The 54,837-nt window shown below is 72.2% G+C and carries 58 protein-coding genes (1 of these 58 only partly in view); 26 read left to right on the forward strand and 32 right to left on the reverse strand.

Annotated features, from left to right (window positions below; all coding sequences use genetic code 11):
• Positions 1-361: 361 nt before the first annotated feature.
• Positions 362-1,012: a DNA-3-methyladenine glycosylase gene (locus tag ACFY30_RS20065; protein ID WP_390846518.1), complete on the reverse strand. Its 651-nt coding sequence runs from the start codon at positions 1,010-1,012 to the stop codon at positions 362-364.
• A gap of 149 nt (positions 1,013-1,161) precedes the next feature.
• Between ACFY30_RS20065 and ACFY30_RS20070 the strand changes: the two genes are divergently transcribed.
• The 3 genes from ACFY30_RS20070 to ACFY30_RS20080 all read left to right on the forward strand — a co-directional run bounded on the left by ACFY30_RS20070 (position 1,162) and on the right by ACFY30_RS20080 (position 3,248).
• Positions 1,162-1,944, forward strand: a complete 783-nt coding sequence (locus tag ACFY30_RS20070) for a sporulation protein (protein ID WP_390846519.1) — start codon at positions 1,162-1,164, stop codon at positions 1,942-1,944.
• Positions 1,945-2,047: 103 nt separating this feature from the next.
• Positions 2,048-2,587: a YbhB/YbcL family Raf kinase inhibitor-like protein gene (locus ACFY30_RS20075; protein WP_390846520.1), complete on the forward strand. Its 540-nt coding sequence runs from the start codon at positions 2,048-2,050 to the stop codon at positions 2,585-2,587.
• Positions 2,588-2,741: 154 nt separating this feature from the next.
• Positions 2,742-3,248 carry an HNH endonuclease gene (locus tag ACFY30_RS20080; RefSeq protein ID WP_390656164.1) on the forward strand — a complete coding sequence of 169 codons (507 nt, stop codon included), beginning with the start codon at positions 2,742-2,744 and terminating at the stop codon, positions 3,246-3,248.
• Positions 3,249-3,312: 64 nt separating this feature from the next.
• On the opposite strand, the gene ACFY30_RS20085 is transcribed toward ACFY30_RS20080, so the two are convergent.
• From ACFY30_RS20085 to ACFY30_RS20095, 3 genes are all read right to left on the reverse strand, one after another.
• Complete coding sequence (locus ACFY30_RS20085) at positions 3,313-4,266, reverse strand: SPFH domain-containing protein (RefSeq protein WP_390656163.1); 954 nt, start codon at positions 4,264-4,266, stop codon at positions 3,313-3,315.
• 150 nt (positions 4,267-4,416) lie between these two features.
• Positions 4,417-4,851, reverse strand: coding sequence for an NfeD family protein (locus ACFY30_RS20090; protein WP_390656162.1), 435 nt, complete (start codon positions 4,849-4,851; stop codon positions 4,417-4,419).
• A 60-nt stretch (positions 4,852-4,911) separates the two neighbouring features.
• A complete protein-coding gene (locus ACFY30_RS20095) occupies positions 4,912-5,709 on the reverse strand; it encodes an ABC transporter ATP-binding protein (RefSeq protein WP_390656161.1) in 798 nt (265 codons plus the stop codon).
• Positions 5,710-5,863: 154 nt separating this feature from the next.
• On the opposite strand from ACFY30_RS20095, the gene ACFY30_RS20100 reads away from it, so the two are divergent.
• Complete coding sequence (locus ACFY30_RS20100) at positions 5,864-6,652, forward strand: hypothetical protein (protein ID WP_390846521.1); 789 nt, start codon at positions 5,864-5,866, stop codon at positions 6,650-6,652.
• A gap of 145 nt (positions 6,653-6,797) precedes the next feature.
• Here the strand turns inward: ACFY30_RS20100 and ACFY30_RS20105 are convergent, their stop codons facing one another.
• The 4 genes from ACFY30_RS20105 to ACFY30_RS20120 form a co-directional block, all read right to left on the reverse strand.
• Entirely contained in the window at positions 6,798-7,037 is a 240-nt protein-coding gene (locus ACFY30_RS20105) for a chaplin (RefSeq protein ID WP_390846522.1), read from the reverse strand.
• Between the two features lie 208 nt (positions 7,038-7,245).
• Positions 7,246-7,491, reverse strand: coding sequence for a chaplin (locus tag ACFY30_RS20110; protein WP_390656158.1), 246 nt, complete (start codon positions 7,489-7,491; stop codon positions 7,246-7,248).
• A 145-nt stretch (positions 7,492-7,636) separates the two neighbouring features.
• On the reverse strand, positions 7,637-8,278 hold the full coding sequence (locus tag ACFY30_RS20115) for a response regulator (RefSeq protein ID WP_390656157.1): 642 nt from the start codon (positions 8,276-8,278) through the stop codon (positions 7,637-7,639).
• The gene (locus tag ACFY30_RS20120) at positions 8,271-9,416 is read right to left on the reverse strand and encodes a GAF domain-containing sensor histidine kinase (protein ID WP_390846523.1); all 1,146 of its coding nucleotides are present in this window, start codon (positions 9,414-9,416) and stop codon (positions 8,271-8,273) included. Before ACFY30_RS20120 ends, ACFY30_RS20115 begins: the two co-directional genes overlap by 8 nt.
• Before the next feature lie 241 nt (positions 9,417-9,657).
• Between ACFY30_RS20120 and ACFY30_RS20125 the strand changes: the two genes are divergently transcribed.
• The 3 genes from ACFY30_RS20125 to ACFY30_RS20135 all read left to right on the forward strand — a co-directional run bounded on the left by ACFY30_RS20125 (position 9,658) and on the right by ACFY30_RS20135 (position 12,507).
• Positions 9,658-10,356, forward strand: a complete 699-nt coding sequence (locus ACFY30_RS20125; RefSeq protein ID WP_390846524.1) for an SDR family NAD(P)-dependent oxidoreductase — start codon at positions 9,658-9,660, stop codon at positions 10,354-10,356.
• Positions 10,353-11,471: an S-adenosylmethionine:tRNA ribosyltransferase-isomerase gene (locus tag ACFY30_RS20130; protein WP_390846525.1), complete on the forward strand. Its 1,119-nt coding sequence runs from the start codon at positions 10,353-10,355 to the stop codon at positions 11,469-11,471. The genes ACFY30_RS20125 and ACFY30_RS20130 overlap by 4 nt, the downstream gene beginning before the upstream one ends.
• A gap of 298 nt (positions 11,472-11,769) precedes the next feature.
• Positions 11,770-12,507 (forward strand): transglycosylase SLT domain-containing protein, encoded by a 738-nt coding sequence (locus ACFY30_RS20135; RefSeq protein ID WP_390846526.1) that lies wholly within the window; start codon positions 11,770-11,772, stop codon positions 12,505-12,507.
• Between the two features lie 88 nt (positions 12,508-12,595).
• Here ACFY30_RS20135 and ACFY30_RS20140 read toward each other — a convergent pair whose 3' ends face one another.
• Positions 12,596-15,115, reverse strand: a complete 2,520-nt coding sequence (locus tag ACFY30_RS20140; RefSeq protein ID WP_390846527.1) for an FHA domain-containing protein — start codon at positions 15,113-15,115, stop codon at positions 12,596-12,598.
• Between the two features lie 246 nt (positions 15,116-15,361).
• Between ACFY30_RS20140 and ACFY30_RS20145 the strand changes: the two genes are divergently transcribed.
• Together ACFY30_RS20145 and serB are read left to right on the forward strand one after the other, a co-directional pair.
• A complete protein-coding gene (locus tag ACFY30_RS20145) occupies positions 15,362-17,410 on the forward strand; it encodes a streptophobe family protein (protein WP_390846528.1) in 2,049 nt (682 codons plus the stop codon).
• A gap of 128 nt (positions 17,411-17,538) precedes the next feature.
• Positions 17,539-18,759: a phosphoserine phosphatase SerB gene (gene serB, locus ACFY30_RS20150; protein WP_390846529.1), complete on the forward strand. Its 1,221-nt coding sequence runs from the start codon at positions 17,539-17,541 to the stop codon at positions 18,757-18,759.
• Between the two features lie 82 nt (positions 18,760-18,841).
• Here serB and ACFY30_RS20155 read toward each other — a convergent pair whose 3' ends face one another.
• From ACFY30_RS20155 to ACFY30_RS20170, 4 genes are all read right to left on the reverse strand, one after another.
• Positions 18,842-19,360 (reverse strand): SixA phosphatase family protein, encoded by a 519-nt coding sequence (locus tag ACFY30_RS20155; protein WP_390846530.1) that lies wholly within the window; start codon positions 19,358-19,360, stop codon positions 18,842-18,844.
• A gap of 100 nt (positions 19,361-19,460) precedes the next feature.
• The gene (locus ACFY30_RS20160) at positions 19,461-19,679 is read right to left on the reverse strand and encodes a hypothetical protein (protein ID WP_390846531.1); all 219 of its coding nucleotides are present in this window, start codon (positions 19,677-19,679) and stop codon (positions 19,461-19,463) included.
• A gap of 191 nt (positions 19,680-19,870) precedes the next feature.
• The gene (locus ACFY30_RS20165; protein ID WP_107055787.1) at positions 19,871-19,987 is read right to left on the reverse strand and encodes an SGM_5486 family transporter-associated protein; all 117 of its coding nucleotides are present in this window, start codon (positions 19,985-19,987) and stop codon (positions 19,871-19,873) included.
• Between the two features lie 120 nt (positions 19,988-20,107).
• Positions 20,108-21,427: a CynX/NimT family MFS transporter gene (locus tag ACFY30_RS20170; protein ID WP_390846532.1), complete on the reverse strand. Its 1,320-nt coding sequence runs from the start codon at positions 21,425-21,427 to the stop codon at positions 20,108-20,110.
• 82 nt (positions 21,428-21,509) lie between these two features.
• Here ACFY30_RS20170 and ACFY30_RS20175 point away from each other — a divergent pair, with 82 nt between their 5' ends.
• Positions 21,510-22,202: a FadR/GntR family transcriptional regulator gene (locus ACFY30_RS20175; protein ID WP_390846533.1), complete on the forward strand. Its 693-nt coding sequence runs from the start codon at positions 21,510-21,512 to the stop codon at positions 22,200-22,202.
• Between the two features lie 54 nt (positions 22,203-22,256).
• Here ACFY30_RS20175 and ACFY30_RS20180 read toward each other — a convergent pair whose 3' ends face one another.
• The 3 genes from ACFY30_RS20180 to fabG all read right to left on the reverse strand — a co-directional run bounded on the left by ACFY30_RS20180 (position 22,257) and on the right by fabG (position 24,233).
• Positions 22,257-22,592 carry a hypothetical protein gene (locus ACFY30_RS20180; RefSeq protein ID WP_390846534.1) on the reverse strand — a complete coding sequence of 112 codons (336 nt, stop codon included), beginning with the start codon at positions 22,590-22,592 and terminating at the stop codon, positions 22,257-22,259.
• Positions 22,593-22,755: 163 nt separating this feature from the next.
• Complete coding sequence (gene fabI, locus ACFY30_RS20185; protein ID WP_390656144.1) at positions 22,756-23,523, reverse strand: enoyl-ACP reductase FabI; 768 nt, start codon at positions 23,521-23,523, stop codon at positions 22,756-22,758.
• A gap of 5 nt (positions 23,524-23,528) precedes the next feature.
• Positions 23,529-24,233 carry a 3-oxoacyl-[acyl-carrier-protein] reductase gene (gene fabG / locus ACFY30_RS20190; RefSeq protein ID WP_390846535.1) on the reverse strand — a complete coding sequence of 235 codons (705 nt, stop codon included), beginning with the start codon at positions 24,231-24,233 and terminating at the stop codon, positions 23,529-23,531.
• A 244-nt stretch (positions 24,234-24,477) separates the two neighbouring features.
• On the opposite strand from fabG, the gene ACFY30_RS20195 reads away from it, so the two are divergent.
• The 3 genes from ACFY30_RS20195 (at position 24,478) to tyrS (ending at position 28,726) form a co-directional block, all read left to right on the forward strand.
• The gene (locus tag ACFY30_RS20195) at positions 24,478-26,001 is read left to right on the forward strand and encodes a TldD/PmbA family protein (RefSeq protein ID WP_390846536.1); all 1,524 of its coding nucleotides are present in this window, start codon (positions 24,478-24,480) and stop codon (positions 25,999-26,001) included.
• Entirely contained in the window at positions 25,998-27,392 is a 1,395-nt protein-coding gene (locus tag ACFY30_RS20200; protein ID WP_390846537.1) for a metallopeptidase TldD-related protein, read from the forward strand. Before ACFY30_RS20195 ends, ACFY30_RS20200 begins: the two co-directional genes overlap by 4 nt.
• Positions 27,393-27,460: 68 nt before the next feature.
• The gene (gene tyrS, locus ACFY30_RS20205; RefSeq protein WP_390656140.1) at positions 27,461-28,726 is read left to right on the forward strand and encodes a tyrosine--tRNA ligase; all 1,266 of its coding nucleotides are present in this window, start codon (positions 27,461-27,463) and stop codon (positions 28,724-28,726) included.
• Positions 28,727-28,993: 267 nt separating this feature from the next.
• On the opposite strand, the gene ACFY30_RS20210 is transcribed toward tyrS, so the two are convergent.
• On the reverse strand, positions 28,994-29,275 hold the full coding sequence (locus ACFY30_RS20210; protein ID WP_390656139.1) for a GlsB/YeaQ/YmgE family stress response membrane protein: 282 nt from the start codon (positions 29,273-29,275) through the stop codon (positions 28,994-28,996).
• A 202-nt stretch (positions 29,276-29,477) separates the two neighbouring features.
• On the opposite strand from ACFY30_RS20210, the gene ACFY30_RS20215 reads away from it, so the two are divergent.
• Positions 29,478-29,879, forward strand: a complete 402-nt coding sequence (locus ACFY30_RS20215) for a DUF3099 domain-containing protein (protein ID WP_390846538.1) — start codon at positions 29,478-29,480, stop codon at positions 29,877-29,879.
• A 186-nt stretch (positions 29,880-30,065) separates the two neighbouring features.
• The gene (locus ACFY30_RS20220) at positions 30,066-30,278 is read left to right on the forward strand and encodes a hypothetical protein (RefSeq protein ID WP_390846539.1); all 213 of its coding nucleotides are present in this window, start codon (positions 30,066-30,068) and stop codon (positions 30,276-30,278) included.
• Positions 30,279-30,321: 43 nt separating this feature from the next.
• Here ACFY30_RS20220 and moaA read toward each other — a convergent pair whose 3' ends face one another.
• The 3 genes from moaA to ACFY30_RS20235 form a co-directional block, all read right to left on the reverse strand.
• Complete coding sequence (gene moaA, locus ACFY30_RS20225; protein ID WP_390846541.1) at positions 30,322-31,311, reverse strand: GTP 3',8-cyclase MoaA; 990 nt, start codon at positions 31,309-31,311, stop codon at positions 30,322-30,324.
• 156 nt (positions 31,312-31,467) lie between these two features.
• Positions 31,468-33,093: a cation acetate symporter gene (locus ACFY30_RS20230; protein ID WP_390846542.1), complete on the reverse strand. Its 1,626-nt coding sequence runs from the start codon at positions 33,091-33,093 to the stop codon at positions 31,468-31,470.
• Complete coding sequence (locus tag ACFY30_RS20235; RefSeq protein WP_390846543.1) at positions 33,090-33,446, reverse strand: DUF485 domain-containing protein; 357 nt, start codon at positions 33,444-33,446, stop codon at positions 33,090-33,092. The genes ACFY30_RS20230 and ACFY30_RS20235 overlap by 4 nt, the downstream gene beginning before the upstream one ends.
• Before the next feature lie 247 nt (positions 33,447-33,693).
• Between ACFY30_RS20235 and ACFY30_RS20240 the strand changes: the two genes are divergently transcribed.
• Both ACFY30_RS20240 and ACFY30_RS20245 read left to right on the forward strand, forming a co-directional pair.
• Positions 33,694-35,223 (forward strand): S8 family serine peptidase, encoded by a 1,530-nt coding sequence (locus ACFY30_RS20240; RefSeq protein WP_390846544.1) that lies wholly within the window; start codon positions 33,694-33,696, stop codon positions 35,221-35,223.
• A 171-nt stretch (positions 35,224-35,394) separates the two neighbouring features.
• Positions 35,395-36,780 carry a CoA transferase gene (locus tag ACFY30_RS20245; RefSeq protein WP_390846545.1) on the forward strand — a complete coding sequence of 462 codons (1,386 nt, stop codon included), beginning with the start codon at positions 35,395-35,397 and terminating at the stop codon, positions 36,778-36,780.
• Between the two features lie 190 nt (positions 36,781-36,970).
• Here the strand turns inward: ACFY30_RS20245 and ACFY30_RS20250 are convergent, their stop codons facing one another.
• The 3 genes from ACFY30_RS20250 to ACFY30_RS20260 form a co-directional block, all read right to left on the reverse strand.
• Complete coding sequence (locus ACFY30_RS20250; protein WP_390846546.1) at positions 36,971-37,666, reverse strand: lysoplasmalogenase; 696 nt, start codon at positions 37,664-37,666, stop codon at positions 36,971-36,973.
• A complete protein-coding gene (locus ACFY30_RS20255; protein ID WP_390846547.1) occupies positions 37,663-38,577 on the reverse strand; it encodes a sterol desaturase family protein in 915 nt (304 codons plus the stop codon). Before ACFY30_RS20255 ends, ACFY30_RS20250 begins: the two co-directional genes overlap by 4 nt.
• A 152-nt stretch (positions 38,578-38,729) precedes the next feature.
• On the reverse strand, positions 38,730-39,473 hold the full coding sequence (locus ACFY30_RS20260; protein WP_390846548.1) for a VIT family protein: 744 nt from the start codon (positions 39,471-39,473) through the stop codon (positions 38,730-38,732).
• Positions 39,474-39,690: 217 nt separating this feature from the next.
• Between ACFY30_RS20260 and ACFY30_RS20265 the strand changes: the two genes are divergently transcribed.
• The 3 genes from ACFY30_RS20265 (at position 39,691) to ACFY30_RS20275 (ending at position 41,870) form a co-directional block, all read left to right on the forward strand.
• Entirely contained in the window at positions 39,691-40,683 is a 993-nt protein-coding gene (locus ACFY30_RS20265; RefSeq protein ID WP_390846549.1) for a DEDDh family exonuclease, read from the forward strand.
• A gap of 97 nt (positions 40,684-40,780) precedes the next feature.
• Positions 40,781-41,014, forward strand: coding sequence for a hypothetical protein (locus tag ACFY30_RS20270; RefSeq protein ID WP_078947469.1), 234 nt, complete (start codon positions 40,781-40,783; stop codon positions 41,012-41,014).
• A 58-nt stretch (positions 41,015-41,072) separates the two neighbouring features.
• Entirely contained in the window at positions 41,073-41,870 is a 798-nt protein-coding gene (locus tag ACFY30_RS20275) for an SURF1 family protein (protein ID WP_390846550.1), read from the forward strand.
• Between the two features lie 118 nt (positions 41,871-41,988).
• Here ACFY30_RS20275 and ACFY30_RS20280 read toward each other — a convergent pair whose 3' ends face one another.
• From ACFY30_RS20280 to ACFY30_RS20290, 3 genes are all read right to left on the reverse strand, one after another.
• Positions 41,989-42,942, reverse strand: a complete 954-nt coding sequence (locus ACFY30_RS20280) for a hypothetical protein (protein WP_390846551.1) — start codon at positions 42,940-42,942, stop codon at positions 41,989-41,991.
• 159 nt (positions 42,943-43,101) lie between these two features.
• The gene (locus tag ACFY30_RS20285) at positions 43,102-43,293 is read right to left on the reverse strand and encodes a YbdD/YjiX family protein (protein WP_390846552.1); all 192 of its coding nucleotides are present in this window, start codon (positions 43,291-43,293) and stop codon (positions 43,102-43,104) included.
• The gene (locus tag ACFY30_RS20290) at positions 43,290-45,443 is read right to left on the reverse strand and encodes a carbon starvation CstA family protein (RefSeq protein ID WP_390846553.1); all 2,154 of its coding nucleotides are present in this window, start codon (positions 45,441-45,443) and stop codon (positions 43,290-43,292) included. Before ACFY30_RS20290 ends, ACFY30_RS20285 begins: the two co-directional genes overlap by 4 nt.
• A 246-nt stretch (positions 45,444-45,689) precedes the next feature.
• On the opposite strand from ACFY30_RS20290, the gene ACFY30_RS20295 reads away from it, so the two are divergent.
• From ACFY30_RS20295 to ACFY30_RS20315, 5 genes are read left to right on the forward strand one after another with little or no spacing between them, the layout of a single operon-like run.
• Positions 45,690-47,246: a sodium:solute symporter gene (locus ACFY30_RS20295; RefSeq protein ID WP_390846554.1), complete on the forward strand. Its 1,557-nt coding sequence runs from the start codon at positions 45,690-45,692 to the stop codon at positions 47,244-47,246.
• A 14-nt stretch (positions 47,247-47,260) separates the two neighbouring features.
• A complete protein-coding gene (locus ACFY30_RS20300; protein WP_390846840.1) occupies positions 47,261-47,818 on the forward strand; it encodes an RNA polymerase sigma factor in 558 nt (185 codons plus the stop codon).
• A 35-nt stretch (positions 47,819-47,853) separates the two neighbouring features.
• Positions 47,854-48,192 (forward strand): hypothetical protein, encoded by a 339-nt coding sequence (locus ACFY30_RS20305; RefSeq protein ID WP_390846841.1) that lies wholly within the window; start codon positions 47,854-47,856, stop codon positions 48,190-48,192.
• A gap of 34 nt (positions 48,193-48,226) precedes the next feature.
• Complete coding sequence (locus ACFY30_RS20310) at positions 48,227-50,014, forward strand: glycoside hydrolase family 15 protein (protein ID WP_390846555.1); 1,788 nt, start codon at positions 48,227-48,229, stop codon at positions 50,012-50,014.
• 5 nt (positions 50,015-50,019) lie between these two features.
• Positions 50,020-50,775 carry an SDR family oxidoreductase gene (locus ACFY30_RS20315; RefSeq protein ID WP_390846556.1) on the forward strand — a complete coding sequence of 252 codons (756 nt, stop codon included), beginning with the start codon at positions 50,020-50,022 and terminating at the stop codon, positions 50,773-50,775.
• Between the two features lie 132 nt (positions 50,776-50,907).
• Here ACFY30_RS20315 and amaP read toward each other — a convergent pair whose 3' ends face one another.
• From amaP to ACFY30_RS20340, 5 genes are read right to left on the reverse strand one after another with little or no spacing between them, the layout of a single operon-like run.
• Entirely contained in the window at positions 50,908-51,495 is a 588-nt protein-coding gene (amaP, locus tag ACFY30_RS20320; RefSeq protein ID WP_390846557.1) for an alkaline shock response membrane anchor protein AmaP, read from the reverse strand.
• Entirely contained in the window at positions 51,492-52,127 is a 636-nt protein-coding gene (locus tag ACFY30_RS20325) for a DUF6286 domain-containing protein (protein WP_390846558.1), read from the reverse strand. Before ACFY30_RS20325 ends, amaP begins: the two co-directional genes overlap by 4 nt.
• On the reverse strand, positions 52,124-52,540 hold the full coding sequence (locus tag ACFY30_RS20330) for an Asp23/Gls24 family envelope stress response protein (protein ID WP_390846559.1): 417 nt from the start codon (positions 52,538-52,540) through the stop codon (positions 52,124-52,126). Before ACFY30_RS20330 ends, ACFY30_RS20325 begins: the two co-directional genes overlap by 4 nt.
• Positions 52,537-52,722 carry a hypothetical protein gene (locus ACFY30_RS20335; protein WP_390846560.1) on the reverse strand — a complete coding sequence of 62 codons (186 nt, stop codon included), beginning with the start codon at positions 52,720-52,722 and terminating at the stop codon, positions 52,537-52,539. Before ACFY30_RS20335 ends, ACFY30_RS20330 begins: the two co-directional genes overlap by 4 nt.
• Before the next feature lie 30 nt (positions 52,723-52,752).
• Positions 52,753-53,235, reverse strand: a complete 483-nt coding sequence (locus tag ACFY30_RS20340; protein WP_390846561.1) for an Asp23/Gls24 family envelope stress response protein — start codon at positions 53,233-53,235, stop codon at positions 52,753-52,755.
• Between the two features lie 88 nt (positions 53,236-53,323).
• Between ACFY30_RS20340 and ACFY30_RS20345 the strand changes: the two genes are divergently transcribed.
• A complete protein-coding gene (locus tag ACFY30_RS20345) occupies positions 53,324-54,034 on the forward strand; it encodes a nucleopolyhedrovirus P10 family protein (RefSeq protein ID WP_390846562.1) in 711 nt (236 codons plus the stop codon).
• A gap of 303 nt (positions 54,035-54,337) precedes the next feature.
• On the opposite strand, the gene ACFY30_RS20350 is transcribed toward ACFY30_RS20345, so the two are convergent.
• Positions 54,338-54,837: the 3' portion of an enoyl-CoA hydratase/isomerase family protein gene (locus ACFY30_RS20350; RefSeq protein WP_390846563.1), read on the reverse strand. It continues 304 nt past the right edge of the window; 500 of the gene's 804 nt are visible here — the last part of the coding sequence; its start codon lies off the right edge, out of view; the stop codon is at positions 54,338-54,340.

A 54,837-nucleotide genomic window follows, 5' to 3' on the forward strand; every position in this document is an offset into this window, starting at 1 on the left:
AGTTCTCAAGGAACGGACGCTTCCTTTGTACTCACCCTCTCGGGCTTTCCTCCGGGCGCTTCCCTTCGGTCTTGCGTTTCCGACTCTATCAGATCCTTTCGGCGTCCGATTCCCGGTCGGCGGGATTTGTCTGCGGGCTTTGGGCTTTCGCCTGTCGGCCTTTCGACATTCACTACGTTAGCCGATTCCCGTGGCAACTCATAATCGAGTTCCCGCGCGTTCGAATTCGGGCATGGGGGCACGCCGAAATCGATCCCGCTGAGGGATGTCGTAGGTAGTGGGTTGGCCGCTTCCGGCTGCTGGCGAATGCCGTACCCGGTTCAAGCGGCTCGGGCCACGTTACGCCCCCGTCAAGGGCGAGTCAACTTCGGCGGCGCCTTGGGACATGGGCCCGGTACGGGCTCACCGTCGGGTCGTCGGCCACCCAGAAACGCCAGGGGTGGGCGTCCCCGTTCCCGCCCTCACCCGCGACGCCGGTGCGCGGACCGTTGCGTACCTGGTCAAAGGGCACGGGCGTGCCGGTCAGCATCCTCAGTGGTGTCTTCTCCGGGGCGCACGCGTCCGTGCCGTCGAGGGCCCGGTCCACGTCCAGGGCCGTGGCCAGGCGGGCAGGGCCTTTGGCCAGTTCCTTGTCGTCGCGGGCCGAGAGTCGGCGTGTGCGGGCCAGCTCGGCGCCCTCGATCACCTCGCCGGCGCGGAGCAGCACCGCGCTCGCCCGTCCCTCGGGGCCGCAGACGAGGTTCATGCAGTGCCACATGCCGTAGGTGAAGTAGACGTACACATGGCCGGGGGGACCGAACATCACGTCGTTGCGGGCGGTGCGGCCCCGGTAGGCGTGGGAGCCGGGGTCGTTCGGGCCGTCGTAGGCCTCGACCTCCGTGAGGCGGAGGGTGATCGGACCGTCGGGGGTCGTACGGACGAGGAGGCGGCCGAGGAGGTCGGGGGCCACGTCCAGGACAGGGCGGTCGAAGAAGGCCCTGGGCAGGGGCGTACGGTCGGGGGTCGCGATCATGCCCTCCGAGCGTAGTGGAGAACGGCCGGTGCGTCGGGGTGGTCAGCGGGCACTCGGCTTGCCAGGGTGTGGACGCGGAACCGGTCACGGCCGGATCGCGTTTCTAGGGATCAAGGGATCCCGTCAGTAGAAGTCGTAGAGGGAGAGACATGGCGTTCAAGAAGCTGCTCGCGAGTCTGGGGGCCGGCGGGGCTTCGGTCGAGACGGTGCTGACGGAGGTCAACGTCGTTCCGGGCGGTGTCGTCCAGGGCGAGGTGCGGATCCAGGGCGGGTCCGTGAACCAGAACATCGAGGGCCTGTCCGTCGGACTGCAGGCCAAGGTCGAGGTCGAGAGCGGCGACGAGGAGTACAAGCAGAACATCGAGTTCACGAAGCTGCAGCTCGGCGGTGCCTTCGAGCTCCAGGCGAACGCCGTGCACGCGGTGCCGTTCGGGCTGGAGATCCCCTGGGAGACCCCGATCACGACGATCGACGGGCAGGCGCTGCGCGGGATGAACATCGGGGTGACGACCGAGCTGGCGATCGCGCGGGCCGTGGACTCCGGTGACCTCGACCCCATCAACGTGCACCCGCTGCCGGCGCAGAAGGCGATCCTCGACGCCTTCATCCAGCTGGGCTTCCGCTTCAAGAACGCGGACATGGAGCGCGGGCACATCCGGGGTACGCGGCAGAAGCTGCCGTTCTACCAGGAGATCGAGTTCTTCCCGCCGTCGCAGTACCGCGGGCTGAACCAGGTCGAGCTGAGCTTCGTGGCCGACGAGCACGCGATGGACGTCGTGCTGGAGATGGACAAGAAGCCGGGGCTGTTCAGCGAGGGCAGTGACACCTTCCGCTCGTTCCAGGTGGGTCTGAACGACTTCCAGGGGACGGACTGGGCGGCGTACCTCAACCAGTGGCTGTCGGAGGTCGGCAGCAAGCGCAACTGGTTCTGAGCGGCCAGGAGGGCCCGGACCCCGCGTGGGGTCCGGGCCCTCTTCGTGTGAAGTCGTAGGCTCGCCATTGGATTTGGTTCCCGATCGATCAGGAGGTGTCGCGGTGACCGAGTTGAAGAGGCGGCCGCTGCCCCACGACTTCCATCCGCCGGTGCCGTCGTTCACGGTCACGAGTGAGGACGTGCAGGAGGGCGCGACGCTCAAGGACGCGCAGGTCCACTCGGAGGGCAACACCTCGCCGCAGCTGCGGTGGGAGGGCTTCCCGGCCGAGACCCGGAGCTTCGCCGTGACCTGCTACGACCCGGACGCTCCGACGGGCAGCGGATTCTGGCACTGGGTCCTGTTCGACATCCCGGCCTCGGTGACCGAGCTGCCGGCGGGCGCGGGCGGCGGCACGTTCGCGGGGCTGCCCGCGGGTGCCGTACACGCGCGCAACGACTATGGCAGCAAGGACTTCGGCGGTGCCGCGCCGCCGCCCGGGGACGGGCCGCACCGGTACGTCTTCACGGTGTACGCCGTGGACCAGGAGAAGCTCGGCCCGGACTCCGACGCCTCCCCTGCCGCCGTCGGGTTCAACCTGCGGTTCCACACGATCGCCCGCGCACAGCTGGTCGGTGAGTACGAGAATCCCTCGAAGGGATAGGTCAGCTCATCGTTCAGGGAACGTTTGCCCGCCTCTGGTCTTGGAAGTGATCAGGGGCGGGCACTTTTTTATTGCGTTGTCCATCTCGGCGCGCCCGTCCAGAGTTGATCCGAGCCCGCCGGGGGGTGGGCAGGTGCAAGGGGAGGTGGGCTGGATGCGTGACACGTTGGTCCTGAACGCGAGCTTCGAGCCGCTGTCTACGGTGACGTTGAACCGAGCCGTCGTTCTGGTGCTGCAGGACAAGGCCGTCGTCGAGCAGGCCCACCCCGAACTGCGTATGCGAGGCGCCGAGGTCGACATACCGGCGCCCCGGGTGATCAGGCTCTGCAGATACGTACGGGTGCCGTTCCGAAGACAAGCGCCCTGGTCGCGGCGGGGGGTGCTGGTCAGGGACCGGCACAGGTGCGCGTACTGCGGCAGGCGGGCGACGACCGTGGACCATGTGGTGCCGCGGGCGCAGGGTGGTCAGGACACCTGGCTCAACACGGTGGCCTCCTGCTCGGAGGACAACCACCGTAAGGCGGACCGGACGCCGGAGCAGGCGGGGATGCCGTTGCTGCGGCAGCCGTTCGAGCCCACTCCGCAGGACGCGATGCTTCTGGCCCTGGGCCGGGACGACTTGGCGGGGCTGCCGGAGTGGTTGTCGGTGGACGCGGCGTGAGCCGGTGATGTGAGTGGGGCCCACCTCCTGTCGGGAGGTGGGCCCCACTGACATCCGTACGGGGTCAGTCGATCGACGGCTTCTCCCGGCGTTCCGGGATCTTCTTCTCCGTGCCTCCGCCGTTCGAGCCGGAACCGCCGCCCATCGCACCGAAGTTGCCCATGGCGCCGGAGAGGCCCTTGAGGGCGTCGCCGATTTCGCTGGGGACGATCCAGAGCTTGTTGGCGTCTCCCTCGGCGATCTTGGGGAGCATCTGGAGGTACTGGTAGCTGAGGAGCTTCTGGTCGGGGTCGCCGGCGTGGATGGCCTCGAAGACCGTGCGGACGGCCTGGGCCTCGCCCTCGGCGCGCAGGGCGGCGGCCTTGGCCTCACCTTCGGCGCGCAGGATCTGGGACTGCTTCTCGCCCTCCGCGGTGAGGATGGCGGCCTGGCGCGTACCTTCGGCGGTGAGGATCGCGGCGCGCTTGTCACGGTCGGCGCGCATCTGCTTCTCCATCGAGTCCTGGATGGAGGTGGGCGGTTCGATCGCCTTGAGTTCGACGCGGTTGACGCGGATGCCCCACTTGCCGGTGGCCTCGTCGAGGACGCCGCGCAGGGCCGCGTTGATCTCCTCGCGGGAGGTCAGGGTGCGCTCCAGGTCCATGCCGCCGATGATGTTGCGGAGGGTGGTGACGGTGAGCTGCTCGATGGCCTGGATGTAGCTGGCGACCTCGTACGTCGCGGCCCGGGCGTCGGTCACCTGGTAGTAGATGACGGTGTCGATGTTGACGACCAGGTTGTCCTGGGTGATCACCGGCTGCGGCGGGAACGGCACGACCTGCTCGCGCAGGTCGATGCGGTTGCGGATGGTGTCGATGAACGGAACGACGATGTTGAGGCCCGCGTTGAGTGTCCGCGTGTAGCGGCCGAAGCGCTCGACGATGGCGGCGCTCGCCTGTGGGATGACCTGGATCGTCTTGATCAGGGCGATGAAGACCAACACCACCAGAATGATCAAGACGATGATGACCGGTTCCATCGTGTGTCCCCGTCCCCTTCTCCGCTTTTCCGCCTCGAGCGCTTGGGAAGATCTTATGGTTGTCGAAGATCTTGCTGGTCGAGTCTGACAGACCGTCGCCTGCCTCGGGAGGTCTTCGCCTCACTTGCGTGGTGCGGGAGTTGCGCAAGGTCAGATGACGATCGCCGTGGCCCCCTCGATGTCCACGACGTCGACTTCCTCCCCGACTTCGTAGGCCCGGTCGGTGTCGAGAGCGCGGGCCGACCAGATCTCTCCGGCGAGTTTGATCCGGCCGTTTCCGGAGTTGTCGACGCGCTCCAGCACGACGGCCTGCTTGCCCTTCAACGCGTCCACTCCGGTGGCGAGTTGGGGGCGCTGGGCGCTGTGGCGGGCCGCGATCGGCCGCACGACGGCGATGAGGGCGACCGAGACGACGATGAAGACGAGTACCTGGGCGACGGCGCCGAGACCGATGCCGGCGCCGATCGCGGCGGCGACCGCCCCGACCGCGAGCATGCCGAACTCCGGCATGGCGGTGACCACGAGCGGGATTCCGAGCGCTGCCGCGCCGACGAGCCACCACACCCACGCGTCGATGTCGTTCACACGGTCATGGTAGGGCCGCACGTCCTGTCGCGGACAGGGCGCAAAGGGGGCGGCACGGGGTCAGGACAGCGGCAGGCCCTGGGCGGTCCAGCGGTCGCCGACCTGTTCCACGACGAGCGGGAGGCCGAAGCAGAGGGAGAGGTTGCGGGAGGTGAGTTCGAGTTCGACCGGGCCCGCGGCGAGGACCTTGCCCTGGCGGATCATGAGGACGTGGGTGAAGCCGGGGGCGATCTCCTCGACGTGGTGCGTGACCATGATCATCGAGGGCGCGATGGGGTCGCGGGCGAGGCGGCCGAGGCGGCGGACGAGGTCCTCGCGGCCGCCGAGGTCCAGACCGGCGGCCGGCTCGTCCAGGAGCAGCAGCTCGGGGTCGGTCATCAGGGCGCGGGCGATGAGGGTGCGCTTGCGCTCGCCCTCGGAGAGGGTGCCGAACTTCCGGTCGAGGTACTCGCTCATGCCGAGGCGGTCGAGGAAGGCGCGGGCGCGCTGCTCGTCGACGTCCTCGTACTCCTCCTGCCAGCCGGCCGTCATGCCGTAGGCGGCGGTCAGGACGGTCTGCAGGACGGTCTGGCGCTTGGGGAGCTTGTCGGCGAGGGCGATGCCGGCGATGCCGATGCGCGGGCGCAGCTCGAAGACGTCGGTGCCGGGCTCGCCGAGGGTCTCGCCGAGGACGGAGACGGTGCCCGAGCTGGGGAAGAGGTAGGTGGAGGCGATGTTCAGGAGGGTGGTCTTGCCGGCCCCGTTGGGACCGAGGATGACCCAGCGCTCGCCCTCCTTGACCGACCAGGAGACCTGGTCCACCAGAGCCCGGCCCTCACGGACCACGGATACGTCCTGAAGCTCCAGAACATCGCTCATGAGCGCGTTGTCTCCCCTTGCAGTGTGGCCGGTCTCGGTTGTCGCGGGTGCCTGTGGCTCGGACCGCCGCGCGCGGGTGGGCGCGGCCCCTCGGGAAAATCTACGCCACTGGTCGGGTGGGCCGTTCCATCGGTCCGGTCCTTAGGGTGGGGGGATGTTCTCGGAACCGCGCTCTGGTCGCCTCGCCGCTTGGGGAAATGCCCTGTTGGCCGGACTTGTCTCTCCGGACGACGCCGTGCTCGCCGTGGTCGGTGAGGACGCCGTGCACCGGGTGGAGGGGCTGCCGGGGGAAACGGCGCCCGTCGGGCTCACACTGGCGCTGGGGCGGCTGCGGGCGCTCGGGGTGCGAGGGCTGCGGGTGGCGCTGCCCGCGCCGGGGCATCCGCTGGGGCTGAGCGGGCCGCCGGGGTTCAACGCGCGGGCGCTGGAGGCGGAGGAGGCGGTGATCTGTCACGGGGCCGCGCTGGGCCTGGTGCCGGAGGTGTACGAGGCCGGGCCCGCGGGCGACGTCCATGTCGAGGTGCTGTGGCACTGCCTGGCGGTGCGGGAGGCGCCGCCGGCCGATGTGCCGTCGCTGGGTGAGGCGGAGCGGGAGCTGGCGGAGGCGTTGCGGGAGGCGACGGCGGTGCTGTCGCGGCTGGACGTGGCGGGGTCGGGGCCGGTGGCGGAGGCTGCCATCGACGCGTACCGGGCGAGGGCGGAGCGCGGGCGGGAGGTGCTCGCGCCGGGGTATCCGCCCCGGGCGGTGCGGGTGCTGGAGCTGGCGCAGCGGGTGGCACTGCTGGTGTCCCTCGCCCGGGAGAACGGGCACGGGGGTGCGGTGAGCTCCGCCGAGATGGCGGCGCGTGCGGAGGCGCTGCGGCCTGTGGAGCGTACGGCTCGCAGGGCGCGGGTCGCCGCTTACAACGCGTATGTCGAAGAGTTGGAGCGCGGGGCGCGGTGAGGCGCGCGTGGGGAGTGCGTGAACCTGGGGGGCGCGCAGCCCGGCGCTGACGGGGCGCCTCCCGGCCCTCGGCTCACGCGGACAGTGACGAGGGGCTCCGTACGTCGTCCTCGACGTACGGAGCCCCTCGCGGGTCCCGGCTGGGTCAGCGGTTCACGCCCGTGTTGCCGAAGGCCGGGTTCATGGCGCCGACGCCGGTGACCGAGTTGCCGACGGCGTTGACCGGGATGTGGACGGGGAGCTGGACGAGGTTGCCCGAGCCGACGCCCGGCGACTTCACGGCCGCGCCCTCGGCACCGGCGTCGGCGACAGCGGCTCCGGCCGAGGCGCCGGCGGCGATGCCGGCGACGGTGAGGGCCACTGCGGCCTTCTTGGCGATGTTCATGGGTTGCGATCCTCCAACGTGTGCGGGTCCGACCCGGCCGGGGGTCGTGCACTGACCAACGCGGGAGTGATCGGGAACGGTGCGGGGCGTGGGCCCGGGACAGCCCGTTCGGATCATTGGGGTGACAGGAGTATGGCGTGACAAACGGACGGCCTCCCCCGGTGAGGGCCGGGGGAGGCCGGAGGTCGCGCCGGGTCCGGGCGGGACGTCAGCGGTTGAGGCCCTGGTTGCCGAAGGCCGGGTTCAGCACGCCGGACACGTTGACGCTGTTGCCGACGACGTTGACGGGCACGTGGACCGGGGCCTGGACGAGGTTGCCCGAGCCGACGCCCGGCGAGCCCTTGGCCTCGCCGAGGGCCGTGGCGCCGCCGTGGGCGGAGGCGATGCCGGCTCCCGCGGCCAGCAGACCGCCGGCCACCATCGTCACGGCCGCTGCCTTCTTCAGGTTCTTCACTTCTCGAGCCCTCCTAGCGATTGCCGGCGGCAGTCGCCGCGGCACGCACTGGAGAACGGCGGGGCTCCCCGGTGGTTGCGCCATCCGGGGGACATTCCCACGACGGTATGAATCTCAGCCCGGAAGGCGACACTCCGAATTGCCGTCAGCCGGTCACGCCATGGCGTACGGCCCACAGCGCGGCCTGGGTGCGGTCGGCGAGGTCGAGTTTCATCAGGATGTTCGAGACGTGGGTCTTGACGGTCTTCTCGGACAGGACCAGGGCACGGGCGATCTCGCGGTTGGAGCGGCCGTCCGCTATCAGGCCGAGCACCTCGCGCTCCCGCTCGGTGAGGGAACCTCCCCTGCCCTGGCCGGAGTTGGCTTCCTCCTGGGAGAGCAGGGCGCCGGCGACCTCCGGCTGGAGCAGGATGTGGCCCGCGTGGACCGAGCGGATGGCGCCGGCGAGGGCGTCGGGGTCCACGTCCTTGTAGACGTAACCGGCGGCGCCCGCACGCAGGGCCGGGACCACGGTGCGCTGTTCGGTGAAGCTGGTGACGATCAGCACGCGCGCGGGGTTGTCCAGTTCGCGGAGTCTGCGCAGGGCCTCGACGCCGTCCAGGCCGGGCATCTTGACGTCCATCAGGACGACGTCGGGTTTCAGTTCCTCGGCGCGCTCGACCCCCTCGGCGCCGTCGGCGGCCTCACCGACGACCTCGATGTCGTCCTGGACCTCCAGGAAGGTGCGCAGTCCGCGGCGGACGACCTGGTGGTCGTCGACGAGCAGCACCTTGATTGCGTCAGCCACCCGGGGCCTCCATCTCGATCGTGGTGCCCTTGCCGGGCGCCGATTCCACCGTCAGGCCGCCGCCGATCCCGCTCGCCCGGTCCCGCATGGACACCAGGCCGAGGTGACGGCCGGCCCGGCGGACCGCCGTGGGGTCGAAGCCGGTGCCGTCGTCCGTGACGCGCAGGACCGTGGCGGGGCCGCGCTTGTGGAGGGTCACCTCCACGTGCTGTGCGCCGGAGTGGCGCAGCGCGTTGTGCAGGGCTTCCTGGGCGACCCTGAGCAGGGCCTCCTCCTGGGCGGCGGGCAGGGCGCGCACGCCCTGGCTGGTGAAGGTCACGCGCGCGGTGTGGGCGCGGTCGAGGACCTGGACCTGGGTGCGCAGGGTGGCGACGAGGCCGTCCTCGTCCAGGGCCGCGGGACGCAACTCGACGACGGCGGCGCGCAGTTCGTCGGCGGCCTCGGCGGCGAGCGCGGCGACCTGCTGCAGCTCCCCCTTGGCGCGGGAGGGGTCGCGGTCGACGAGGGCGGCGGCGGCCTGTGCCGTCAGACGCAGGGAGAACAGCTTCTGGGCCACCGCGTCGTGCAGCTCGTGGGCCAGCCGCGAGCGTTCCTCCGCGATGGTCAGTTCGCGGCTGCGCTCGTACAGGCGGGCGTTGGTGAGGGCGATCGCGGCGTGCTGGGCGAGGATGGAAAGCAGTTCCTCGTCCTCTTCGGTGAAGCCGCAGCTCCCCTCCGGCTTCGGGCAGTTCTTGTTCGCGAGGAACAGGGCGCCGATGACCTCGTCGCCGTCGCGGATGGGCAGGCCCAGGAAGTCGGACATCTCGGGGTGGGCGGACGGCCAGCCCTCGAAGCGGGGGTCCTTGCGTACGTCGGCCAGGCGCTCGAAGCGGGCCTCCTGGAGCATCGCGGCCAGGATGCCGTGCTGGCGGGGCAGGGGGCCGATGGCCTTCCACTGCTCCTCGCCGACGCCGTCGACCACGAACTGGGCGAAGCCGCCGTGGTCGTCCGGGACGCCGAGCGCGGCGTACTGCGCGTCGAGCAGCTCGCGGGCGGAGGCGACGATCGTCTTGAGGACGTCGCGTACCTCGAGATGCCTGCTCATGGCCAGCAGCGCGGAGCTCACCGCGGCGAGGCCGGACCGGGGACCTTGGCTCATGTCTTCACGGTACCGGCGGGTGGTGACGGCGCGGATCCGACCTGTGACGGCCCGGGGTAGGGCGGAGGACCTAGGGCGGAAGTCCCCGGTACGGCGGCGTAGGGCGCGGGGAGGGGGTGCGCGGGCGTACGTCGAAGGGCCCCGCCGGACCCCGTCCCGCGTCCGAGGCGGGGCCGTGGGGCCGGTTCCTAGGTTGGGATCACCGCCGGACGGAGGCGGATCGATCGAGGGGACGGTTGTCATGCCGGTAGCGATCATCACGGGAGCCTCGAAGGGGCTGGGGCGGGCGCTGGCCGAGGCTCTGGCGGCGCGGGGCTGGGACCTGGTGCTGAACGCCAGGACCGAGGGCGTGCTGAAGGAGGCGGGTGTCTCGGTCGCGGCGCACGGGACGGACGTGCGGGTGCTCGCCGGGGACGTCACGGACCCCGCTCACCGGTCGGCGCTGGTGGCGGCCGCCCGGCGGCTCGGCGGGTGCGACCTGGTGGTGAACAACGCCAGCGCGCTGGGCGCCGAGCCCCTGGTGCGGCTGGCGGAGCTGCCCCTGGACGGGCTGCGCCGGGCACTGGAGGTGAACGTGGTGGCGGCGCTGGGCCTGGTGCAGGAGGCACTGCCGCTGCTGCGGGCGGCGCGGGCGGGCGCGGTGATCAACGTCAGCTCGGACGCGGCCGCCGAGGCGTACGCGACCTGGGGCGGATACGGGGCGTCCAAGGCGGCCCTGGACCAGCTCGCGGCGGTGCTCGGGCAGGAGGAGCCGGGGCTGCGGGTGTGGGCGGTGGACCCCGGGGACATGGCCACGGACCTGTACGCGGCGGCCGTACCGGACGACGACGATCCGCGGCCGGAGCCGGGCAGTGTGGTGCCGGCCTTCCTGCGGCTGCTGGAGGAGCGTCCGGCGAGTGGCCGCTTCGGGGCTCCGGCGCTGCTGGGGGGACGGCGATGACGCTGGCCGTACGGGTGCCGGAGGATCTGTCGGCGCGGGTGCCGGCCGAGCAGCGGGGGCCGGGACGGGGGCGGGACGACGTACGGCTGCTGGTCTCGCGGGGGACGGAGGTGGCGCACCACGTGTTCCGGGAGCTGCCGTCGCTGCTGCGGGCGGGGGACCTGCTGGTGGTGAACACCTCGCCGACGCTCGCGGCGGCCGTGGACGGGCGGATCGGGCACGCGCGCGTGGTGGTGCACTTCTCCACGCTCGGGGACGACGGGCGGTGGGCGGTCGAGCTGCGGGATCCCGACGGGAGGGGCACGACACGCGCGCGTGCGGGAGGGCCCGCGGGGACGCCGGTGCGGTTGGCCGGGGGTGTACGGCTGGTGCTGGAGGAGCCGCTGAGCCCCGGGAGCGGGCGGTTGTGGTGGGCGCGGGTGGAGGGCGGCGCGGAGGCGGGCAGGGCCGGCGGAGCCGGCGGGGGTGTGCCGGGGCTGCTGCGGGAGTACGGGCGGCCCATCCGTTACTCCTATACCGAGCGGGACCAGCCGCTGTCCGTGTACCAGACGGTGTTCGCGCTGCCGTCGGCCGACGGTGCGGGCAGCGCGGAGATGCCGAGTGCGGCGCGGCCCTTCACGGCGGGGCTGGTGGCGGAGCTGGTGAGCCGGGGGGTGCAGTTCGCGCCGGTCACGCTGCACACCGGGGTCGCCTCGGCGGAGGTGCACGAGCCGCCGTATCCGGAACGCTTCGCGGTGCCGGAGGCGTCCGCGCGGTTGATCAACGCGGCGCGGGCCGGGGGCGGGCGGGTGATCGGCGTGGGGACGACGGCCGTACGGGCGGTGGAGTCGGCGGCGGGGACGGACGGGGTCGTACGCGCGCGTGGAGGGTGGACGGAGCTGGTGGTCACCCCGGAGCGCGGGGTGGGGGTGGTGGACGGGCTGCTGACCGGGCTGCACGAGCCGGAGGCCTCGCATCTGCTGATGCTGGAGGCGGTGGCGGGGCGGGCCGCGATCGACCGGGGCTACGACGAGGCGCTGCGCGGGCGCTATCTGTGGCACGAGTTCGGGGACGTCCATCTCCTCCTCCCCTCACAGGGCCCTCACACAGAGCGTTGCTTCGGCAACCACGGGTGAGAAGGGATGGCGGGCGATGTGAGGCCTCGCATAGGGCCCACATCACGTACGAACGACATTAGGAGACAAACGGCCCCGCGGTGAACGGGACAGACGGTCTGGTCTGTCCCGTTTTGCCCTTCCCTGATCCACTACCGGGGATCGTAGGTCACACCTTTGCCTGGGCATTTTGCGGCCGCTAAGAATTGCTCACGTCGCTCAGCGCCGCGGGTTCCGCCTGCGGCGTCGTTCGTGCCGAGAGCACCGTGTCCACCGTCGGACGAGCGACCTCCGCGCTATTACGAAGAGGTCCTTCGCCATGCCCAAGAACACTCACAAGATCGCGATCGCCGGTGCCGGCGTGCTCGGTGCCGCCGCCCTCGCCTTCTCCGTGGTGCCGGCCGACGCGCACACGACGACGACGGACGCCGTCTCCTCGTCCCGTGTCGCCTACAGCACCGAGCCGGTGCGCGACGTGAAGGGCAGCGTGACCGACCGGCTCGCCGGTTCGAACGTGAAGGTCGAGGCGATCGAGGCGAAGAAGAAGGCCGCCGCGGAGGCCGTGGCCAAGAAGAGGGCGGCGGCCGAGGCCGCCCGGAAGGCCGCCGCCGCGAAGCAGAAGGCCGCCGCCGAGGCCGCCGCCAAGAAGAAGGCGGCAGCCGCGCACCAGGCCAGGGAGGCCGCGAGCCGCTCCGTGAAGCGCGCCGCCGTCAGGCCGGTCGCCGCCAAGAGCTACGCCAACAACCTCGACGGCTGGATCCGTGAGTCGCTCGACATCATGAAGAAGCACGGCATCCCGGGCTCCTACGACGGCATCAAGCGCAACATCATGCGCGAGTCCTCGGGCAACCCGAACGCCATCAACGACTGGGACATCAACGCCGTCAACGGCATCCCGTCGAAGGGCCTGCTGCAGGTCATCCCGCCGACCTTCAACGCCTACCACGTCGCCGGCACGTCCTGGAACATCTACGACCCGGTCGCCAACATCACCGCCGCCTGCAACTACGCGGCCGACAAGTACGGCTCCATGGACAACGTCAACAGCGCCTACTGAGATCGCGCGGACCTCTGTCGCGGCGGAAGACGCCGAAGGGCGGCACCCCACCTGACGGGGTGCCGCCCTTCGGGGCGTGCGCAGGCGACTACTTGCGCATGACCTCCGGCTCGTGGCGGCGCAGGAAGCGGGCCACGAAGAAGCCGCAGATCACGCCCAGGACGATCAGAGCGGCCATGTCCATGCCCCAGGCACCGACGGTGTGCTCCCACAGCGGGTCGGTGTCACCGCCGTCCTTGGGCGGGCTGATGTTGTTGAAGTCCAGCGTGGCGCCCGCGGCGCCGACCGCCCAGCGCGACGGCATCAGGTACGAGAACTCGTTGACGCCGATCGAGCCGTTGAGGGCGAACAGGCAGCCCGTGAAGACCACCTGGATGATCGCGAACATGACGAGCAGCGGCATGGTCTTCTCGGCCGTCTTCACCAGCGAGGAGATGATCAGACCGAACATCATCGAGGTGAAGCCCAGCGCCATGATCGGCAGGCACAGCTCCACCAGCGTGTTGCCGATGACCAGGCCCTCCTCCGGGATCTCCCGGCTGGAGAAGCCGATGACGCCGACCAGCAGCCCCTGCAGCACGGTGACCAGGCCGAGCACGAACACCTTGGACATCAGGTACGCCGAGCGCGACAGGCCGGTGGCGCGCTCACGCTCGTAGATGACCCGTTCCTTGATCAGCTCACGGACCGAGTTCGCCGCGCCCGCGAAGCACGCGCCGACCGCGAGGATCAGCAGGACCGTGGTGGCCGTGCCGTTGGGGATGACCCGGCCGGTCTTCGGGTTCACCGGGTTGGGCAGCAGGCTGTTGCCGGAGTCGATGAGCAGGCTCACCGAGCCGAGGACGACCGGCAGGATCACCGACAGGGCGAGGAAGCCCTTGTCGGAGGCGATCACCGACACATAGCGGCGCACCAGCGTGACGAACTGGGACATCCAGCCCTGCGGCTTCGGCGGCTTCATCGCCTGCATCGGCGGCATCTGTACGGACTGCGGCGCCACGGCGTCGATGTCCGCGGCGTACATCTGGTAGTGCTGCGAGCCCTTCCAGCGGCCCGCCCAGTCGTAGTCGCGGTAGTTCTCGAAGGCGGAGAAGACGTCGGCCCAGGTGTCGTAGCCGAAGAAGTTCAGCGCCTCCTCGGGCGGACCGAAGTAGGCGACCGCGCCGCCCGGGGCCATCACCAGCAGCTTGTCGCACAGCGCGAGCTCGGCGACGGAGTGGGTGACGACGAGGACCGTACGGCCGTCGTCGGCGAGGCCGCGCAGCAGCTGCATGACGTCACGGTCCATGCCCGGGTCGAGGCCCGAGGTGGGCTCGTCCAGGAAGATCAGCGACGGCTTGGTCAGCAGCTCCAGGGCCACGGAGACGCGCTTGCGCTGGCCGCCGGAGAGGGAGGTGACCTTCTTCTCCTTGTGGATGTCCAGCTTCAGCTCGCGCAGCACCTCGTCGATGCGGGCCTCACGCTCGGCGGGCGTGGTGTCGGCCGGGAAACGGAGCTTGGCCGCGTACTTGAGGGCCTTCTTCACGGTCAGTTCCTTGTGCAGGATGTCGTCCTGCGGGACCAGACCGATGCGCTGGCGCAGCTCGGCGAACTGCTTGTACAGGTTGCGGTTGTCGTAGAGGACGTCGCCCTGGTTGGCGGGACGGTAGCCCGTCAGCGCCTTGAGCAGCGTCGACTTGCCGGAACCGGACGGTCCGATGACCGCGATCAGCGACTTCTCCGGAACGCCGAACGAGACGTCCTTGAGGATCTGCTTGCCGCCGTCGACCGTGACGGTCAGGTGGCGGGCGGAGAAGGAGACCTCACCGGTGTCGACGAACTCCTCGAGCCGGTCGCCGACGATCCGGAACGTCGAGTGACCGACGCCGACGATGTCCGCCGGGCCCAGGAGCTGGGTGCCCCCCTTGGGGATGGGCTGGCCGTTGACGTAGGTGCCGTTGTGCGAACCGAGGTCGCGGATCTCCATGCGCCCGTCGGGCGTCGAGTGGAACTCGGCGTGGTTGCGGGAGACCTGCAGGTCCGAGACGACCAGGTCGTTCTCCAGGGCACGGCCGATGCGCATCACACGGCCGAGGGAGAACTGGTGGAACGTGGTCGGGCTGCGGTCGCCGTAGACCGGCGGCGCCCCCGCGCCACCACCGGGGATCTGCTGCGCGTACGGCTCGTTCGGCCCCTGCTGCTGCGGGACCTGCGCGGACTGCTGCGGCTGCTGCCAGCCGGCCTGCGCCGGCTGCGGCTGGGGTGCCTGCTGGCCGGCCCAGCCCGGGTTCGCGGCCTGGGCGGCGTAGGGCTGCTGGGGCTGCGCGACGGGCGCCTGCGCCCCCGACAGGCTCACGCGCGGGCCGTCGGTCGCGTTGCCGAGGTGCAGCGCCGAGCCGGGACCGACCTCCAGCTGGCTGACACGCCGGCCCTGCACGAACGTGCCGTTCGTGCTGCCGTGGTCCTCGATGACCCAACTGCGGCCGTTGAAGCTGACCGTGGCGTGGCGCCAGGAGACCCTGGCGTCCTCGAACACGATGTCCCCCTGCGGATCGCGTCCGAGGGTGTATGACCTGGACGGATCGAGCGTCCAGGTGCGTCCGTTCAATTCCAGTACGAGTTCCGGCACTCCATGCCCCACTGAGTAGTCCCCCGAGTTACCCCCATCACAGGGAGTCTAGGGATGTCGAACATCGTCGGGAACTATTTCAGTAGCGGCCCCCTGTCCGAAAGTCGGGCCTCGCGAAGAGCTTGCACGAGCACATCGGCCGTTCCCGTTGACGGGGTTGAAATCGCCCCGGAGAGTGGTAAACGCACGCGAGGGGGACGGATGCGGCGATCTTCGCCGAACCGCGCCGCGGATCGGGGGGTCTGCATGAGTGCCGTCACAGGGGTCGAGAGCAACGGACGCGCGGGGCACGGCAGGAGCGTGCCGTGGGTGGACGTCGCCCTGGCCGCGGTCGCCGCGGTGAGCTGGGCGTTGATCGGGATGGCGGGGACGGCGGCGCTCGGTCTGCATCTGCTGGGGGCTGACACGGCGGGCTCGTTGGGCCCGATGACGGCGGCGGTGGTGGCCCTGGGTGCGGGCGGCTCCGTCACGCCGTCGGGCGACGTGTCGGCCTTCGGCCTCACGGGAGCCGAGGCGGACACCGCCATCGAGATCGCGCCACTGGGTGTGAGCCTGGTCGGCGCCCTGCTGCTGTCGTGGTTCTTCCTGCGGTCCCTGCGGGCGGCCGCAGTTGTGGTCGCGCCCGCCGAACTCCTCGCGCGGGCGGGCGCGGTGGTCGTGCTGTTCGTGGTGATGCTGGGCGGGCTGGCCTGGGCGGGGCACGACGTCATCACGCTCGACGGCGGCTCGCTCGGGCTGGACGACGTGCCCGGCATGGGCGGGGGTGGCGGGGGCGGGGGCCTGGAGATCCCCGGGCTCGGGGACGTCGGCGACATCGGGGGCCTGCTGCCCGACCGGCTCGGCGACCTCGTCGACGCGAAGGCGGCGGTCGGCTTCACCGTCGACACGGTGCCCACCCTGCTCGGCGGGCTCGTCTGGTCGGCGGCGGTCCTGCTGATCGCCCTGCTGGCCTCGCGGCGGACCCCGCTGCCGCCCGGCTGGGACGCCGTGCACCGGGTGGTGCGGCCCGCGGTGTCCGCCGTCGTCACCGTGCTGCTGGTGGCCGTGGCGGCCGGGCTCGCGGCCGCGGCGTACGCGGCGACCGGCGACGACCGTCCGGGGCGGATCGCCGGAGCGGCGCTGCTCGGCGCGCCGAACGGGGTGTGGCTGGGCGTCTCGATCGGCCTGTTCGTCCCCTGGGACGGCCGGGCCACCGGCGCGCTGACGAACCTGCTGCCGGACCCGCTCGACGACCTGCTGCGGGTCGGGACCGACCAGCCGGTGACGCTGGGCCGACTGGCCGAACTGGACGGGCGGGTATGGCTGCTGGGGGTGGCCACGGCCGTGACGACGCTGTTCGCGGGGGTGTTGGTGGCGGTGCGGACGCCGGTGGGGGTGGCGTCGGCGGGGGTGCGGGGGGCGGATGTACGGGGAGCGGGGCTCGGGGGTTTCGTCGGGCGGTGCGCGGTGCGGCTGGCCGTGGTGACCGCGGTGGCTCTGCCGTTGCTCGGCCGGCTGGCGGGGCTGTCCGTGGACGCCTCGCTGTCCGTGCTGGGGTTCGACGCGTTCGGGGCGGGGATCGAGCTGCACGGACACCTCGGAGCGGCGGTGCTCCTCGGTGCCGTCTGGGGGGCCGGGGCAGGGGCCGCGGGTGCGCTGCTGGCGTGCGCCACGGGAGCGGCCGGGCGACGGGCGGCCCCGCTGGCACTGGGTGACGTGACGGCGGGAGCCGCGCGGCGGCCCGGTGGGCGTCCGGAGCAGGCGGGCGAGGGCGGCGGTGTCCAGCACACCGGCGCGGAGGCGGGGCCGTACGCACCGAGTGCCTCGTACCGGGCACCGAACCCCGCGACCAATCCGTATCTCCGGGTCCCGGAGGAGCTGCGGGAACCCGAGGACGCGCGCCCTGACGGCGGGCCCGGCGGGTCGGAGCGGCCGGGTCGGCACGGGGGTGACAGGCCGGACCGGTACGGAGGCGACAGGCCGGGCGGGCGCTCCTCGGGTGCGAGTGAGGGGCGTGGCGGGTCCGGCCGGGGGGTCCCGCACGGGGGCGGTGGGCCGGGCCGGGCCGCAGGCGGGGAGGGGCCTGGCGCGGGCGGGGCGCGGGGGGCCGGTGGCGAGGGCCGGGCGGGCGGGCGGCCGTCCGGGGGCGCAGCGGGGGCCGGGGGGCGGGGCGATGTGTACGGTGCGCCGACCGTCGTGGGACCGGTCGGGCCCGGGCCACGGCGGCCCGGTGACGCTTTCGGGGAGGACCGGCCGCCTCCCCCTCCGCCGCCCCCTCCCCCGCTCCCGCCGAAGCGGCCCGAGCGGCCGCGGTGACCGGTTCGGCGGACAGGCGACGGGCGGCCTTCGCCTGCCCGACATCACCGGTTCGCCCAGTGTTCCGTGTCCGCTGGACGGACCTCTGAGGCGAAAGGCACGGGGTGCCGGATACGGTGGGATACATCATGAGTGCTTCGCAGACTTCGCCGACCTCGTCCTCTGATGTCCCCACCCTCCTTGTCAAGATCTTCGGCAAGGACCGGCCGGGCATCACGGCCGGTCTCTTCGACACCCTCGCGGCCTACTCCGTCGACGTGGTCGACATCGAGCAGGTGGTCACCCGTGGCCGCATGGTGCTGTGCGCGCTCGTGACCGCGCCGCCGCGATCGCTGGAGGGGGACCTCCGCCGCACGGTCCACAGCTGGGCCGAGTCGATCAAGATGCAGGCGGAGATCATCTCGGGCCTCGGTGACAACCGTCCGCGCGGCGTCGGCCGCTCCCTGGTGACCGTGCTCGGCCACCCGCTCACCGCGGAGGCCACGGCCGCGATCGCCGCCAAGATCACCAAGGCCGGCGGCAACATCGACCGTATCTTCCGGCTCGCCAAGTACCCCGTCACGGCCGTCGAGTTCGCCGTCTCCGGTGTGGCGGCCGAGCCGCTGCGCACCGCGCTGGTCACGGACGCGGGCGCGCTGGGTGTGGACGTCGCCGTCGTGGACGCGGGTCTGCACCGGCGGGCCCAGCGGCTCGTGGTCATGGACGTCGACTCGACCCTGATCCAGGACGAGGTCATCGAGCTGTTCGCCGCGCACGCCGGCTGCGAGGACCGGGTCGCCGAGGTGACGGCGGCCGCGATGCGCGGTGAGCTGGACTTCGAGCAGTCGCTGCACGCGCGCGTGGCGCTGCTGGAGGGGCTGGACGCCTCGGTGGTGGACAAGGTGCGCGCCGAGGTGCGGCTGACGCCGGGCGCGCGCACGCTGATCAGGACGCTGAAACGACTCGGCTACCAGGTGGGGGTCGTCTCCGGCGGCTTCACCCAGGTCACCGACGATCTGAAGGAACGGCTCGGGCTGGACTTCGCCCAGGCCAACACGCTGGAGATCGTCGACGGGAAGCTGACCGGCCGGGTCACCGGAGAGATCGTGGACCGCGCGGGCAAGGCGCGGCTGCTGCGCCGCTTCGCCGCGGAGGCCGGCGTACCGCTCTCGCAGACCGTGGCGATCGGTGACGGCGCCAACGACCTGGACATGCTCAACGCGGCCGGGCTCGGGGTCGCCTTCAACGCCAAGCCGGTGGTGCGCGAGGCGGCGCACACCGCGGTGAACGTGCCGTTCCTCGACACCGTCCTGTACCTGCTGGGCATCACCCGCGAAGAGGTCGAGGCGGCGGACACCCACACCGAGTAGCGCCCTGGTCCGAGGGCGAGTCCCGTACGACGTGGAGGGCCCGGTGCCACTGGGGTGCCGGGCCCTCGCGCGTGCCGGACGGTTACTCGGAGGGCTCCCAGTAGTCGGTGAGCCTGGCCACGGCCGGCTCCAGGGCCTTCCAGGAGCCGTCGAAGGTGAGGACGGCGTAGGAGGAGGCCGGGAAGCCGCGGCGCGTCATCCGCTCGCGTGCGTCGCTCTCGGCCGAGTCGGCGAGGATGTCGGCGAGGGCGTGGACGCCCGGGTTGTGGCCGATCAGGATGACGCTGTGCACGTCGTCCGGGGTCTCGTTGAGCAGGGCGATCAGCTCGCCCGGGGAGGCCTCGTAGATCCGCTCCTCGTAGACCGTTTTCGGCCGGTGCGGGAGTTCATGGACGGCGAGCTTCCACGTCTCCCTGGTCCGGACCGCGGTGGAGCACAGAGCCAGGTCGAGCGGGATGCCGCTGTCGGCCAGCTTGCGTCCGGCGACGGCGGCGTCCTTCCGGCCCCGCTCGGCGAGCGGTCGGTCGTGGTCGTTCACCTGTGGCCAGTCGGCTTTCGCATGCCGGAAGAGGACGATCTTGCGGGGTTCTGCGACGCTCATGCGTCCCAGCTTCGCATGAAACAGGCCATGGGGCGCAGGGAGTTGACATGCGGCTTCACCGGTCGCCCCCGGGGTGCGGAGCGTCTTCGGGGCGTGCCGGTCACTGCCGGCGCGCCAGCAGCTCCTGCACGCGCTCGATGAGGTGGGTGATCGCCGGGTCCCCGGTCGCGGCGTGCGCGTCGGACGGGTTGGCCATCAGGACGAGCAGCACGACGAAGGCGAGCGTGGGAAGGGCGAGGGCCCACCAGGGCAGCCGGGTGTCGACGCGGGCCGGGGCGGTTGCCGGGCGGCGGGGCCGGGTGAGCGCAGGGGCCGACATGGGTGCCTCCGGTCGTCTCCGAGGGGTCCGTGGTCCGTCTCGCGCGGCCACATCTCGAAGCTACGGAACCGGCGGCCCGCGGCCCATCCGGTGATCCACCCACTTGACCCTGACCCTCACCCCCTAGGGGACAGGGGGTTAACCCCACCATCACCGTGGAGGCCCGGGCCGTCCGGGCCGTCGCCGGCAGGTCAGGGCGAGGCGATCGTCGCGATGACGGCGATGATCACGAAGATGGCGAGGAACGAGCCGAAGACGATCAGCATCTTCTTCTGGCCGTTCTGGGGGTTAGGGTCGAGCACTGGCATGCCCCCAGTCTCGCACCCACCACCCGTCCCCCGGCCGCCGGGGTCGGGGCCGCGGCGGGTGCGGCGGGCACTGAAACCGACGGCCGACCGCCGGGCGGCCGACGGGTGTGGCCGCGGAGGTCAGGGGGTCGCGGGTTCGTCCTCGATGGTGCGGGGGCGGCCTGCCAGGATGCCGGCGATCGTCTGGGGGAGCATGAGCACCGCCATCAGGGCGAGGGGCAGGCCCCAGCCGCCGCTGTGCTGGTAGAGCACGCCGACCAGGAGGGGGCCCGGGATCGAGATCAGGTAGCCGGTGCTCTGCGCGAAGGCGGAGAGCCGGGCCACGCCCACGCCGGTCCTGGCGCGCATGCCGACCATCGTGAGGGCGAGCGGGAAGGCACAGTTGGCGATGCCGAGGAGCACGGCCCAGACCCAGGCTCCCTCGGCGGGGACGAGGTACAGGCCCGCGTAGCCGGCGAGGCCGCAGACGCCGAGCGCGACCACGATCGGGCCCTGCTGCGGCAGCCGGGTGGCGACGCGCGGGATGACGAAGGCCAGGGGCACGCCCATCACCATGGTGACGGCGAGCAGCAGCCCGGCCTCGCCCGCGGGCACCCCCGCGTCCCGGAAGACCTGGGCCATCCAGCCCATGGTGATGTAGGCGGCGGTGGCCTGGAGTCCGAAGAAGACCGCGAGGGCCCAGGCGGTGGGGCTGCGAGTGATGCGCGGCCCGGCCGACGGCTCCGCGCGTGCGTGCGTGCGCGGGGCGGGTGAGGTCTCCGGGAGCCGTACGGACCTCTCGGCCTCCCCCGCCGCATCCCGCCGCCCGCGGAGGAACGGCAGCCACGGCGGCACGGCCACCGCCGCCAGAGCCGCCCAGAGCGCGAGCCCGGGCTGCCAGCCGCCGCCCAGTGCCCCGGTCATCGGGACGGTGACCGCGGCGGCGGCCGAGGTGCCGAGGGCGAGGGCCATCGAGTACAGGCCGGTCATGGAACCGACCCGGTCGGGGAAGTGCCGTTTGACGATGACCGGCATCAGGACGTTGCTGACGGCGATGCCCATCAGGGCCAGGGCGCTGGCGGCCAGGAACCCGGCCGTGCCGCCCGTGTACGGCCGTACGAGCAGCCCCGCGCCGATCGCCGCCATGCCCGCGCACACCACCGCGCCCGCGCCGAAGCGGCGGGCGAGGCGCGGGGCCGTGACCCCGAAGACGGCGAAGCAGAGCGGGGGCACGGAGGTGAGAAGCCCGGCCACGCTGCCGCTCATGCCGAGGCCGTCGCGGACCTCCTCGAGGAGCGCGCCGAGGCTGGTGATGGCCGGCCGCAGGTTCAGCGCGGCCAGCACGATGCCGGCCATGAGCCATCGGTCGTGCCACGCGCGCGTGGCCGTGCCCGAGGGCTCGGCGGCCGCCGGCGTGCCGAGGGGCGTGCGTGTCGTCGTCCGGATCTCCTCGCCTGACATGCGACCCATCATAGAATCATGGGATGATTGCCTGTCCATCCCCGGGTGCTCCTCCCCCGCCCCGCCCGTGCGAAGGTGTGCCATGCCCCTGAGCCATCCCCGTCGCTCGGCGCTCTCCGAGCAGGTCATCGCCGCGCTGCGCACCCAGATCACGTCGGGCGAGTGGCCGGTCGGCTCCCGCATCCCCACGGAGCCCGAGCTGGTCGAGCAGCTCGGCGTCGCCCGCAACACGGTCCGCGAGGCCGTCCGCGCGCTCGCGCACAACGGGCTGCTGGCCATCCGGCAGGGCTCGGGGACGTACGTCGTGGCGACCAGTGAGCTGGCGGGCGTGATGCACCGCCGGTTCGCCGACGCGGATCCCCGGCACATCGCCGAGCTGCGTTCGAACCTGGAGTCGGGAGCGGCACGGCTGGCGGCCGAGCGGCGCACGGAGAAGGACCTCAAGCAGCTCGACGCGCTGCTGCTGCGACGCGAGGAGGCCTGGGAGTCGGGCGACAAGGAGGCCTTCGTGACGGCCGACGCGACCTTCCACCTGGCGGTGGTGGCCGCCTCCCACAACGACGTCATGACGGCGATGCACGCGGACCTGGGCGAGGTGCTGCGGGACTGGCTGCGGGAGGACGTCGGCGAGGAGCTGACGCCGGAGACGTACATGGACCACACGCGGCTGGTGGACGCGATCCGCGCGGGCGACGCGGAGACGGCCGCGACGGAGGCCGCCGGCTATCCGCTCGTGTGCCGGCCGGGCCGGTTCACCGCGTCCGGCGACCGGTGACCCGGCCCGGCGGCGGGGCGGTGGCCCGGCCCCCACGGCCCGCCCCGGCCGGGTTCACGGCTTCTCGTGGCTGACCCAGGCCGAGCGGACTTCCTTCCAGCAGCGGCCCGTCAGCCGGACGGTCATGGCGGGCCCGGCGTCGACGGGGGCGCCGTCGGTGTCGAGGTCCCACCAGCGCTCGCACTCGATGTGCAGGCGGACGCGGTCGGTGTCGGCGTAGGGGTTGTGGCAGTGGGCGACGACGTGGGAGCCACGGACGCCGGTGCGGCACTCCGCGCCGAACGGCTGTGGGTGGTCTCCCACGCGCGCGTGGGGAAGCGCCTCGTACGGCAGACAGAAGACGAGGGCGACGGCGGCGGTCACTGGGGCGAGGCTACGGAACAGGCGCACAAGGGAACCTCCTCGGCAGAGCTGGGGAGGGAAGCGCGTGAAGGAACGCGCACTTCAGAGTGCCTGGCCGGAGCACTCCACCGCCTGGCCGGCTACGCCGGACGAGTGACGCCCCGCCTCCCGCGCGGTGCGGGAGACGGGGCGTCGCAAGCGCAACCGCAGATCAGGCGCCGATGGCGTGCAGACCGCCGTCCACGTGGATGATCTCGCCGGTGGTCTTCGGGAACCAGTCGCTCAGCAGGGCGACGATGCCGCGGCCGGCCGGCTCGGGGTCCTTCAGGTCCCACTCCAGCGGGGAGCGGGTGTCCCACACGGAGGCCAGCTCGCCGAAGCCCGGGATGGACTTGGCGGCCATGGAGCCGAGCGGGCCCGCCGAGATCAGGTTGCAGCGGATGTTCTGCTTGCCCAGGTCACGCGCGATGTAGCGGCTGGTGGCCTCCAGGGCGGCCTTGGCCGGGCCCATCCAGTCGTACTGCGGCCACGCGAACTGCGCGTCGAAGGTGAGGCCGACGACCGAGCCGCCGTTCTGCATCAGCGGCAGGCAGGCCATGGTCAGCGACTTCAGGGAGTACGCCGAGACGTGCATGGCGGTGGCGACCGACTCGAACGGCGTGTTGAGGAAGTTGCCGCCGAGCGCGTCCTGCGGGGCGAAGCCGATGGAGTGCACGACGCCGTCGAGGCCGCCGAGTTCCTCGCCGACCAGGTCGGCCAGGCGGCCCAGGTGCTCGTCGTTGGTGACGTCGAGCTCGATGACCTTGGTGGGCTTGGGAAGCTTCCTGGCGATGCGCTCGGTCAGCGTGGGCCGCGGGAACGCGGTCAGGATGATCTCGGCACCCTGCTCCTGGGCCAGCTTGGCGGCGTGGAAGGCGATGGAGGACTCCATCAGCACACCGGAGATCAGGACGCGCTTGCCCTCGAGAATTCCGCTCATGGTGATCAGTGACCCATTCCCAGTCCGCCGTCAACGGGGATGACGGCTCCAGTGATGTACGAGGCGTCGTCCGAGGCGAGGAACCGCACCGTCGCGGCGACCTCCTCCGGCTTCGCGTACCGGCCGAGCGGGACCTGCGAGACGATGCCCGCGCGCTGCTCGTCGGTGAGCACCTTGGTCATGTCGGTGTCGACGAAGCCGGGCGCGACGACGTTGAAGGTGATGTTGCGCGAGCCCAGCTCACGGGCGAGGGAGCGCGCGAAGCCGACGAGGGCGGCCTTGGAGGCCGCGTAGTTGGCCTGCCCGGGCGAGCCGTAGAGCCCCACGACCGAGGAGATCAGGACGACCCGGCCCTTCTTGGCGCGCAGCATGGCGCGGTTGGCGCGCTTGACGACGCGGAAGGTGCCGGTGAGGTTGGTGTCGATGACCGAGGTGAAGTCCTCCTCGGACATGCGCATCAGGAGCTGGTCCTTGGTGATGCCGGCGTTGGCGATCAGGACCTCGACGGGGCCGTGCTCGGCCTCGATCTCCTTGTAGGCCTGCTCCACCTGCTCGGGGTCGGTGATGTCGCACTTGACGGCAAGGAAGCCGGCCGGCGGCTCGCCCGAGCGGTACGTGACCGCGACCTTGTCGCCGGCGTCGGCGAACGCGCGGGCGATGGCGAGGCCGATGCCCCGGTTTCCTCCGGTGACGAGAACCGAGCGGCTCAACGGATCACCCTTTCGAATAGGGGTCTGGCACACCTGCCCGGGACCTTGGCGGCAGGCGGCTTCCTCCGAAACCTATCGGTCCGCCCCCGCGCGAGGACATTCGGGCACCGACAGTGGGTTACGGGACTGACTGTGGGGTCTCTACAGAAATTTGCCGACGCCGGTCGGAAAGGGTGTGGTCCGGGGGCCGCTCGGCGCGACATGATCGGAGCCTCACAGGCGACGACATCAGGGAGATATGTAGGTGCCTCATACCATCGATGAAAGTTTCACGGCCCTACCCCTGCGCGCCCTCGCCGACGCCGCCCTCGCACGCGCGCGTGCGCTCGGGGCCGAGCATGCGGACTTCCGGTTCGAGCGGGTGCGCAGCGCGTCCTGGCGGCTGCGGGACGCCAAGCCCGCCGGGTCGTCGGACACGACCGACCTGGGGTACGCGGTGCGGGTGGTGCACGGCGGTACGTGGGGGTTCGCGTCCGGTGTGGACCTGACGATGGACGCGGCCGCCAAGGTGGCCGCGCAGGCCGTGGCGATGGCCAAGCTGTCCGCGCAGGTGATCAGGGCGGCCGGGTCGGACGAACGGGTGGAGCTGGCGGACGAGCCGGTGCACGCCGAGAAGACGTGGGTGTCGTCGTACGAGATCGACCCGTTCACGGTGCCCGACGAGGAGAAGGCCGCGCTGCTCTCGGAGTGGAGCAGGCGGCTGCTGGCGGCGAACGGCGTGAATCACGTCGACGCCACGCTGCTCACCGTCCACGAGAACAAGTTCTACGCCGACACGGCCGGCACGGTGACCACCCAGCAGCGGGTGCGGCTGCATCCGTCGCTGACGGCCGTCTCGGTCGACGAGTCCAGCGGCGAGTTCGACTCGATGCGGACGATCGCGCCGCCCGTCGGGCGCGGCTGGGAGTACCTCACCGGGACCGGCTGGGACTGGGACGAGGAGCTGGAGCGGATGCCCGAGCTGCTCGCCGAGAAGATGCGCGCCCCCAGCGTGGACCCGGGGCTGTACGACCTGGTCGTCGACCCGTCCAACCTGTGGCTGACCATCCACGAGTCCATCGGGCACGCCACCGAGCTGGACCGCGCGCTCGGCTACGAGGCCGCCTACGCCGGCACCTCGTTCGCCACCTTCGACCAGCTCGGCAAGCTGCGCTACGGCTCCGACCTGATGAACGTCACCGGTGACCGGACCGCCGAGCACGGCCTGGCGACGATCGGGTACGACGACGAGGGCGTCGAGGGGCAGTCCTGGGACCTGGTGAAGGACGGCACGCTCGTCGGCTACCAGCTGGACCGGCGGATCGCCAGGCTCACCGGGCTCGGGCGCTCCAACGGGTGCGCCTTCGCCGACTCCCCCGGGCATGTGCCGGTGCAGCGCATGGCGAACGTCTCGCTGCGGCCGGACCCGGCGGGGATGTCGACCGAGGATCTGATCGGGAGCGTCGACCGGGGCATCTACGTCGTCGGTGACCGGTCCTGGTCCATCGACATGCAGCGGTACAACTTCCAGTTCACCGGCCAGCGGTTCTTCAGGATCGAGAACGGGCGGATCACCGGGCAGCTGCGGGACGTGGCCTACCAGGCGACGACCACCGACTTCTGGGGCTCCATGGCCGCGGTGGGCGGCCCCCAGACGTACGTCCTCGGCGGCGCGTTCAACTGCGGCAAGGCCCAGCCGGGTCAGGTCGCGGCCGTGTCGCACGGCTGCCCGTCGGCCCTGTTCAAGGGCGTCAACATCCTCAACACCACGCAGGAGGCCGGCCGATGAGCGCCCGTACCAACAAGCCGCACGAGGTCGTCGAGCGCGCCCTCGAGCTGTCGCGGGCCGACGGGTGTGTCGTCATCGCCGACGAGCAGTCGACGGCGAACCTGCGCTGGGCCCGCAACGCGCTGACGACCAACGGCGTCACGCGCACGCGTACGCTCACCGTGATCGCGACGGTCGACGGCAAGGAGGGCACCGCCTCCGGGGTCGTCTCACGGGCCGCCGTCACCGCGGACGAGCTGGAGCCGCTGGTGCGGGCCGCCGAGGCCGCCGCGCACGGCGCCGGTCCCGCCGAGGACGCGCAGCCGCTGGTCAGGGACGTGGCGGCGTCCCCCGAGTTCACCGAGGCACCCGCGGAGACCTCGTCCGCGGTGTTCGCCGACTTCGCGCCCGCGCTGGGCGAGTCCTTCGCACGCGCGCGTGCCGGCGGCCGCGAACTGTACGGCTTCGCCAACCACGAGGTGGTGTCGACGTACATGGGCACGTCGACGGGGCTGCGGCTGCGGCACGACCAGCCCAACGGGACGCTGGAGCTCAACGCCAAGTCCCCGGACCGTACGCGCTCGGCCTGGGCGGGGCGCTCGACCCGGGACTTCAAGGACGTCGACCCGGCGGCGCTCGACGCCGAGCTCGCCGTACGCCTCGGCTGGGCGGAGCGGCGGATCGAGCTGCCGGCCGGGCGGTACGAGACGCTGCTGCCGCCGACCGCCGTGGCGGACCTGCTGATCTACCAGATGTGGTCGGCGTCGGGCCGGGACGCGGCCGAGGGCCGGACGGTGTTCTCCCAGCCCGGCGGTGGCACCCGGCTCGGCGAGAAGCTGTCCGAGCTGCCGCTGACCCTGCGCAGCGACCCGAACGAGCCGGGCCTGGAGTCGGCGCCCTTCGTGCTCGCCCACTCCTCCGGGAGCGACTCGTCGGTGTTCGACAACGGGCTGCCGCTGGCCGCCACCGAGTGGATCAGGGAGGGCGAGCTGAAGCACCTGCTCACCACCCGGCACACGGCGGGCCTGACCGGGCTGCCGACGGCCCCGGGGATCGACAACCTGATCCTCGACGGCGGCGAGGACCGCTCCCTGGAGGAGATGGTCGCGAACACCACGCGCGGGCTGCTGCTGACCTGCCTGTGGTACATCCGCGAGGTGGACCCGGCGACCCTCCTGCTGACCGGTCTGACCCGGGACGGCGTCTACCTCGTCGAGGACGGCGAGGTCGTGGGCGAGGTGAACAACTTCCGGTTCAACGAGTCGCCGGTCGGCCTGCTGGGCCGGGCCACGGAGGCGGGGCGCACGGAAAAGACGCTGCCCCGCGAGTGGAGCGACTGGTTCACTAGGGCTGCGATGCCCTCGCTGAGGGTGCCCGACTTCAATATGAGCTCTGTCAGTCAGGGCGTATAACCTCGTAGCCGGCGGTCGCCCGACCGGCCGAAGAGCGTCAAGAAGATCATCAAGGAGATACGAGAACCGTGACGGACATCGTCGACGAGCTGAAGTGGCGCGGGCTGTTCGCCCTGTCCACTGACGAGGACGCTTTGCGCAAGGCGCTCGCGGACGGTCCCGTCACGTTCTATTGCGGCTTCGACCCGACCGCGCCGTCCCTGCACGTCGGGCACCTGGTGCAGGTGCTCACCGTGCGCCGGCTCCAGCAGGCCGGTCACCGGCCGCTGGCACTGGTCGGCGGGGCGACGGGCCTGATCGGCGACCCGCGGCCGACGGCGGAGCGCACGCTGAACGACCCGGAGACCGTCGCCGGCTGGGTCGGCAAGCTGCGCGCCCAGATCGAGCCGTTCCTGTCCTTCGAGGGCGAGAACGCCGCGGTGATGGTCAACAACCTCGACTGGACCGCCGGTCTGTCCGCCATCGAGTTCCTGCGCGACATCGGCAAGCACTTCCGCGTCAACAAGATGCTGACGAAGGACTCCGTGGCCCGGCGCCTGGAGTCGGACCAGGGCATCAGCTACACCGAGTTCAGCTACCAGATCCTCCAGGGCATGGACTTCCTCCAGCTCTACCGGCGCTACGGCTGCACGCTCCAGCAGGGCGGCAGCGACCAGTGGGGCAACCTCACGGCCGGCCTGGACCTGATCCACCGGCTGGAGCCGCACGCGTCGGTGCACGCGCTGGCGACGCCGCTGATGACCAAGGCGGACGGCACCAAGTTCGGCAAGACCGAGGGCGGCGCGGTCTGGCTCGACCCGGAGATGACGACGCCGTACGCGTTCTACCAGTTCTGGCTGAACGTGGACGACCGGGACATCTCGAAGTACATGCGGATCCTGTCCTTCAAGTCCCGTGAGGAACTGGAGGAGCTGGAGAGGCAGACCGAGGAGCGGCCGCAGGCGCGGGCCGCGCAGCGGGCGCTGGCCGAGGAGCTGACGACGCTGGTGCACGGCGCCGGCCAGACGGCCGCCGTGATCGCCGCGAGCCGTGCCCTCTTCGGGCAGGGCGAGCTGGCCGAGCTCGACGACCGCACCCTGGCCGCGGCGCTCTCCGAGGTGCCGCACATCCAGGTCGCCGAGCCGGGCCTGGTGGTGGATCTGTTCGCCGAGGTCGGGCTCGTCGCCAGCAAGTCCGCCGCGCGGCGGACCGTGAAGGAGGGCGGGGCCTACGTGAACAACGTGAAGGTCACGGCCGAGGACGCGGTGCCGGATGCCTCGGAGCTGTTGCACGGGCGGTGGCTGGTGCTGCGGCGGGGCAAGAGGAACCTCGCCGCGGTCGAGGTCACGGGCTGAGCGCAGGGCGGTACGTGGGGCGGGGGGGGGGCGGCCGGGGGGGGGGGGCCCCCCCCCCCCGTCCCCCCCGCCCCCCCCCCCCCGCCCCCCCCGGGGCCCCCGGGGCCGGGGGGGGGGGGGCCCCCCCCCCCGCGGGCGGGGGGGGCGCGCGCCGCGCGGGGGGGGGGGGCGGGGGGGGGGGTGGGGGGGGGGGGGGGGGGGGGGGGGGGGGGGGGGGGGGGCCCGCGCGCGCGCGCCCCCCCCCCCCCCCCGCTCTCGTACGTCCGCTCAGGCCCGCTCGCGCTTCCGCTTGCCCCAGGTCGCCATGTAGGCGGCGTCCCCCAGAGCCACGATGACGATCGCGGCGACGAGCTGGAAGATGTGGCGCCACCAGTCGATGCCCGAAGTCGCCTCGACGCCGAATCCGCGGGCGATGGCGTTGCCGGCGATCGCGCCCAGCATGCCGAAGATGGTGGTCAGCCAGAGGGGGCTGTGCTGCTTGCCGGGGATGATCGCCTTGGCGAGCAGACCGAGCACGAATCCCACGATGATCGCCCACAACCAGCCCATGGCTGCCTCCTCGTACGGCTCGACGTGAGCATTGCCCTCAGTCTGGTTCCGCGCCTCGTACGGCGCATGTCGGGTGCGGCCGTACGCGGTAGGGCGCAGGACGTTCGTCCGGGCGGGAGGCAACCCGGTCTCGAAGGCGGCGCAGCCCCGGCGTAACGTGGAGTGCCGGGGAGAGTTCGAAGCTGGCGGACGGTGGAATGTGATGCGGAAGCAGGGTGGCGGCGGCAACGTCCAGGTGTTCCGGATCACCGGTGCCCGGCAGGGGCTCCAGGAGGACGTGCGCGGCAGGCAGCGGCGGTACGTGATCTCGATGACGATCCGTACGGTGTCGGTGATCCTCGCGGCGACGCTCTGGAACGTGGAACGTCATGTCGCCCTCGTGGCACTGGTGTTGGGGGCGGTCCTGCCCTACATCGCGGTGGTGATCGCCAATGCCGGGCGGGAGAACGCGCCCGGGTTGCCCTCCACGTTCGTCGCGGCCCCGGTGCGGCCCATGATCGCGCCGCGGGCGGACGGGCCGGCGGAATCGGTTCCGGAAGAGGAGCGCTTCACGGAATCCGCCCGCGGGAGATCGGAGTCCGGACAGGCTGAGCGCCGGCCATGAGAGGGCTGTGCGCCAAGCTCAGGAAAAGCTCAGATCAATCATGCTGTTCCGGTGCCCCGCGACGGGTCGGCCGTGACATACTTCGTACGCGCTCCGCATCCCCCGTCGGAGCGACGGACCGACGCCGGGCAGCTCCCCCCGTGGCTGCTCGGCGTCGCCTTTTGCGCGCATCTGTGAGACGAAACTGTGAGTGAGACTCCCCTCTGTTCCGCCAAGGGCTGCCGCGTCGACGCGGTGTGGGTGCTGGCGTGGAACAACCCGAAGATTCACACGCCGGAGCGGCGCAAGACGTGGCTCGCGTGCGAGGAGCATCGCGAGCATCTGTCGCAGTTCCTCGGTGTCCGGGGGTTCCTCAAGGATGTCGTCGCCTTGAGGGAATGGGAGCAGCAGAACGGCTGAGGCCGTGGGCCGACCGGCCTCGGACCCCTCACGTGTGCCGCCCTCAGCCCCCGATGGCGGACATGGGTCGGTCCGGCTGGACGAACGACGGGTCGTCCAGGCCCGCGCCCGCCTTCTTGCCCCACATCGCCAGGCGCCAGATGCGGGCTATCTCCTCGTCGGGGGCGCCGGAGCGCAGGGCCGCGCGCAGGTCGGTCTCCTCACGGGCGAAGAGGCAGGTGCGGATCTGGCCGTCGGCGGTGAGGCGGGTGCGGTCGCAGGCCGCGCAGAACGGTCGGGTGACGGAGGCGATGACGCCGACGCGCTGCGGGCCGCCGTCGACCAGCCAGCGTTCGGCCGGGGCCGAGCCGCGCTCGTCCTTGCCCTCGGCGGTGAGGTCGAAGCGGGTGCGCAGCGAGGCGAGGATGTCCCCCGCGGTGACCATGCCCTCGCGCTTCCAGCCGTGCTGGGCGTCCAGGGGCATCTGCTCGATGAAGCGCAGTTCGTAGTCCTGCTCGACCGCCCAGGCGAGGAGGTCGGGGGCCTCGTCGGCGTTGAGGCCCGGCATGAGGACGGAGTTGACCTTCACCGGGGTGAGCCCGGCGTCGCGGGCGGCCTGGAGGCCGTCGAGGACGTCCTGGTGGCGGTCGCGGCGGGTGAGGGCCTTGAAGACGTCCGGGCGCAGGGTGTCGAGGGAGACGTTGACCCGGTCGAGGCCTGCCGCCTTGAGGGCGGTGGCGGTGCGCTTGAGGCCGATGCCGTTCGTCGTCAGGGACATCTGGGGGCGCGGGGTGAGGGCCGCCACCCGCTCGACGATGCCGACGAGACCGGGGCGCAGCAGCGGCTCGCCGCCGGTGAAGCGGACCTCCTCGATGCCGAGCGTGGTGACGGCTATGTCGATGAGGCGGACGATCTCGTCGTCCGTGAGGAGGTCGGGCTTGGCCAGCCACTGCAGGCCCTCCTCGGGCATGCAGTACGTACAGCGCAGGTTGCACCGGTCGGTCAGTGAGACCCTCAGGTCGGTGGCCACTCGGCCGTAGGTGTCGATGAGCACGTGGGCCCCCTCCCCCGTAGCGGATCGCGTGTTTCTGTCGTCACCTGCGAGCCTACGTGACGCCGCTGACATCAACAGTGCCCGATCCCGAGACGTAGGACACGGCCGCGTCGCAGGGATCTACGACGCGGCCGCGAAGGGCGCTGTCCGGGCTGTTCAGTGGGCGCCGGTGCCGGTCAGGGAGCGCACCTCCAGCTCGGCGTACTTCCCCTGGTCGGGCTCCTCCTTCGACAGGAGGGTGCCGACGACGCCCAGCAGGAAGCCGACGGGGATGGAGATGATGCCGGGGTTCTCCAGCGGGAACCAGTGGAAGTCGGCCTCCGGGAACATCGAGGTGGGCTTGCCGGAGACGACCGGGGAGAACAGCACCAGGCCGACCGCCGTGACCAGGCCGCCGTAGATCGACCAGAGGGCTCCGGAGGTGGTGAACCGCTTCCAGAAGAGGCTGTAGAGGATGGTCGGGAGGTTGGCGGAGGCGGCGACCGCGAAGGCGAGGGCGACCAGGCCCGCGACGTTCAGGTCGCGGGCCAGTGCGCCGAGGACGATCGAGACGGCGCCGATGCCGACGGTGGCCCAGCGGGCCGCGTTGATCTCCTGCTTCTCGGAGGCCTGCCCCTTCTTGATGACGTTGGCGTAGATGTCGTGGGCGAAGGAGGAGGACGACGCCAGGGTGAGGCCGGCGACGACCGCGAGGATGGTGGCGAAGGCGACCGCCGAGATGGTGGCCAGCAGGATCGCGCCCCAGTTGGAGTCGACGCCGCCGAGGTGGAGGGCGAGCAGGGGTGCGGCCGTGTTGCCCGCCTTGTTGGACGCGATGATCTCGTCGGGCTTGATCAGCGCGGCGGCGCCGAAGCCGAGGGCGAGGGTCATCAGGTAGAAGGCGCCGATCAGGCCGATGGCCCAGATGACCGACTTACGGGCGGCCTTGGCGGTGGGGACCGTGTAGAAGCGGATCAGGATGTGCGGCAGGCCGGCGGTGCCCAGCACCAGGGCGATGCCGAGGGAGATGAAGTCCAGTTTGGTGGTGCCGGTGGCGCCGTACTTGAGGCCGGGCTCCAGGAAGGCGGCGCCCTTGCCGCTGTGGTCGGCGGCCGAGCCGAGCAGGTCGGAGACGTTGAAGTCGAACTTCAGCAGGACCAGGAAGGTGAGCAGGAGGGCGCCGGCGATCAGCAGGACGGCCTTGACCATCTGGACCCAGGTGGTGCCCTTCATGCCGCCGATGGTGACGTAGACGATCATCAGGACGCCGACCAGGGCGACGATGCCGATCTTGCCGCCGTCGCTGGTGATGCCGAGGAGGAGGGAGACCAGGACGCCCGCGCCCGCCATCTGGGCCAGCAGGTAGAAGATCGAGACGACGATGGTGGAGGTGCCGGCGGCCGTGCGCACGGGGCGCTGACGCATGCGGTAGGCGAGGACGTCGCCCATCGTGTAGCGGCCGGAGTTGCGCAGCGGTTCGGCGACCAGGAGCAGGGCGACGAGCCAGGCGACCAGGAAGCCGATGGAGTACAGGAAGCCGTCGTAGCCGAAGAGGGCGATGGCGCCCGCGATGCCGAGGAAGGACGCGGCGGACATGTAGTCGCCGGAGACGGCGAGGCCGTTCTGGAAGCCGGTGAACTGGCGTCCGCCCGCGTAGAAGTCGGCGGCGTCCTTGGTCTGGCGGCCCGCCCAGACGGTGATGACCAGGGTCGCGGCGACGAACACCGCGAACAGGGTGATGATCAGCGGCCGGTGTTCGCTCGCCTCACCGGCGGCGATCAGGGTGTGCTGTGCGGGGCTCATGCGCCGCCCTCCATCCGGGACTTGATGGCGTCGGCCTTGGGGTCGAGCTTGGCGGCGGCGTGCCGCGCGTACCACCAGGCGATGAGGAACGTGGTGAGGAACTGGGCGATGCCCAGGGCGAGGGCCACATTGATGTTGCCGAAGAGCTTGGTGCCCATGAAGTCGCCCGCGTAGTTGGAGAGCAGGACGTAGAGCAGGTACCAGGCGATGAAGGCGAAGGTCAGGGGGAAGGCGAAGCCGCGGTGGGAGCTGCGCAGTTCACCGAACTCCGCGCTCTCCTGCACCGCGACGAACTCCTCGGTGGAGGGGAGGTGGGCTTGGGTTTTCGAGGGGGGCGGTGTCTCGGTGGCCACAAGGTCTCCTCGCGTTGCGGACGGCGGGTCGGCGGGGGCTCGATGGTGCACGGGCTCCCGTCCAAGGGCACGGCGGCGCGCTCGGGCCGGTTCAACTCGGTCGGGCTCTTTCGGAAGTCGTCGCCATAAGTCATTGCTGGCCAGCGAGTTCGGGAGATAGCTTCGGGCTGCACAACCCGTCATGTACCTGCCCGAGCACACCGCCGCCCTCGGGCCGGTTTCGTTTTCCGGATGATGTGGAGACCCCATGGCTCATCTGCCTTCCAGACGCCGCCTCGCTCTCGCGGTGCCCGTCGTGCTGTCGCTGACCGCCGCCGTCGGTTTCCTGCCGACGGCCGCCACCGCGGCTCCCGTCACGACGTCGACCTCCCAGGCGGCCGACGCCGGGACGCTGGCGTACGTCGTCAACACGAAGGTGGACCACCGCACGATCGAGTCGGTGAAGAAGGCGATCGCCACGTCGGGCGGCACCCTGGTGGCGTCGTACGACAGGATCGGCGTGCTCGTCGTGCACTCCGCGAACCCCGACTTCGGCGCGCAGATACGCGCGGTGCGTGGGGTGCAGTCGGCGGGCGCCACGCGTACCGCGCCGCTGAGCGCCGCGGGGACCACCGACGAGGGGGCCGCGCAGGTCCTGTCGAAGGCGGAGGCCGCGAAGATCGAGAAGGCGTCCGACGCGGCGGGCCAGAGCGAGCCGCTCGAGGCCGACCAGTGGGACCTGCGGGCGATCGGCGCCGACAAGGCCGCCGGGATCAACCCGGGCAGCAAGAAGGTGACGGTCGCCGTGATCGACACCGGCGTCGACGACACCCACCCGGACCTCGCGCCCAACTTCTCCGCGTCCCAGTCCGCGAACTGCGTGGGCGGCGTCGCGGACACCAGCGAGGGCGCCTGGCGGCCGTACACCGCGGACGACTACCACGGCACGCATGTCGCCGGTGAGATCGCGGCGGCCCGCAACGGCATCGGCGTGGCCGGTGTCGCTCCCGGTGTGAAGGTCGCCGGCATCAAGGTGAGCGACCCGAAGGACGGCCTCTTCTATCCGGAGAACGTCGTCTGCGCGTTCGTGTTCGCCGCGGACCACGGCGTCGAGATCACCAACAACAGCTACTACGTCGACCCGTGGCTGTACAACTGCATGGACGACCCCGACCAGAAGGCCATCGTCGACGCGGTCAACAGGGCCCAGCTGTACGCCCAGAAGAAGGGCACGCTCAACGTGGCCTCGGCGGGCAACTCCAACCACGACCTCGACTCCGACGCCCTGGTGGACTCCTCCAGCCCCGACGACTCCACGCCGGTGACGCGGACGGTCGACCCGCACGAGTGCTTCGACGTGCCGACGCAGCTGCCGGGTGTGGTGACGGTCAGCGCCACGGGCGTCAAGGGCGCCAAGTCGTACTACTCCACCTACGGCCTGGGCGTCGTCGACGTGGCCGCTCCGGGTGGCGACAAGTACCAGATCCCGGACACCCCGTCGGCCAACGGCCGCATCCTGTCGACGCTGCCGAACAACACGTACGGCTTCCTCCAGGGCACGTCGATGGCGTCCCCGCACGTGGCCGGCGTGGCCGCGCTGCTGAAGTCCACCCACCCGTACGCCTCCCCGGCGCAGCTGCAGGCGCTGCTCAAGGCGCAGGCGGACAACCCCGGTTGCCCCGCCGAGCCGTACGACGGCAACGGTGACGGCGTGGTGGACGCGACGTGCGCGGGCGCCAAGCGGGTCAACGGCTTCTACGGCTTCGGCATCGTGAACGCGCTGCGCGCCGTGAAGTAACCCCCAGCGGGCGGTACGGGACAGGGCCGGGCGGAATTCTCCGTCCGGCCCTGTCCATGTGCATGATCCGGGCAGGGCCCGGGCGGGGCCGGGCTGGCTGGCTGGGCTGGGCTGGATCAGGCTGATCCAGAGGGACGTATATTGATTGAATCAATACTGCACAATACAGTCATGACTTCCATCAAGTTCGTCTGGTCGGCGCTGGGCGGTGACCCCGCTCTCCACGCGCGTGTGTCGGCCGTCGTCCGTGAGGGGGCGATGGCGGCGCGGCTGCCCGTGCGGGAACTGGCGCGGGCCTGTGTGGGGGCGTGTGCGCTCGCCGGTGCGGAGCTGGGGGCGCGGCGGGCGGGGCTCGCTCGGGTGCCCGGGGTGCGGGTGGACGACGGGGCGGTGGCGGCCGCGTTCACCAGTGAGCGGCAGCTGCTGGTCGACGGGCGGGCGCCGGTGCTCTTCGCGCCGCTGTCGCGGTGGTGGCGGACGGCCGACGGCTGGGTGCGTACGCACGCCAACTACCCTCATCACCGGGAACGGTTGCTGAAGGCGCTGGGGGTGCCCGGGGACCCGGCCGCCGTGGAGTCCGCCCTGGCCGAGCGGTCCGCGCGGGAGGTCGAGGACGCGGTGTACGCGGCCGGGGGTCTGGCCGTGGCACTGCGCACGCCCGAGGAGTGGGCCGCGCACGAGCAGGCGGCCGAGGTCGCCGCGCGGCCGCTCGTCGAGCGTGGCCGGTCGGACGGCGCACCCACGCGCGTGTTCCCGTCCCTCCAGGGCGCTCCCCTGCTGCCCGCCGCCGGGCTGCGCGTCCTGGACCTCACCCGGGTCCTCGCCGGGCCCGTCGCCACCCGCACGCTCGCCCTGCTGGGCGCGGACGTCCTGCGCGTCGACACGCCTCACCTGCCCGAACTCCCCGACCAGCACGCCGACACGGGCTTCGGGAAGCGCTCGGCCCTGCTGGACCTGACGGCCGACCGGCGCCGTTTCGAGGAATTGCTCGCGGCGGCGGACGTCGTCGTCACCGGCTACCGGCCGGGCGCCCTGGACCGGTTCGGCCTCTCCCCCGAGGCGCTGGCCGAGCGCCGGCCCGGGCTGGTGGTGGCGCAGGTGTCGGCGTGGGGCGCGTACGGCCCGTGGGGCGGGCGGCGCGGCTTCGACAGCCTCGTACAGGTGGCCACGGGCATCGCGGCCCTCGAAGGGTCGGCCGAGCGGCCCGGGGCCCTGCCCGCGCAGGCCCTCGACCACGGCACGGGCTACCTGCTGGCCGCGGCCGTGCTGCGGGCGCTGACGGAGCAGTCGTACGACGGCGGGAGCCGGGTCGTGCGGGTGGCGCTGGCGCGGACGGCGGCGTGGCTGCTGGAGGGCGCGGGGGCCGAGGAGGCAGTCGAGGAGGCGTGCCCGGGGCCTGAGGCATGGCTCGCGGAGACCGACAGTCCCCTCGGCCGGCTCCGGTACGCGCTGCCGCCGGTGTCCTTCGAGGGCGGGCCCGGCGACTGGGCCCGGCCGCCGGGCGCGTGGGGAGCCGATCCCGCGGACTGGGCGGCACGGGGTGGATCCCCGGGTTGATCGACTTGATCGGGTTGACGGGCCTGCCCGTCGCCGTCCGGTGCGGGCCTGCCCGTAGCCGTCCGGTGCGGGCCTGCCCGTCGCCGTCCGGTGCGGGCCTGCCCGTAGCCGTCCGGTGCGGGCCTGCCCGTCGCCGTCCGGTGCGGGTCAGCCCGTAGCCGTCCGGTGCGGGTCAGGGGGACGGCGGGGATCAGGGCGTGGTCGGGGCTACTTCCCGGTGCGCCCTCGGCGGCGCCGTCCGTTCGCCGAGGGTGCCCCGGGCCAGCAGGAACTGCGCGGCGGCGTAGGTGAGCATGATCCACAGGTCGGGGCGGGGGAGCTGCGGCCAGTCGGCGACGCCCGTGGCGATGAGGGTGTCGGAGAGCAGGAACAGCACCCCGCCGGCACCGGCGACGGGGCCGCTGCGGGCGGCGGCGGTGTACGCCGTCGCGGTGAGCAGGGTGCTGTAGCCGGCGACGGGGACGCGCAGGTCGGGCGGGAGGTCGGGCCAGAGCAGCGCGACGGTGGTGATCAGGGCGGCGGCGTAGCAGGGGGCGAGGACGAGGGCACGCGCGCGTGGGCGCCCGTTTCTGCCGGGTCCGGTTCCCGGGAAAGCGGGTCCTCTCAGGAACAGGGTGAGATAGCAGATGTGTCCGGCGGCGAAGCAGGCCATGCCGGCGAGGAAGGCGGGGTCGGCGTCGGAGAGCAGCAGGACGTCGCCGCCCCAGCCGCACAGCAGGGCGGCGACGAGGAGGCGGGGGGCGCCGCGCCGGGCCGCCCAGGCCGCCAGGAGGGGCATGAGGAGCGGCTTGGCGAGGGTGTGCCCCGGGCCGTAACCGAACGCGAGGGAGACGAGGTCGGCGGCGGTGGCGAGACCGAAGGCGAAGAGGAGCGTCGGGGGCCTCACGCGGCCGTGCTCTCCTCGACGGGCGCCTGTCCGGCCGCGGGAGCGGACGCGGACGCGGAAGGGGGCGCGGACGCGGAAGGGGGCGCCGGCTGCCATCCCGGGCCGCGGAACACGCGCCCCGCGCGCTCGCGCCAACTGGCCGCCGCCTTGATGTCCTTGGCGATCGCGACGTACTCGTGCGTGGCGACCTTGATCGGGTTGAACGTGTTGATGTTCTTGGTCAACCCGTAGACGGGCCGCTCCACCTCGGGCACGAACGAGCCGAAGAGCCGGTCCCAGACAATGAGGATGCCGCCGAAGTTGCGGTCCAGGTAGCCACCCTGGGAGGCGTGGTGGACACGGTGGTGCGAGGGCGTGTTGAACACGAACTCGAACCAGCGGGGCATCTTGTCGATCCGCTCGGTGTGGATCCAGAACTGGTAGACGAGGTTGGCGGAGGAACAGAACGCGAGCGCGGCCGGGTGCACGCCGGCGGCGACGAGGGGGACGTAGAACGGCCAGACGGTCAGGGTGGTCCAGGGCTGGCGCAGGGCGGTGGTGAGGTTGAACTTGCGGCTGGAGTGGTGGACCACGTGGCAGGCCCACAGGATGCGGATGACGTGGTGACCGCGGTGGGACCAGTAGTAGAAGAAGTCCTGCGCGAGCAGCATGAGCGGGACGGTCCACCACAGGACGGGCACGCGGAGGGGAGTCAGTTCGTAGACCGCCGTGTAGACGGCGACGATCGGGATCTTCCAGAGGAAGTCGAAGACGAGGCTCCCGAGCCCCATGCCGACGCTCGTCACGGCGTCCTTCGCCTCGTATCCGGCCGCGTCCTCGTCGGGATGGATGCGGTAGCTGATCACCTCGACCACGGTGAGCAGCACGAAGGCGGGTATCGACCACAGCACGACATCGGGCAGGTTCGGCATGTGGGCACCGTAGAACCGCAGGTCGTCCGGGGCTAGACGTTGTTACCCACAAGTATTACCGAGGGTATGCGCTTGCTTCTTGGTGATCTCCGCCAAGAGCGGGGCGACGGGGCGGCGTCGACCGTCCCGTCCCCCGGCCGACGGGCCGTCGGTCACACCCCCGCCGCCCCCAGCAGGGCGCCCACCGCGTACGTCACCCCCATCGCCAGCGCACCGCCCCCCACGTTCCGGAGCACCGCGCGCGACGGTGCGGCCGCTCCCAGCCGGGCACTGCTCCAGCCCGTGCAGACGAGGGCGACCAGGACCGACACCACGGTCACCGGCAGGCGCCAGGCGGCCGGGGGCAGCACGATCGCGAGCAGCGGCAGCAGTGCGCCCACCGTGAAGGCGAGGAAGCTCGCCCAGGCGGCGTGCCAGGGGTTGGTGAGGTCGTCGGGGTCGATGCCGAGTTCCACGCGGGCGTGGGCCCGCAGGGCGTCGCGCTCCGTCAGCTGCACGGCGGCCTCGCGGGCCACCTCCCGGGTGAGGCCGCGTTCCTCCAGGAGCCCGGTGAGTTCCTCCAGTTCGGCTTCGGGCTCTTCGCGCAGTTCCCGCCGCTCCAGCGCGAGGGCCGCCTTCTCGGAATCGCGCTGGGTGGACACGGAGACGTACTCTCCCGCCGCCATGGACATCGACCCGGCCAGCAGCCCGGCCAGACCCGCCGTCAGCAGCGCCGCGCGGTCGTCGGTCGCGCCGGCCACGCCGACGACCAGGCCGGCGGTGGAGACGATGCCGTCGTTGGCGCCGAGGACGGCGGCGCGCAGCCAGTTCAGGCGGGAGCCGAGGGTGCCCTCGTGCGCCTCCCCGTGGGCTCCGTGGGGTGGTTCCGCCGCTGGTTCCGTCTCACGTTCCGTCACGGACGGAGGATGACATCCGAGACGTCACCCGCGCAGCACCGACGCTCCACGCACGCGTGCGCGAGCGAGTGCGGCACGCATGCGTGCGGGCAGAGGGGTGTGCGGGCAGGGGTGTGCGGGCGCGGCGGCGAACTCCCGTGCGGTCCGGAGGCCTTCCGCGGTCCGGTCTCCGGGCATCCGCACCCGGTGTCGGTGGCGCCCCGTATCCTCAATGACCATGCTCGCAGACCACACGACGACAGTGTCCTCCCCCACGGAGTGGCCGGCCGCGTATCCCCAGGGATACGCGGTCGTTGACGTGGAGACCACCGGGCTGGCCCGGGACGACCGGATCATCTCCGCCGCCGTCTACCGGCTGGACGCGCGCGGTGAGGTCGAGGACCACTGGTACACGCTGGTCAATCCGGAGCGCGATCCGGGGCCGGTGTGGATACACGGGCTGACGAGCGAGGTGCTGGAGGGCGCGCCCCTCTTCGGGGACGTCGCCGAGGAGTTCGCGGCGCGGCTCGCGGACCGGGTGCTCGTCGCGCACAACGCGGTCTTCGACTGGCAGATGATCGCGCGGGAGTACGCGCGTGCGGAGCGCGAGGCCCCGGTGAAGCAGCGGTTGTGCACCATCGCGCTCTCCAAGGAGCTGCAGCTTCCGCTGCCCAACCACAAGCTGGAGTCGCTCGCGGCCCATTTCGGTGTCGTGCAGCGGCAGGCGCATCATGCCCTCGATGACGCCCGCGTGCTCGCGGAGGCCTTCCGGCCGAGTCTGCGGGCCGCGGCGGCCGGCGGGGTGCGGCTGCCGCTGCACGAGTGCCGCCCGCTGACGGAGTGGAACGACCGGCCCGCGCCCCGCATCGGCCGCCAGGGCGGTGGCGACCACGGCGGCTACCGGCCGACCAGTTGGCGGCCGTCCCGCAGGCGGCCCGCCTGCCCGTATCCCAACCCCGGGCGGTACGAGGACGGCAAACGGCTCAAGCAGGGCATGCGGGTCGCCTTTTCGGGCGACACGTCCGTCGACCGCGAACTGCTGGAGGACCGTGCGACCGAGGCGGGACTGCACGTGGCGACCAGCATCTCCCGGCTGACGAGCCTGCTGGTCACCAACGACCCGGACTCCGGTACGTCGAAGGTGGTGAAGGCGCGGCAGTTCGGGACACCGGTCGTGGACGAGGCGGCCTTCGGGCAGTTGCTGCGCGACGTCGAGGCCGCCGACGAGTGACCCCCGCGTTCGGGTGAGCCGTACGTACGGGTGATTGCCGTGCGACTCGCCCACCGCCCGCTCGCCCGGGCGGGGGCGACGGCTCACCCTGTGGCGCATGGCGAGATGCGAAGTTTGCGGCAATGACTACGGAATGACCTTCGAGGTCCACGCCCAGGGCGCGGTGCACGTCTTCGACTGCTTCTCCTGTGCGATTCATCGCATGGCCCCGATCTGCGAGCACTGTCGGGTCCAGATCATCGGTCAGGGCGTCGAGGTCGAGGGCCACTGGTACTGCGGCGCCCACTGCGCGCGGGCGGAGGGAAAGGCGGGGATCGTCGACCGCGTCTGACCCGTCCGTCCCCACCCCCTGCGACAACACCCCGCGGCCCGAGAGGTACGGTCGTGGGGTGTACCGCTTCCTGTTGTCCCGGCAGTGGGTGATCCTCACGCTGGTCGCCCTCCTCCTCATCCCCACGATGATCCGCCTGGGCTTCTGGCAGATGCACCGCTACGACGAGCGCACCGCGCGCAACCAGCTGGTCTCCGACGCGCTGACCGCCGAGCCGGTGCCCGTGGAGCAGCTGACGTCCCCGGGTCACACCGTCACCCGCGGCGAGCGGTACCGAGGGGTGACCGCGACCGGCACCTTCGACACGGCGCACGAAGTCGTCGTACGCCGCCGGGTCAACTCCGACGAGACGGTCGGCTTCCACGTCCTCACCCCGTTCGTGCTGACGGACGGCAAGGTCCTGCTGGTCAACCGGGGATGGATCCCCGCGGACGGTCCGAGCCAGACGGCGTTCCCCAAGATCCCCGCGCCGCCCTCCGGCAAGGTCACCGTGACCGGGCGGCTGATGCCCGACGAGACGACCGCGGCGAGCGGCATCAAGGACCTCAAGGGGCTGCCGGACCGGCAGATCATGCTGATCAACAGCGCGGAGCAGGCCAAGCGGCTGGGCGCCGAGGTGCTCGGCGGCTACATCGCGCAGACCGCTCCCGAGCCCAGGGGCGACACCCCGGAGCTGATCGGGAAGCCCGGCCGCGAGGACGCCGCGCTGAACTACGCCTACGCCATCCAGTGGTGGCTGTTCGCCGCGGGCGTCCCCGTCGGCTGGCTGGTCCTGGTCCGCCGCGAGCGCCGCGACCGAGCGGCGGCGGCCGCCGCGGCGGAGGACGAGAAGGAAGCGGCACCCACTCCGGCGTAGGGTGCCGCCCGCGCGTCCGGCAAGGCCGACTTCGATCGGTCCCGGCAGAGCCGACTCCGGACGGCAGGCAGGGCCGTCCTCAGGTGTGGCCGCCCCCTCCCGCACGGCGGGCCGCCTCTCAGGTCCCGCGCTGCCCGGTCAGGCGGTCCCGCCAGTAGACGAAGGTGCGTTCCGGCTCGGGCAGCAGGTCCCACGGGTGGCGGGTCATATGGCGGCCGATGCGCCGGAAGACGGGGGCGGCCTCGTCCGGAAGGTGCGCACGGGTCAGCGCGAAGGCGAGGACGTTGAGGTCGGTGACGGCTTCGGCGTGGGCCGCGGCGGCGCTGTGGAACCAGCCCTGCAGAGCCACGTCGATCTCCTGGACGGCGCGCGGCTCGTTCCAGTTGCCGCTCGCGCCGAGGGCCGCGAGCCGGGACTCCCCCTGGCGATGGGCCGTCAGCTCGACGCGGGCCGCCACGGGGAGCAGGGCCACCGGCGATCCGTGCGGTGCGCGGGCGGCGGCCTGCCAGGCGAAGTCCATCATGTCCGGGAGCGTGCCGTGTCCGCGCGGGGACAGGTACTCCAGGAGCCGGTGGTAGGCCGTCCGATGCCACGGCGCACGGTGGACCGCCTCGGTCCACACGGGCACCGCGTCCTTCACCGGTACGGCGCAGGAGTACATCAGGGACAGCAGGGCGAGCCACGGCGTCGGGTCCTCGGGGCAGGCCTCGGCGGCGCGCAGACAGGTCCGCTCGGCGGCGCGAACGGCGGCGTGCCCCTCGGCGGGCGCCCGGATCGTCTCCACGCAGGCCCGCAGGACCAGGGCGTCGCCCTCGCCGGGCCGATCGGCGGTCCAGCGCTGTGAGACCACGGCCGGCAGGCTCCGGGCCAGGACCGAGACCCGGTGCGCCCTGCGGTCCCAGTCCCGTCCGGTGGCGCGCAGCAGGTGGGCCGCGGGCTCCCAGACGGGACGGGTGCTGCCCGCTCCGAGCCCGTGGAGCTGCCGGGACGGCCGGAGTTCGAGAAGGGTCCTGTGCAGAGGTTCGTCGTCGAGCTCGGGGCGGATCAGCAGGGAGGGTCGGCGTCTCAGCATCTCGGTCCCGGAGCGAAGGGGCGGAGGCGCGGGGCGGGCGTGCCGTCGGGGCTGGGGAGGGGCACGCCCGCCGCGCGGTCGGGCACCGTGCGGTCACCCGCCCGGGGGGGCGGTACGGCACGGGTGGGGATGCGGTACGGCGCGGACGCCGTACGGGCTTCAGCAGCAGCGGCCGGGGGACTCGCACTCGCGCTGTGCGGTGCGCGTCCGCTGGTACTCCCGGCGGCTCGGCACGGGCGCGTCCGGGTGGTGGCGGCGGTGCCGTGCGCAGTAGCGGTCGTACTCGGCCTCGCCGGTGAGTTCGCGCGCGTACCAGAGCACGGTGTGCAGCAGCTTCCGGACGGCGGTCACGACCCCGCTCCCACCAGCGGTTCGCCGGCGCGCTGCTCCGGGACGTCGATGCGGGACTCGACGTACGGGGTCTCGCTCGTCGGCAGCGGCCCGGTGGCCCGCAGGGCGCGGACGCACACCGCCGCGCAGTTGACGAGCACCGTGAGCACCAGCAGCAGGAAGATCGCCATGAGCACGCCGTCGACCGTGTTGTTGAGGACGATGGTGTGCATGTCGTCCATGGTCGTGGCGCCCGGCAGCAGCTTGCCCGCGTCGATGGCGTCCGCGTAGGCGTCACGCTGGGCGAAGAAGCCGATCTTCGGGTTGCCGGAGAAGATCTTCTGCCAGCCGGCGGTGAAGGTGACGGCCACGTCCCAGGCCAGCGGGATGCCGGTGACCCACGCCCAGCGCACCTTGCCGGCCTTGACGAGCATGGTGGTGGTGACGGCCAGGGCGACGGCGGCGAGCAGCTGGTTGGCGATGCCGAACAGCGGGAACAGCTGCTTGATCCCGCCCAGCGGGTCGGTGACGCCGGCGTACAGGAAGTAGCCCCAGGCGCCGACGACCAGGGCGCTGGTGATCCAGATGCCGGGCTTCCAGGTGACGCGGCCGATCGGCTTCCAGACGTTGCCGAGCATGTCCTGGAGCATGAAGCGGCCCACGCGCGTGCCCGCGTCCACCGTGGTGAGGATGAACAGCGCCTCGAACATGATCGCGAAGTGGTACCAGAACGCCTTGAGTCCGCTGCCGAACACGCTGGAGAAGATCTCCGACATGCCGACGGCCAGTGTGGGAGCGCCGCCCGAACGGCCGATCAGCGTCTGCTCCTCGACGGCCCTGGCCGCCGCGGTCAGCTGGTCCGGGGTGACGGCGAAGCCGAGGCCCCTGACCGCCTCCGACGCGGTCTGCGCGGTCGGGCCGAGCAGTGCGGCCGGGGAGTTCATCGCGTAGTACAGGCCCGGTTCGAGGACGCAGGCGGCGATCAGCGCCATGACGGCGACGAAGGACTCCGTGAGCATGGAGCCGTAGCCGATCAGCCGGACCTGGGACTCCTTCTGGATCAGCTTCGGAGTGGTGCCGGAGGAGACCAGCGCGTGGAAGCCGGAGAGGGCGCCGCAGGCGATGGTGATGAAGAGGAAGGGGAACAGGGACCCGGCGAAGACCGGCCCCGCGCCGGTGGAGGCGAACTCGGTCACCGCCCCGGCCTTGAGGGTCGGAGCGGCGATCACGACGCCGACGGCCATCAGGGCGATGGTGCCGACCTTCATGAACGTCGACAGGTAGTCGCGCGGTGCCAGGAGCATCCACACCGGCAGCACGGAGGCGACGAAGCCGTAGCCGACCAGGCAGAAGACCAGCGTGGTGGGGCTCCAGACGAAGTACCCGGCCAGGGACGAGTTCTGGACCCAGCCGCCGCCGAGGATGGCGAGCAGCAGCAGGGCCACGCCGATGAAGCTGGTCTCCACGACCCGGCCGGGCCGCAGGTAGCGCAGGTAGAAGCCCATGAAGAGGGCGATCGGGATGGTCATGGCGACCGAGAAGGTGCCCCAGGCGGACTCCGCCAGCGCGTTGACGACGACCATCGCCAGCACCGCGAGCAGGATGATCATGATGGCGAAGACGCCGATCAGCGCCGCGGCACCGCCCACCCTGCCGATCTCGTCCCGGGCCATCTGGCCGAGGCTCTTGCCGTCCCGGCGCATGGAGAGGAAGAGGACGATCATGTCCTGGACCGCGCCGGCGAAGATCACACCGGTGATGATCCAGATCGTGCCCGGCAGATAGCCCATCTGCGCGGCCAGCACCGGGCCCACCAGCGGGCCGGCGCCGGCGATGGCCGCGAAGTGGTGGCCGAACAGCACCCGGCGGTCGGTGGGGTGGTAGTCGACCCCGTCCTCCAGGCGCTCGGCCGGCGTGGCGCGGGTGTCGTCGACCTCCAGGACCCGGCGGGCGATGAACCGCGAGTAGAAGCGGTAGGCGATGGCATACGAGCCGAGCGCGGCCACCACCAGCCAGACGGCGGAGATCTCCTCACCGCGGGAGAGCGCGAGGACGCCCCAGCCGACCGCGCCGAGCAGGGCGACCGTGGCCCACAGCAGGACGGACTTCAGTGATGTACGTGACTTTTCCGGCACTGGACGGCCGTTTTCGGGCAGGGTGGACACAGGCATGGCGGCTCCTCACCTGGGCGGTGCGCGACACCTCGAGATCCGAGGTGGGCGTGGATCAGCGGCGGTGGCTCTCCCGTCGGCGGCGGCAGCTCTCCCCTTCGCTGTCGGTCTGTGCAAGAGTTGCCCACCCCCCGGGACCGGTTGACAGCGGATGTCCAGAAGATTTCCCGCCGGTTCCGTGTCATCCGAAGCGGCCGTCCGCGCAACCAAGAGGCGAGGGCTCAGGCACACCAAAGGCGGTGACCCATGGCCGACGGCGCCATGACGACGACGTTCCTCGCCGTGATCGGCGGGGCGTCGCTGCTCGCCGTGACCGCGCGCAGGCTGCGTCCGAGCGACCGACTGCCCTCCCTGGAGGGCTGGGCACTGGCCGACCGCTCCCTCGGTCCGGTGTGGACCTGGCTGCTGCTCGGCGGCACGATCTTCACCGCGTACACCTTCACCGCCGTACCGGGACTGGCGTACGGCAACGGCGCGCCCGCGTTCTTCGCGGTGCCGTACACGGTGATCGTGTGCCCGCTCGCCTTCGTCCTGCTGAGCCGGCTGTGGGAGGTGGCCCGGCGCCACGGCTACGTGACCGCCGCCGACTTCGTCCGCGGCCGGTACGGGTCGCCGCCGCTGGCCCTCGTGGTGGCCCTGACCGGGATCCTCGCGACGATGCCGTACCTGGCGCTGCAACTGCTCGGGATACGGGCGGTGCTGACGGCCGGCGGCGTCTATCCGCGCGGCGCGGCCGGGGACCTGGTGATGGTGGCGCTGTTCGCGGGGCTGGCGGTGGCGACCTACCGGCACGGGCTGCGCGCGCCGGCGGTCATCTCGGCGCTGAAGGCGGTGGCGGTGTTCGTGTCGCTCACCGCCGTGTGCTGGCTGGTGCTGCGCCGGCTCGGCGGGCCCGGCCCGGTCTTCGAGGGCGCGGCCCGCCGGCTGGGCGGCACGGACGTGGCCCACTCCCCGCTGGTCCTCTCCCCCGGGCAGCAGCCGGCGTACGCCACGCTCGCCCTCGGCTCCGCGCTGGCCCTGCTGATGTACCCGCACGTGCTCACCGCCGGGTTCGCCGCGGACGGGCCGCGCACCCTGCGCAAGGTCTCCGTGGCCCTGCCCGCCTGGACCGGACTGCTCGCCCTCTTCGGTTTCCTCGGCGTCGCCGCCCTCGCGGCGGGCGTGCGGGCTCCGCAGGGCGGCGCCGAGGCCGCCGTACCGATGCTGGTCGACCGGCTGATGCCGGCGCCGCTGGCCGGGCTGGTGTTCGCCGCGATCACGGTGGGGGCGCTGGTGCCGGCCGCCGTGATGTCGATCGCGGCCGCCACGAGTTTCGTCCGCAACGTCTACGTCGAGTACGTGCAGCCGACGGCCACGCCCAAGCGGCAGGTGCGCATCGCCAAGGCGGTGTCGCTGACCGCGAAGGTGGGGGCGGTGGCGTTCGTGTTCGGGCTGCGCGACCAGGACGCCGTCAACCTGCAGCTGCTGGGCGGGGTGTGGATCCTGCAGATCTTCCCGGCCGTGGCCGTCGGGCTGTTCACCGGGCGGCTGCATCCGCGCGCGCTGCTCGCCGGGTGGGCCACGGGCATGGCGGCCGGGACCGTCCTGGTCGTGCGCGAGGGGTTCTCCTCCATCGTGACCCTCGGGTTCGGACCGCTGGAGATCTACGCCGGCCTGATGGCCCTGCTGCTCAACCTGACCGTCGCGGTGGCCGGCACCGCGGCCCTGGAACGCCTCGGCGTCCCGCGCGGCGCCGACACCACCGACCTGCCCTCCCGCCTGACCGTCAGGCGGCGTCCCCGGACGGGAGCGAACAATCCGTGAGACGCAGACAGCCGATGCCCGTGCAGGAGGCCTGTGCCGAGCCGCTCGCGCTCGCCGTGACCGACCCGGCGGAGCTGGAACGCGAGGCCGGGCTCGCCCGGCTGTTCGAGCAGCACTACTCCTCCATGCTGCGGCTCGCCGTGCTGCTCGGCGCCGACGACCCGGAGAACGTGGTGGCCGAGGCGTACTACCAGATCTACCGGAAGTGGCGGAGGCTGCGGGACACACAGGCGGCGGAGGCCTATCTGCGCTCCACCGTCTGCAATCTGACCCGGATGCGGATACGCCACCTCCAGGTCGCGCGCAGGCATGTGGAGACCCCTCCGGAACTCCTCGACGAGACCGTCGCCTCCGCCGAGAGCACCGCGCTGCTCCGCGACGACCAGCGTGTGCTGATCGACGCGCTCCAGCAGCTGCCGGCCCGGCAGCGCGAGGCGCTCGTGCTGCGGCACTGGCTCGGGCTGAAGGAGAGCGAGATCGCCGCCGCGATGGGCATCTCCTGCGGATCCGTCAAAACCCACACCTCACGCGGCCTCGCCGCGCTGACCCAGGCGATGGAGGCCCGGCGATGAACGACACCGGACCCGACCGCACGGAGCGGGACCGCATGAAGCGGGACCCCGCACCCGACCGCACGACGCCGGCCTCCCTCCCGCGGGAGACCGCGGCCGCCGACCGGACCGAGCGGGAGCTGCGCGAGGCCCTGGAGGCGCTGGCCGGCGGGGTGCGGCCCGCTCCCGACGCCTACCGCACGGCGCGCGGCGAATGGCTGCGCCGCGAACGCCGGCGCAGGCTCGTCCTCGCCGTACTGATCGCCGTGGTCTTCGCGCTGGCCACCCTGATCGGCCTGTGGGTGCTGAACCAGGCGCCCGCGCATCCGGGAGTCGTCTTCTCGGGCACCGGCGGCGGGGCGGCTCTGCCGTCACTCCCCCGGCCGCAGCCCTGATTGCCTCCCGACCGCGCCGGGAACCCGGAACCCCGTGCACCCTCCCATCGAGGACTACGCCCTCATCGGCGACGAACAGACCGCCGCCCTGGTCGGCCGGGACGGTTCCGTCGACTGGCTGTGTCTGCCCCGCTTCGACTCCGGGGCCTGCTTCGCCCGCCTCCTCGGCGACGAGGAGAACGGCCACTGGCGCATCGCCCCCAAGGACGTCGAGGGCTCCTGCACCCGGCGCGCCTACCGTCCCGGCACCCTCGTCCTGGACACCGAGTGGGAGACCGGCGAGGGCGCGATCCGGGTCACCGACCTGATGCCCCAGCGCGACCGTGCCCCCGACGTCGTCCGGGTGGTGGAGGGGCTGCGCGGGCGGGTCACCGTGCGCAGCACCCTGCGGCTGCGCTTCGACTACGGCTGGGTCGTCCCCTGGATGCGCCGGACCGACGGCCACCGGGTGGCGGTCGCCGGGCCCGACGCGGTCTGGTTCCGCAGCGAGCCGCCCGTGCGCACCTGGGGCGAGGACTTCAGCACCCACTCCGAGTTCACCGTCGCCGAGGGCGAGTCGGTCGCGTTCGTGCTGACCTGGCATCCCTCGCACGAGTCCCGTCCGCCGCTCGTGAACCCGTGGGAGGCACTGCGCACCAGCGTCGAGGACTGGCAGGCGTGGGCGTCCCGCTGCCGCTACAGGGGCCCCCACCGGGACGTCGTCGTCCGCTCCCTGATCACCCTCAAGGCGCTCACGTACGCCCCGACCGGCGGCATCGTCGCCGCGCTCACCACCTCCCTGCCCGAGGAGATGGGCGGCGTGCGCAACTGGGACTACCGCTACTGCTGGTTGCGCGACTCCACCCTCACCCTGGGCGCCCTGCTGGCGGCCGGGTACCTGGAGGAGGCCGAGGCGTGGCGCAACTGGCTGCTGCGCGCGGTCGCGGGAGATCCGGCGGACCTGCAGATCATGTACGGGCTGGCGGGCGAGCGCCGGCTGCCCGAGTACGAGCTGCCGTGGCTGTCCGGCTACGGGGACTCCACGCCCGTACGCATCGGCAACGGCGCCGTGGGCCAGCTGCAACTGGACGTCTACGGCGAGGTCATGGACTCCCTGTCGCTGGCCCGGTTCGCGGGCCTGTCGCCCAGGCCGCACATGTGGTCGCTGCAGTGCTCGCTGATGGAGTGGCTGCGCGAGAACTGGCGCCAGCCGGACGAGGGGCTGTGGGAGGTGCGCGGTGGCCGGCGCCAGTTCGTGCACTCCAAGGTGATGGTGTGGGTGGCCGCCGACCGGGCGGTCCGCGCGCTGGAGCAGTATCCCGACCTGCCCGGCGACCTCGCGGGCTGGCGGGCGCTGCGCGACGAGGTGCACCGCGAGGTGTGCGAGAAGGGCTACGACGCCGACCGCAACACCTTCACCCAGTTCTACGGGTCGGCCGACCTCGACGCCTCCCTGCTGCTCATCCCGCGCGTCGGCTTCCTCCCGCCGGACGACCCCCGGGTGGCCGGCACCGTCGACGCGGTGCGCGAGGAGCTGGGGCACCACGGTCTGCTGCGCCGCTACAGCACCGACGGCACCACCGTCGACGGTCTGCCGGGCGACGAGGGCGCCTTTCTGGCGTGCTCGTTCTGGCTCGCGGACGCGCTGCACATGACGGGCCGGACCGAGGAGGCACGCGAGCTGTTCGAACGGCTGGTGGGGCTGGTGAACGACGTGGGACTGCTGGCGGAGGAGTACGACCCGGTGGGGCGCCGGCACCTCGGCAACTTCCCGCAGGCGTTCAGCCACATCGGACTGGTGAACACCGCCCTCGCCCTGTTCGGGGACGAGAAGGCAGGATAGGGGCCATGGATCTTGGACTGAAGGACCGGGTGTACGTCGTCACCGGAGCCACGCGCGGCCTCGGCAACGCGGCGGCGCGCGAACTCGTCGCGGACGGCGCGAAGGTGGTGCTGACCGGGCGCGAGGAGAAGCGGGCGGTCGCCGCGGCGGCCGAACTGGGGCCGAACGCGGTCGGCGTCGGCGTGGACAACGGCGATCCGGAGGGCGCGGCACGGCTGATCGCCACCGCGCGGGAGGCCTTCGGCGGGTTCGACGGGGTGCTGGTGAGCGTGGGCGGGCCGCCGCCGGGGTTCGTCGCGGACAACTCCGACGAGCAGTGGCAGTCGGCGTTCGAGTCGGTGTTCCTCGGGGCGGTGCGGCTCGCGCGGGCGGCAGCGGCCGAGCTGGAGGCCGGCGGCGTGATCGGGTTCGTCCTGTCCGGGTCGGTGCACGAGCCGATTCCGGGGCTGACGATCTCCAACGGTCTGCGGCCGGGGCTCGCGGGGTTCGCGAAGTCGCTCTCCGACGAACTGGGGCCCCGGGGGATCCGGGTCGTGGGGCTGCTGCCGTCGCGTATCGACACCGACCGGGTGCGGGAGCTCGACGGGATGTCGGCCGACCCCGAGGCCACCCGGGCCGCGAACGAGTCCCGGATCCCGCTGCGGCGGTACGGGACCCCGCAGGAGTTCGGCCGTACGGCGGCCTTCCTGCTGTCACCCGCCGCCTCCTACCTGACGGGAATCATGCTGCCGGTGGACGGCGGAATGCGACACGGCTTCTGAGCCTCCGGTCGGCGGGGTCCGCCGCAAGGGCGGGCCGCCGGATCTGCCGGAAAGCCGGTGTGAGGGCTCCGGAAGGAGCGCCCGAGGGGGCTTCAAGGGGGGCGAAGGGGAGCCGGGAGGGGTGGTGAGGGGTCAGTTGACCCTTGCTGCCTTGTGTTTGGCCGCCTTCATCCACACCTCCGCGGGCAGCGCCTTCAGGGCCGCCGAGTCCTTCGCGTGGGTCAGGGCCCGGGTCGTCAGCTGGTGCAGCGCCGTCGCGGGGTCCACATGGGGTTCCAGCCGCAGTCGCAGGCGGGTCGCGGGGGCGTCCCTGCGGCCCGTCAGGTGGACATGGGCGCGGGACACCCCCTCCACCTCACCCGCCTCGCCCGCCAGGACGGACTGCAGGGCCTTGCCCCGCAGCAGCGCTCCCGCGCCGTCGCCGGTGTCGACCAGAACCTCGCCGAGCCGGTGGCGGCGCAGGACCGAGGTCAGCCACCACAGGGCGAGCAGGACGAGGAGCGCCAGAACGGCGATGACCGTCGGCCACCACCATGTCTCGTCCCGCCGGCGGGTGCGTTCGGCGGTGCTGAGCAGCACGTCGTGGGGGCCGTCGTGGATCCACCAGGACGGCGGGGAGGCGCCGAGGCCGACGGCGAGGACGGCGCCGCCGACGGCGATCAGCACCAGGCCCACGACCCCGGGCAGCACGCGGTTGACGGTCCTGAGCACGAGGCTCACCCCTTCCTTCCGGGACGCCGCACCCGCAGTGTCAGGGCGGGCGGGCGGACCAGCCCGAGACCCTCGACCGCCTCATGGAGCACGCCGTCCAGGTCGGCGCGTACGTCGTCCAGGTCGCGGAAGTGGGCGAGCGCGCGGACGTCGGCCCGGCGGCGGCCGGCGCGGACCTTCACGGACTGCACTCCGGCGACCTCCATGGCCCGGTCGCGCAACACCAGCGCGACGGCGCCCCGGTGGAGGCCGGCGCGCACGTCGGGATGGGTGCGGCGCATCGGCAGCACGTCCCGCAGGCCGGGGGTGACGGCCAGGACGACGAGCCACAGCCCCAGGGCCGCGGTGACGCCCGCGCCGACCAGGACCCAGGTGTCGTCGAGGGGGCGTTCGGCGAGTTGCCCGGCCAGTTCGCGCCGCCAGGTCAGGGCGGACCGGCCGGCGCGGACGGCGACGACGTCGTAGAGGAACGCGCCCGCGACGACGAAGAGCAGGGCCGCGACGACGGCCGCAGGGACGCGGCGGGCCGACCAGAAGCGGCGGCCTCCGCCGGGACCGGGCGCCTCGGGGGCCGGGGCATCCGTCGGTTTCTCCAGTTCGGGCAGGGTGGTGGTGCCTTCCGAGCCCCGGGGCTCGCTCATCGCGTCCTCCCGTGCGCCACGCCGGGGGCCGCCGTCAGATGGAGCCGTTCGACCTCGACGGCGACCTCCGGAACCTGCATTCCCACCAACGCGCCTACCCGCTCGGTGACATGTCGACGCACTGCGTGACAGCGGGGGCCGATGTCGGTGGGGTAGCCGAGTTCGAGGTGGACGCGGATGTACGCGGCGTCGACCGGGCCGTCCTCGCCCGACCGCTGGTGGGAGTGGGGGCGCACGACGACGGTGGCGTGCGCGGGAGCGGCTGCGGGCGGCAGCGGACCGACCGCCTCGCGCGCGGCCTGCGCGGCGATCTTCGCCACGACCCGGTCCGCGATGCGGGTCGCGCCGCGCTCACCCCGGGGGACGCCGGCCGGTCCGCCGCCGGTGGCGCCTCCTTCGCTCACCCGCGTCACCTGCGCCGGTTGTCACGTGCGCGGAAGAAGTCCCCGAGTTCCAGGTCCCCCTCCAGCAGCCGGCCGACGACGAATCCGACGGCGCCCAGGGCGGCCACCAGAAGAAAGGCACCGAACCCGCCGAAGTATCCGGCGAAGCCCAGCGCCATGCCGGCGACCATCCCGATCACGGCCATGCTCATGCTGTGTTCCTCCGCTCGTCGGCCGACGCGTCACTGGATGCGGGGCTCCGGCTCCTCGTCCTCTTCCTCGGGCAGCTTCACGTCGCTCACCGCGATGTTGACCTCGACGACCTCGAGACCCGTCATCCGCTCCACCGCCGCGATCACGTTCTCCCGGACGTCCCGCGAGACCTCGGTGATCGACACTCCGTAGTCGACGACGATCTCCAGGTCGAGCGCGGTCTGCACCTCGCCGACCTCGGCCTTGACGCCGCGGGCCACGGACTTCGCCCCGCCGGGCACCCGGTCCCGCACGGCGCCGAAGGTGCGGCTGAGGCCGCTGCCCATCGCGTGCACGCCGACGACGTCCCGGGTGGCGAGGCCCGCGATCTTCTCCACGACCCCGTCGGCGATGGTGGTCCGCCCACGGGCCGCCGGGTCCCCACCGCCTCGTCCGGTGGCCTCGCGGGCCGGTACGGACTCCGTGCCGCCCCCCGCGTTCTGCGCCCGGCTCTGCTCCGTTGTCTCTGTCATGGCCGTACGTCCTTTTCGGTCGTCGTCCCTTCGACCACGGTAAGCGCCGTTGCGCCGCCGCGCCCCGGGGATGCGGCAGGCTGGAGGAATGGACGGGTGGACGAGTGCGGTACGGCATCAGCTCGGTCTGGGCAGGCTCCTCCCCCTGGGCGGGCCGCGCGACGGGGCGTGGATCGCCGAGGGCGCGGCGGAGCGGGTGCTGAGGGAGGCGCTACGGGGGCTGCCGGGGGTGCGGCTCGGGGTGCTCCGGATCGCTCCGGCGGACCCGGCGGGCGCCTCCGAGCCGGTCGTACCGCCTCCGCCGAGTGGCTTGCCGCCGGCACCCCTGCGGGTGACGGCGGACTTCGCGGCGGCGGTCTCCGAGCCCCTGCCGAGCGCCGCGGCACGCGTGCGCGGCGTGCTGGCGGCGGCTGCCGAGGGGCGGCTCGGGCTGGTCGTGGCGGAGGTGGACCTGCGGGTGACGGACCTGCTCGGTGCCGAAGTGCCGGAACCGGAGGCCGTAGGGCCACGGGACGCGCACCCGGCCGGGCCGGCGCTCACCGGTGAGGAGGCCCTCGCGGCCGAGGCGGCCCTTTCGGTGCCGGGGGTGACCGGCATGACCGGCGTCCTGGGCCGGGCGGTCCGTCTGGAGAAAGTCCAGGGCGCGGCCGCCGCCCTGCCGCACCGGCACGCACGCGTGGAGATCGTGGTGCGCGCGGACCACCGGGCGCTGGATGTGGCCCGGGAGGTCCGCGCGGTGGTGGGAGAGGCCCTGCCGGATCACCCCACCGTGGCGGTCCTGGTCACCGAGGTGAGCTGACCGCAGGCGGCCGCGCCCGGCCGGACCGGGCACGGCTCGGCCGGGCCGGGTCACGAGGCGTGCGCGCCACGCCAGCGACCGACAGGGCGGGGCCAGACCCGGCAGAACCCGGCCCGCCGGACCCCGCCACGGCAGAACCCCCCACGGCAGAACCCGGCCCGCCGGACCCCGCCACGGCAGACCCCTGCCCGCCGGACGCCGCCACGCCAGAACCCGGCCCGCCGGACCCCGGCCCGCCGGACCCCGCCACGGCAGAACCCGCCACGCCAGACCCCGCCACGCCGGCGCCTCACACCGCAGGGTTCATTCGCCCAGGCCGGCCAGGTCCCGCAGCCGCCGGGCCTGGGCGGCGCGCTCGGCGGCGCGCTGCTCGTCGTACGTCCGGTCCCCGGCGCCGCGCAGCAGCGCCTTGGTCTCGATCACGGCCTCACGGGGCGCGGCCAGAATCGCTGAGGCCAGCTCCCGTGCGGTCGCGTCGAGTTCCGCCGCGGGTACGGCGACGTTGGCGAGCCCCGACGCCACGGCCTCTTCGGCGCCCACGAACCGCCCGGTGAGGCAGATCTCGGCCGCGCGGCCGTAGCCGACGAGGGAGACGAGGGGGTGGGTGCCGGTGAGGTCCGGTACGAGGCCGAGGCTGGTCTCGCGCATGGCGAACTGCACGTCGTCGGCGACGACGCGCACATCACAGGCGAGCGCCAGCTGGAAGCCCGCGCCGATGGCGTGGCCCTGGACGGCGGCGATGGACACGACGTCGTTGCGCCGCCACCAGGTGAAGCCCTCCTGGTACCCGGCGATGGCGTCGT

The organism is Streptomyces sp. NPDC000345 (assembly GCF_042898825.1).
In the GTDB taxonomy this organism is placed as follows: Bacteria; Actinomycetota; Actinomycetes; order Streptomycetales; family Streptomycetaceae; genus Streptomyces.

Bases quoted from the DNA above. Each gene is read 5' to 3' on its own strand.
- ACFY30_RS20065 (WP_390846518.1), bottom strand. From the start codon at position 1,012: ATGATCGCGACCCCCGACCGTACGCCCCTGCCCAGGGCCTTCTTCGAC.
- ACFY30_RS20070 (WP_390846519.1), top strand. From the start codon at position 1,162: ATGGCGTTCAAGAAGCTGCTCGCGAGTCTGGGGGCCGGCGGGGCTTCG.
- ACFY30_RS20080 (WP_390656164.1), top strand. From the start codon at position 2,742: ATGCGTGACACGTTGGTCCTGAACGCGAGCTTCGAGCCGCTGTCTACG.
- ACFY30_RS20085 (WP_390656163.1), bottom strand. From the start codon at position 4,266: ATGGAACCGGTCATCATCGTCTTGATCATTCTGGTGGTGTTGGTCTTC.
- ACFY30_RS20095 (WP_390656161.1), bottom strand. From the start codon at position 5,709: ATGAGCGATGTTCTGGAGCTTCAGGACGTATCCGTGGTCCGTGAGGGC.
- ACFY30_RS20100 (WP_390846521.1), top strand. From the start codon at position 5,864: ATGTTCTCGGAACCGCGCTCTGGTCGCCTCGCCGCTTGGGGAAATGCC.
- ACFY30_RS20105 (WP_390846522.1), bottom strand. From the start codon at position 7,037: ATGAACATCGCCAAGAAGGCCGCAGTGGCCCTCACCGTCGCCGGCATC.
- ACFY30_RS20120 (WP_390846523.1), bottom strand. From the start codon at position 9,416: ATGAGCCAAGGTCCCCGGTCCGGCCTCGCCGCGGTGAGCTCCGCGCTG.
- ACFY30_RS20125 (WP_390846524.1), top strand. From the start codon at position 9,658: ATGCCGGTAGCGATCATCACGGGAGCCTCGAAGGGGCTGGGGCGGGCG.
- ACFY30_RS20130 (WP_390846525.1), top strand. From the start codon at position 10,353: ATGACGCTGGCCGTACGGGTGCCGGAGGATCTGTCGGCGCGGGTGCCG.
- ACFY30_RS20135 (WP_390846526.1), top strand. From the start codon at position 11,770: ATGCCCAAGAACACTCACAAGATCGCGATCGCCGGTGCCGGCGTGCTC.
- ACFY30_RS20145 (WP_390846528.1), top strand. From the start codon at position 15,362: ATGAGTGCCGTCACAGGGGTCGAGAGCAACGGACGCGCGGGGCACGGC.
- serB (WP_390846529.1), top strand. From the start codon at position 17,539: ATGAGTGCTTCGCAGACTTCGCCGACCTCGTCCTCTGATGTCCCCACC.
- ACFY30_RS20155 (WP_390846530.1), bottom strand. From the start codon at position 19,360: ATGAGCGTCGCAGAACCCCGCAAGATCGTCCTCTTCCGGCATGCGAAA.
- ACFY30_RS20160 (WP_390846531.1), bottom strand. From the start codon at position 19,679: ATGTCGGCCCCTGCGCTCACCCGGCCCCGCCGCCCGGCAACCGCCCCG.
- ACFY30_RS20165 (WP_107055787.1), bottom strand. From the start codon at position 19,987: ATGCCAGTGCTCGACCCTAACCCCCAGAACGGCCAGAAGAAGATGCTG.
- ACFY30_RS20170 (WP_390846532.1), bottom strand. From the start codon at position 21,427: ATGTCAGGCGAGGAGATCCGGACGACGACACGCACGCCCCTCGGCACG.
- ACFY30_RS20175 (WP_390846533.1), top strand. From the start codon at position 21,510: ATGCCCCTGAGCCATCCCCGTCGCTCGGCGCTCTCCGAGCAGGTCATC.
- fabI (WP_390656144.1), bottom strand. From the start codon at position 23,523: ATGAGCGGAATTCTCGAGGGCAAGCGCGTCCTGATCTCCGGTGTGCTG.
- ACFY30_RS20200 (WP_390846537.1), top strand. From the start codon at position 25,998: ATGAGCGCCCGTACCAACAAGCCGCACGAGGTCGTCGAGCGCGCCCTC.
- ACFY30_RS20210 (WP_390656139.1), bottom strand. From the start codon at position 29,275: ATGGGCTGGTTGTGGGCGATCATCGTGGGATTCGTGCTCGGTCTGCTC.
- ACFY30_RS20215 (WP_390846538.1), top strand. From the start codon at position 29,478: ATGCGGAAGCAGGGTGGCGGCGGCAACGTCCAGGTGTTCCGGATCACC.
- ACFY30_RS20230 (WP_390846542.1), bottom strand. From the start codon at position 33,093: ATGAGCCCCGCACAGCACACCCTGATCGCCGCCGGTGAGGCGAGCGAA.
- ACFY30_RS20240 (WP_390846544.1), top strand. From the start codon at position 33,694: ATGGCTCATCTGCCTTCCAGACGCCGCCTCGCTCTCGCGGTGCCCGTC.
- ACFY30_RS20245 (WP_390846545.1), top strand. From the start codon at position 35,395: ATGACTTCCATCAAGTTCGTCTGGTCGGCGCTGGGCGGTGACCCCGCT.
- ACFY30_RS20255 (WP_390846547.1), bottom strand. From the start codon at position 38,577: ATGCCGAACCTGCCCGATGTCGTGCTGTGGTCGATACCCGCCTTCGTG.
- ACFY30_RS20265 (WP_390846549.1), top strand. From the start codon at position 39,691: ATGCTCGCAGACCACACGACGACAGTGTCCTCCCCCACGGAGTGGCCG.
- ACFY30_RS20270 (WP_078947469.1), top strand. From the start codon at position 40,781: ATGGCGAGATGCGAAGTTTGCGGCAATGACTACGGAATGACCTTCGAG.
- ACFY30_RS20280 (WP_390846551.1), bottom strand. From the start codon at position 42,942: ATGCTGAGACGCCGACCCTCCCTGCTGATCCGCCCCGAGCTCGACGAC.
- ACFY30_RS20290 (WP_390846553.1), bottom strand. From the start codon at position 45,443: ATGCCTGTGTCCACCCTGCCCGAAAACGGCCGTCCAGTGCCGGAAAAG.
- ACFY30_RS20295 (WP_390846554.1), top strand. From the start codon at position 45,690: ATGGCCGACGGCGCCATGACGACGACGTTCCTCGCCGTGATCGGCGGG.
- ACFY30_RS20300 (WP_390846840.1), top strand. From the start codon at position 47,261: ATGCCCGTGCAGGAGGCCTGTGCCGAGCCGCTCGCGCTCGCCGTGACC.
- ACFY30_RS20305 (WP_390846841.1), top strand. From the start codon at position 47,854: ATGAAGCGGGACCCCGCACCCGACCGCACGACGCCGGCCTCCCTCCCG.
- ACFY30_RS20315 (WP_390846556.1), top strand. From the start codon at position 50,020: ATGGATCTTGGACTGAAGGACCGGGTGTACGTCGTCACCGGAGCCACG.
- ACFY30_RS20325 (WP_390846558.1), bottom strand. From the start codon at position 52,127: ATGAGCGAGCCCCGGGGCTCGGAAGGCACCACCACCCTGCCCGAACTG.
- ACFY30_RS20335 (WP_390846560.1), bottom strand. From the start codon at position 52,722: ATGAGCATGGCCGTGATCGGGATGGTCGCCGGCATGGCGCTGGGCTTC.
- ACFY30_RS20340 (WP_390846561.1), bottom strand. From the start codon at position 53,235: ATGACAGAGACAACGGAGCAGAGCCGGGCGCAGAACGCGGGGGGCGGC.
- ACFY30_RS20345 (WP_390846562.1), top strand. From the start codon at position 53,324: ATGGACGGGTGGACGAGTGCGGTACGGCATCAGCTCGGTCTGGGCAGG.